This is a genomic window from Paenibacillus sp. FSL W7-1088, from assembly GCF_037969855.1.
Lineage (GTDB): Bacteria > Bacillota > Bacilli > Paenibacillales > Paenibacillaceae > Paenibacillus.
Genome location: NZ_CP150216.1, coordinates 5,879,035 through 5,936,705 on the forward strand (window position 1 = coordinate 5,879,035; position 57,671 = coordinate 5,936,705).

A 57,671-nucleotide genomic window follows, 5' to 3' on the forward strand; every position below is an offset into this window, starting at 1 on the left:
TTAAAACAAGCGATTTCTTCACTTTGAAGATTCGCTTGATTTCGCTTTCAAACTTTAAACAAAAAAGTCTTTCCCCATTCTTCATCATGAAGAATAGAGAAAGACTTTCATGCTGCTTCAATCAACTGTGCAGTATCGCAACTAAATCTTCAGTTCTCCGAGCTTAATCAGCTTTACAACTGCTTGCGAACGACCCTTAACATTGAGTTTCTGCATCACATTCGAAAAATGGTTTGAAGTACGTCGAATATGAGTTATTAAAATTCTTACAAGTCTTAAGTTAACTCGATTTTTTTGACTCTACTTTACTTTTAATTCCTTCAGCATTTAATACGATTATAGATATATATACTAGAAATAGAATAGATTCAACTATTGAAACGAATTTTGCAATACTAATTGTAGTATTCGCATCTTCATACTTATCTTTGTATTTTGAAGCAATAGTATCACCTGTTAGGTTCATGTAATCATTATATCTTAGGCTAACATCACTTATATCGGTGCCAAAAAAAGCATCTGCGCTATAATAGAGAAAATCTACTGGCATTACAGCTTGTGAATAGCTCATCTCTTGTTCAATCTTGAACCCCTGAAGTTCATATGGGTAATACATCGAATATAAAGAAAGATAAAATCCTCCAAAATTCAAAATAACCGTTATTAAACTGATAATTAAATACAAATTGAAATTTTCGAGTAATTTAGTTTTTGCTTTCCACAAAATAAATAAACCTAGAATAGCAACAGCAATAAATGAGATTGCTTTAAACCATAACTGAAATATGTCCCTTAAAAGAATGTTACCTTCTAAAATATTAATTAATGATACAGCATTTATTCCCGCTAGATAAATTAGAGAAAATCCACCTACTCTTTGGTAAGTTTTGTATACACCAATTAACAAAAAAATAATACTTATAACATAAATAGGAGTATTAATGAAACTTGCCATTATCCAATAACTCCAATTCCCTATCAGAAAATACCGAAAAATCAATGTTGAGAATACATTAATCAATAATATAGGTGCAACTATTTTTAGGTTAATTTTCTCAGAATTCACCCAATTATATATATTCTTTATCATTAAACACCTCAAACAATTTTATTTTGATTAGCTAGCAATATCTAAAAGGAACACAAAAATTATGTATACTACTTCAAAAAATAAATTATTTCGGTTAATTCCCTAATCAACTTTCCTCCTTTCTTAGAGCTTTAAAATTATTAACTCCATTTTTTCACATTAGAGATTTCATTCACTTCATCAGCTATGCAAGCAATATCACTATATCGTTTGTTATAATACACTCTATCATTTTTCGTTCTATGTTTTGTTGATGTAACCCAAAAAAGGTGAAGTAAATAAATCGAAATAATATAACCAAAGTATATTTTAACCTTTTGAAATCCTTATTGTTTCCTTACATCATTTTAACGGATTATCTGTGCTTGTCACGGACGTTACTTTTCAGAAACCACTCTGGATAACATAAAAGCCTTGCCCCATTCTTCATGTCAAAGAATAGAGAAAGGCTTTCATGCTGCTTCAATCAACTGTGCAGTATCGCGTCAGATCTTCAGTTCTCCGAGCTTAATCAGCTCTACAACTGCTTGCGAACGACCCTTAACATTGAGTTTTTGCATCACATTCGAAATATGGTTACGCACCGTTTTCTCGCTGATGAATAACTGCCCTGCGATGTCACGCGTCGTTTTGTCCTGAACCAGTAATTCGAATACTTCGCGTTCACGGTGGGTCAACAGAAATTTGCTTTTATGATCGATACCCTTCAATGTTCACCCCTCCTTGCTCGGGTTGTGTTGGTGTAACAAGGTTAAGGGGATACAGTCAACTCATCTTATGTAAGGTCAAGGGCGTTGGTTCAGTTTTATCAAAAAAATGGGCAGTCTTATATGAGATCCAATGACGATGCATGATGATGTCCATTAAAACAAGTGTGCCTTTGCTGCTGATGTAAACATCTGCGCAAAGGCAACTTGTTCTTACAATTATGAGTTACCGATGATTCATGCGATTCAAGCCATCGTAGTTATTACGATGCATGATGCCATCATCAAGCACGCCGTCACGGTGATTTGTGTTCAACGCATTCGTTGGAAAAATACGTTCAACCATCGATTGGAACGTGTTAATCATGCCGCTAACCGGTTTGCCATTACGAATATCTTTGGAATACGTTTCTACATGTTGTACAAAGTCCGGGTTAGCTGACACGTATACGTTCTCCACGTGAGGTGCAAATTGTTTGATTTTCGCCGAGATTTTGGATTTAATCTCTTCGGGTGTGTTGTCATCCGTGCTGTCAATACGCGATGTTTCACTCTTCATCCCGTAGTGACCATCGGTCATTGTACGTGCATTGCCACTGTTCGTCAGACCACGCATCATGCCATAAGATCCGGTTCCCATGGTTCCATAGATGCTGCGGTCATTGCCCATATGGCTGCGATCCGTAGCTGCATTCGTGTTCAATCCCGGTGCTATGCCACTGGTACTGTATGGAGACATGGTTCCATTACCACCGTGTACACGCAACCCGCCCATATCTTGATTGTAGCTTTCTGTACGCATCGTGCCGTTCGCACGGTTACGCATCGATTTGCTTTCCAATTTGCCAGTGTGACCATCTGTCAAACGGACTGCTACATATGCGTTACGATCGGTCAGCATGACACTTGCTGACTTCACTTCCTTCATTTCCGCAATGCGTTTAGCCAGCTCGTCACTGGATTTCAGGTTAGTGACGTTATGCGTCCGATAGCTTTTCGCACGAATACCATCCATCCCATTGGACTCAACACCATAACGGTTAATGCCTTTCACTTCATGACGAACACTTTTGGTGTGCAGATTGTTATCTTTGGTGCTTGTTCCACAACCCGTCAATCCGGCCATTACGAAGATTGCAGTAGACAAAGATAAGCTGATTGCTGTCGCCTTTTTGGCTGCTGGCATGTCTCATCCTCCAATTATGTTGGTTTTGGTCACAAGGATAGGATGCTCTTCTGCATGGACTGATATGCTGAAAGGATATGGAACAACAGCCTCCTTTATCTGGGCTCCATGGGTTCTCTTCCACGTAAAAAAAGCGATGCTTGCACAACGTGCAGCACCGCTCTGTATAACCGCGTATATCCTGTTCAAGTGTGAACCTTCATTATCATGTTGAAGGGCCACTCACTTACTTGGATGAGGAATTCGCATCAGCACCAGCATCATCTTCACTCGTAGAAGAGGTTGCATCTGATTCTGATTTTTGGATGGAATTCGGAAATTGTTCAGCTTCCTTCAGACTAGCTGCATCCATCGGATAGGCCCACTGACCGTCCGGCGTGACTACCCAGATCTGATCCGGTTTCGATGGAATAGTAAGCCCCCTGTACACATCTGTAACAGCCTCTCCATTAACGATCTGCTCAACGGATAAAGTAAAGCGTGGCACAGTGCCTTTCAGTTCAGAGGCTTTGCGCACATCCTCAGCTGTGGACAGGTTTTTAATTTTGCCAATCAGCGATACAGCATCGGTAGCTTCAACCGCTTCACCGTTAAGCGTCCACGTCTGCTCTGCCGCACCCTCCGCGGAGGAAGATTTGAGCATCCAGGTGGCTGCTTCACCTTCCCATTCCAGCGTAGTGACATTGGATTCATCCAGATTAAACGGAGTGGTATCCAGCAGATCCAGCCGTGATTTTTCTATATTGCTGATGGATTCCGTCTGTACTGCAACGACAGGCCCGGAGTCTACCCGCACATAACGAGCGTCATCTGCTGGCAGCTGGCCACCGATGCTCAATTTGATCTCACGGTTATCCTTTAATTGAATATCCAGAAGCGTTGCATCTGAACCCAATCCATACTTGTCGAGATCCTTCGGCTCTTCTTCTACAACCAGCTCCTGATCTGCACCACTTAAGGCATCAAGCCAGCTGCTAACCGTATACCCATTCAGAGGATAAGCCTTGGGTTCTACCATACGCCATACGCCATTCTTTAATTCCAATTGTGAAGATGAGGATGTTGAAGCACCTGATGTGTCTGTATGGTTATCATGAATCGTGATGGACTGAATATCGGCAGACTTAATCCCAAGTAACTTGACCTTCTCCGCTTCCTCTTCACGAAAATAATTTTGACTGGCCGCATAGACCCACCCGATAATCAAGACCAATAAGACTAGAATCGTTGGGACCCATTTTTTCATACGCGTCTGCGCCTCCACCATAAGAGTACACCTATCATAACAAAGATAAGCGGGAATGCGACAATCGCCACGAAGAAAATGGTTCTGGCTTGTTCACCATCCAAATACGCCGTTTGATAACCGGATTGTACCCCTGGCCGAATCGTTACCCCATCCTCTTTTCCACTTAAATAATTGACGGTATTCAGAATAAAATCCCGATTTCCGCCGTTCGCTATTTCCGAGTCCTGCATGAAAATGGATGAGCCCAGAATAACTGCCTTCGGTTTGCCATCCGTTGTATCCGCCGCATATCCAAGCTCAACCGGGCCTTGAACGTCCTGATCCGGATCGTTGGATGTTTCGTTCTGCAATAAACCTGCAATGTTTGTCTCGCCATAACTGTCATTGGATGAATGAATGAGCGGCGACAAGGTGTATTTATCCTGCTCTTTGCTTGTCAAAGCAATGGACAGGGATAACATCGGATACAGTTTGCTTTCTGACAGTTTATCCGTGATGGCATGGGAGCCATACTCTGGCACGACCCACAGTGGGCCCATTGTGCTGGCTTGCTGATTATCCACCATGACAGCATGCTCATCAACCACGCCATAATCCGTCATGAGTGCATCGATATTTTTCCAAGTCAATTTCATATCTTCGTGAAAACCGAGAGATAACAGCAATTTACCTCCGTTACTCAGATATGTCCGAATGGCCTTCAGTTCAGTATCACTAATATCCCGCTGTGGCCCAATAATCGCGAGAACGTCTGCATCTTCTGGAACCTGACCAGCCTGATTCAGCTGCAGTTCTTCTGTCGTGATATTATTCTGTTCCAAAGATGAGCGCAGCGTAGTCAGTTGATCCAGGCCAAGCTCCTCATGTCCTGTCAGAAAGACCATCTTGTGCATCTCCGTGGAAGACAGGTTCATTAGCGCTTGTGTCAATTTTTCCTCACCCGTGAACTGGTACGATCCATCGCTTCCATCCCCGACAGCCGTGAATAGACTGGCAATATCAATGACTTTATGCTGATCGCCCTGCTCCAATACAATGGAGCTGCCTGTGATGCCATATTTGGAGGCCAGCGCAGGCTCCTGCGTCAGATTGTATTGCTTCATCTTCAGTTTGCTGTTGCGCTTTGTATATTCCTGAACCATATCCGATACTTCGCGGTTCAAGACCGTATTATTCGCATTTTCGACGGTTAACACCAGAATGTTGACGTCTTCTTTTACGTTTTTGATCGCGGTAAGAGACTGATCTGACAAGGTGTATTGTTTATTCGAGGTCAGATCCAGTTGGAAGCCGCCAAGCGAATTCAGAAACAGGGTCAGCAAAATAAAGATGCCAACCACCGCTACAGACAGCACTGTACTGTTGGTATGACTCAACCATTTTTTCATCTTCTCACCTCCACCGCTTCCGTTCCACAATTTGAATGCTTAACAGCAGAAACACACCTGAGAGCGTCACGTAATACAATATATCTGGGCCACTAAGTACACCCTTCGTGAAGCTGTCAAACCGGTTCGTCAGCGCAAACGGGTCCAGCCATTGCTGTAACGCAGATCCAGAATTGCCTGCAAATGAATCAAGCATCCACAATACGAGCAAAATAATAAAACCGGCTACCGCAGACACCATTTGGTGCTGAGATAACGTGGAAGCAAACAGTCCAATCGCCATCATACTGCCGCCCAGGAAAAAGAGACCCAGTGCAGACAACCAGACGGATGTCAGATCCAGTTCACCAAAGAAGGACATAATAAACGGGTACACTAGACTGCACAGAATAAGTACAACAAGAATGGCGAGGGACGCCAAATATTTACCAAAAATAATCTCGGTCACCCGTGCAGGTGAAGTCAACAAAAGTTCGTCCGTTCCCTGCCGGAATTCCTCTGCCACCAGTCGCATCGTCAGCAACGGCACCACAAACAGCAGCATGGATAACGTGTCTCCCAGCACCAGGCGATAATCCACAATGCTTGGCTGGTAATAGACAAAGCTGGAGTAGAACAGCAAACTTGTCATCAGTACATATACGGCAAAAGCGAAATACGACGTCGGTGACAGGAAGTATGCCTGCAGTTCTTTATTGCAAACCGCCATCATTCGTCTCATTTGGAACCCTCCCCTGTGTGGGAATCAGCTGAAGCGCTCTCGGACTTAGTTGATTGCTTCAGATCTGAAGTGGTTCCCAAATTGGCCTCTTCACCTGTCGCCTGATTGGCGATCTGCACTTTATCAGTTTCAGTCTCCAGCGTTGCCAGTTCCGCTTCGGATTCCGTTTCCGTTGTGGTCAGCTTCAGGAAAATCTGTTCCAGACTGAGATTTTCTTTCTTCATTTCCAGGATCGGCAAGCCTGCACCAGACAAAAGGTAGAACAATTCTTCCCGGAAATCATCGGAAGATTCGCCGGTAAGCAGCATTTTAACCGTATGAGCAGAACCGGTGGATACCTGTCCATCCGCTGCTGGAATAACTTCGCTCCGTACCTTCTCCCAAGGTGTCAGCACATTATGTAATTGCTGCTCTGTTGCCTTCACTTCAATGGATACCTTGAACCGGTCCCCCATCGCGGAACCAAAATGCTGCGGTGAACCGTCCAATACGAGCTGTCCCTGGTTAATAATTAACATGCGATTACACAGCGCGCTCACTTCCGGCAAAATATGTGTACTGAGCAGCACTGTATGATTCTCACCCAGTTCACGGATCAAATCCCGTATCTCCATAATCTGATTCGGATCAAGACCTGAAGTCGGCTCATCCAACACGAGCAAATCCGGTTTGTGAATAATGGCTCCAGCCAGACCCAGACGCTGCTTGTACCCTTTGGACAGCCCGCGCACCAGTTGCTTTTCACGGCCTTGAAGACCCAGCCTGCTCACCATCTCACTGATCCGCAGTTTCACTTCACGTGTCGGAACATCCCTGAGATTAGCGACGAATTTCAGATACGACTGTACCGTCATATCTGGATAAAGCGGCGGTGTCTCTGGCAGATAACCGATCTTGGAACGGACACTCCTGCCCTGATCGTGCACCGATATGCCATCCACTGAAATGGAGCCTGCTGTTGGATGCAAATAGCCCGTAATCATTCGCATCGTTGTGGTTTTCCCGGCACCATTCGGTCCCAAAAATCCAACAATCTCACCGCGCTCCATTGTGAAATCCAGTTGATGCACGCCGCGCCGTCCATCAAATACCTTGCTTACCTGTTTCACTTCGAGCACATCATTCATCCTTTCCCGTTAAAATACCCGTGTGCCATCATCGCTTTCTTCTGATGGTCAACACGGGAAGTTCCTTGTATCTTACGTGCTGTAGCCTAAATGCAGCTTAAGGTCACTTAAAAGAAAGCTTAAAAATATGTGTCTAAAATGTGAACAACACTTCATTCACCCACACCCTGGACTCTGGGGCAACGTACCTTAGAATACAGGAGCATAAGCACCTGCACAAAAGTCAGAGGGTGAACCGTGTGAAAGTACTATTCACATTTTTTGTTCCAAGCGGCGGTGTAGATACGTTAAACCGATTGCGTACAGCCGTTCTGCAACGCCATGGCATCGAAGCGCATGTATTGTATCTGAACCCTGGCTCGGGAATGCAGAACAATACCAGCACGCCGGTCTTCACCACTTCCAGTGATGAGGAAATTCACAGTTTGATTCATCATCATCGTTATGATGCCATTATTGTTACCTCCGATATTGCCATGCCGGGCAGATTAAGAGCCCTCGGGTATAAAGGACGCATTATCTATGAAGCACAGGGGCTTGGGACGCGTGAACAGGCTCTGGAAACCATCCAGATGGGAGTACCTTATCTGCAAGCCCACTGTGATGCAGCGGTCATCCCTCCAACGGATCATTTACTGGAGCTGTTCATCCATATGTGTCCATGGCTTCACCGGTTTGTCATTCCCAATATGCTGGATACCAATACCTTTGCCCCAGTTTCGGTGGATACCCCTCCGTATCCGGTACTTGCATGGGTGGGAAGGCTCGAACACAACAAAAACTGGCGGGAATATTTGACGATATCCAGGAAAATCATTAAAAAAATTCCGAAAGCCAGACTATGGTTGTTCCACGATCCCACCTTGGCCAATCCGGAGGACGAGGTCATGTTTCGACACATGCTTGCGGAGTACGGGCTTGAAGATCGGATTGGTATCTTTATCAATGTTCCTCATTCCCAGATGCCTACATTCTACTCCATGGTGGCTGCTTCCGGAGGAATCATGCTGTCGACTTCGCTGCTTGAAGGGTTTGGATACGCCGTTGCTGAAGCCATCAGCTGCGGCTGCCCGGTACTCAGTACCGATTCGGATGGCGTAAGGTCCTTTATTACACATAACCAGACGGGGAAATTCTATCCGATTGGCAAAGTGAATACCGCTGTATCAGAAGCGGTAGACCTTATGCGCAACAAAAAGCTGCGGGAATATATTCGCATTCAGGGCAGACAGCATATGGCCGTCTCCTTCTCCCCTGACCGATACGCTGCTTCATTTCGGGAAATGATGACAGCCTTGAGCATTTTCTTTTAAATAAAACAAAAAGGCAGTTCAGAAAGATGCTCTGAACTGCCTAAACATGAAATCAGCTTATTAGAATCAGTGTCCCATCATCATTGCAGGATCAGGCTGATCCCCTGTTTGAAGGGACTCTTCCTCCATCCGTTTGGGTTTACGCAGGATCAGACTGAGCAGACATCCAAACAAGGCAATGCACGCTGCCAGGAAGAAGGTGTCGTTAAAACCAGCCACTAATCCATTCACCATACCTGCTGCATCAGTTGCTCCAGCTGTATTGCTTGCAATATGGGAGGTCAGGAATCCGGTCAAGCCGGCAACTGCAAAGGATACAACCACTTGCTGTGCAGCAGCAGTAAGCGGGGTAACCCGACCTACCAGCTTACGTGGAGCAGCATTCAGTACATGCGTATTGAGTGGCATCATGGAAAAGCCCATACCCAATCCCATCATGACCAGACTGAGAATGATCAGACCAAGACCCGTTTCCGCGGTAATCGAAGACAGAATAAACAAGGCACCCGAGATGATACCCAGACCCACGAAAGCCAGCGGTCTTGCACCGATTTTATCAAATAATCGTCCACCAAGTGGCATACCCACACCCGAAGCCAGCGCCTGCGGGAGCAAAATGAGTCCTGTTTCCAGTGCAGTGTAGCCTTTAATTTGTTGCAGATAAAGTGGGATCAAAATCATCGCCCCGAACAAAGCGACTTGTGATACCCATGCCAGAATAATACCCCGTGTGAAATCAGAGGATTTGAACACCCGAAGTTCCAACAGCGGATTCTTGTGACGAAGCTCAACGATAATGAACAGGATCAGCGCCACGCCTCCGACAATCACACCTGTCAGTGTTGTTGCAGACGTCCAGCTTGTTCCGCCTTCACTTACACCGTATGCGAGCATCGAGAATGCGATTGGTGCCAGAATCATACCGAGCAGATCAAGTGCAGGCGTGCGTCCACGATCCGTATCCGGCAGGAATTTGATACATAGAATAAACGCGGCAATACCAATCGGCAGATTGATCAGGAAGATCCAGTGCCAGCTGAGTGATTCAATGAACCAACCCGATAATACCGGACCCAGCGCAGGGGCCAACAGCATGGGAATCCCGAGCATACCCATGATAGAACCTCTTCTTTCAGGAGGAGCCAGACGGAATACCATCGCCATACCAATCGGAGCAACCATGCCTCCGCCAAGTCCCTGGATGATACGGTAAATAATCAATTGTTCAGGAGATTGCGCGATCGAACATAATACTGAACCCAGAGTAAACATCGCGATCGTGAACAGAAATACTCTTTTGGCACCGAATCGGTCGGTCAACCATCCCGCCAGCGGAATAACGGCTGACAAAGCCAACGTGTATCCTGTAACCGTCCATTGAATGGTCTTCAGATCGGTCTCAAAATATTGAACCAGATTCGGAATCGCCACGTTGACCACCGTGCTGTCCAAGATGACCATAATCATCCCGACGATAATAGCCAGTAGCGGCAGAATAATCGTTTTAATCGAAAACTCCGCCGGGTTCTGAGGCACTGCTGTTTGTTGTTTCACTCTCTCCACTCTCTTTTCCGGCCTGGAGGCACTATCTATATATCCGCCTCTCCAGCGGCCTTATATTCACGACGTTTCAAACTTTTGTTTTAAACCGTCGTTTTAAACTCTTGTTTGAGCATAGGTTAATTCTAATGAAAATACCTTTGCTGTCAAGCTATTTTTTTGTTGGAAAACAGATCACGTATGTAAGACAAAAAATGGACCAGGTCTTCTCCTGCTCCACTTTTTGGTTAATCGCTCCTCATTATGGTGATCCTTTTTAATCTGCCAATTTGATCATCTGATGCTCCGAAAGTATACCCAGAGTCTGGCCTTGGTCACTTCTGCAGTACATGCGAATAATCAGATGATTGGGTGCAGAACTGTTGCTAATGATGCGCAGTTCGCACGGATCGGATGAGACCGTGAGATTATGAATAATGTGATTTCCCGTATCCGCCCCAATCCGACAAAAATAGCGATACAGCTCCCCTCGCGTGTGACTGATTCCCCCGACAAATATATCCACATCGTCATTCCCCACAAATGCCAATTCAATGTCCATATATCTCACCGGAACAACGGTTTGCAGCAGCTTTTCGTGAATCTCCAGCACATATGCGGCCACGGTATATCCCTCCTGTAGAGCAGTGTTGAACCTTACTCTAGATATGGTATGCCTGCTCTCGTCCATTGCTATTTGCAATCACCCATTTTAATCAATTCCACGGAAATGCCCACCCTTTCGTCTGCCTTTTTTCATAGACTAACAGGATAGAAGATCGGCCTGTGCAGGCCGTGACAAGGAGGTAACTATGAGAGTTCTGCTCGTGACCTATTGGGAGCTTACACAGATGGGTGGAATATGGACATATGTGAAACAGCTGGCTGACAGGCTAATGGCTCTTGGCGTAGAGGTGGATATTATGGGCACCAACGGAGCCAAAAATGAAGTGTACATTCGCAATCTCAATCGTTCTTTCTCCAAAGATAAGGTATGGCCCATGCTTCAAGCCAAACTTAATCCGACAGATTTGCCCCAGTTCACTGCCGATTCTCTCGTGGCTTATTATGAATTGAACAGGTATGCCTTTGAAATGGGAGCCGCCTATCTGGGCGTTGACCATTACGATGTCATCCATGCGCAAGATCCGGTAGCAGCCGTCGCGATGAGACGTATTTTAAACCGCAACACACCAATGGTAACCAGTTACCACGGAGCACTTGCGCGCGAAACTTTCTATGATGCTCAAAACACTGACCCGCAACTTACTCTAACTGCTTATTTACAATCCACACGCGGTCGTTACTTCACCTCTTTGGAAGAGCGTAGCGCTGCACAATCGGAGCTCATCTTGGTTTCCAGCCATTGGATTAAAAGCACACTGACCGAACTCCATGTTCCTGAGTGGAAATTCCGCTTGATTCCGTATGCTATTTATCTGCCAGCCTACCGCGCTCAAGCAGCGGTCAAGTTTCGTCAGCGAAAGCCAGCAGGCAAAAAAGTAATTGCTTATACAGGAAGGCTAGAGTATATCAAGGGAGTACACGTATTGATTAACGCGCTCTCCAGTCTGAAGAAAATCCGTTCGGATTGGGTCTGTTGGATTGCTGGTGAAGGGAATCTAAAAAATGAATTGTATGTGCAGGCCATGAAGGCAGGTATAGATTCTGATATCGTATTCTGGGGCAAACTGGCGAACATACCTTCGTTCCTGCGCCATGCCGACATTTATGTACAGCCCAGCTTACAGGATACGCAGCCCTTCTCCGTCACAGAGGCGCAACTTGCCGGACTGCCTGTCATTGTAAGCGGTACGGCAGGTATGCCCGAGATGGTCCAGCCTGAACATACCGGCTGGGTCGTGCCACCACAGGATGCAGAATCACTTGGCGCATTGTTAAATGCTCTTTTGCAAGATAAAGCCACCCGTACAAAGGTAGGCGCAGCAGCCAAAGCTTGGGCTGAGCAACATCGTTCGCTGGAAGAGATGGGATTGCGTACACTGCATGTCTACCAGGAAGCCATTCAGTTGGGAGGTCAGAGAATATGACATTACTTGTCCCCAGTGATTTGTATAATCGTTGGTTCTCCACCCCTGTGTCTACAACGCATATCGAGGTGGATTACGCTGTAATGAACGAATTAATGAGGAAGCTGCCCAAAGGGTATGTTTTCCCTGATCCGGCAACCATGCACGTTCTCACATCTGAGAAAAATTAGAGTCAATTAACTTAACAAACAAAATAAACAAGAGGATATTCGTTCGTGCCGCACTCCCTTAACGGCAACCGAATACCCTCTTTTTTGCGGCGGTTCATTGTCTATCATTCGCGCTTCCAAGACTTCTAGCCTCTACTTCCAGTAACCACCAACCTGCAGCAGATTGAGCAATATGGGCCGATGCTTAGCCTGGACAAGTTCCATCTCAGCTTTCAAAGCTTTGAAGTGTTTCTTGGTTCCCATCGATTCATGAACCCGATAACACATCAGAGGCTCATCGTAATAGAACAACTCATAGAGTGGAAAAAGACGAAGCCACATCTCATAGTCATGCGTGTAGCGAAATTCGGTGTCAAACATGCCGAACTTTCGAAATGCATCCATCTCAAGCATCACGGTGCAACCATTTATTGGGCAGCCTTCGGTCAGCACCTGAAGCATCTCCAGACGACTCCCTACTTCTGGTCTCACCGTGTCCATCCATTCGCTGTTCGCATCTACATAATGATAAGCCCCGTGACAGAACGAAGCCTTAACGTCAAGCATGAACTTCAGTTGTTTCTCTACCCGGTCCAGCAACATCACATCATCGGAGCTGAGCCAGACAAAGTAATCACCTGTCGCTCGCTTGATTCCCTCGTTTAACGCGGTTGCCGTTCCACCATTCTTTTTTCGAATATAGCGAATGCGATCCATGAATGGTTGAAGCCGCTCCACATGCTTCTTAGAGCCATCATCCACCACAATGACCTCAATATGCGGATACGTCTGGTGAATGGCGCTGTGCACAGCCTGATCAATGTACGCGCAATTATAAAAAGGAATGACAATTGATACTTTCGGCTCCATCCGGTCCTCCCCTTTCTCCGCGTGAATAATACCATTCTCCCTATTATATGAGGATTGCTTCTTGAGGTATCAGGCATCTGCTGCATAGCGACGTATAAATTACGCACATGGAGTATTTTGCATCAATCCAAAGAGCGGCTTTCAATCAGTAAGATCTAGATCGAAATGCTTATAAATAAAGAGGGCGTTATTCGGCCAGCTCGCGGCCTCCATAACCCCCACCAAAGTTCTTTACCCTCCCATGGCAGCGATCCGCTGCAACAAGGGCTCCCGATATCTGGACCATACCATGGAGGCCTCCCGGCCGATGGCATCCGAATGGCGTAACGTGCCCATTCCCCCATGCCGTCGATATGCCGTAAGCGATTCGTTCAGATATGGAAAACGGTGACCGTTCAGCAGAATACGCATCCATAGATCCAAATCATGCGTATAAGGCAACAGTTCATTAAACAAGCCCACTCCACTAAAGAGATCCTTGCGAATCATCACAGTACAGCCGTTCACCGGATTGCCGTATACGAAGAGGCGCAGCCAATCCGGTTCGGCCATCGGTTCTGCTCCCCCGTTTAACTTGGTCACCGCTGAGTGCTCATTAATGTAATTAAAGTTGGTATGTGAGATAAGCACATTCTCCCGTTGCATAAATTCAACCTGATGACGAATCTTATCCGGATATAAGAGGTCATCTGAACTCAGCCAGGCGATGTAGTCCCCGGAGGCATGACGGATGCCATGATTCAGAGCCGAAGCTGTGCCGCCATTACTTTTGCCAAGAACATAAATGTAGGGACGATAAGGCTTAAGCAGCTCTTCATACCGGGTAGATCCATCATTGACGATAATGATCTCCACATCGGTATATGTCTGGTTCAGTGCACTCTGGATCGCTTGAGGTACATAGGGATCATTGTAAAACGGAATGACAATGGACACGCTCGGATTCATGTAGTCGCCCTCCCCTGCTGAGTACGAACATCGCTCAGAATATCTCGAAGAGATTGGGTAAATGGAATCAGCGGCTGCCAGCCCAACTTGCGCAGTGCCGATAACTCCTCCTGATTTCTAGCCCCGTCCGGACCGGAAGAAGCTCCGTCCCAGCGTACCGGCACCTCCGCTTCGGTCATGGTTAGCAGCGTATCCGCAATTTCTCCGAGACTGCGCTCCGTGCCCGATACAACCGGATATACGTTTCCCGTTGTGCCTTGAACAAGCAAGGTTGCATAGGCCCGGACTGCGTCCCGCACATCTAGAAAATCACGGGTATTATCCCGGCCGGATAGACGAAAGGCCTCCGTCTTCCCCTGATGTTCACAAGCAACAATATGACGTGCCAGCAGCGAACATATGCCCGTTGAAGGGCCAGCCCCGATCAGATTTCCCGGCTCGGCCAGCATAATCTGCTGTCCAAACAGAGACATCCACGATAGAGATACCATTTCCTCTAATGCTTTGCTGAGACTATAGGGGTGCGGAGGCTGCGGTGGCCGACCGGGTTCGGGAGTATACTTTAATCGGGAACCCACAATAACGGTCCGTGCCGCCGGACAGCTTCTTAATGCATCCAGCAAATACAGAACAGCCATCACATTGGTTTCAAGCACCAGCAGCGGATCGGACCACGAATCAGGCACGGAATTTTTGCCTGCAAGATGCAGCACATAATCCGGTTTCACCTCTTCAATCAGATGACGGACTTGCTGTTTATCATTAAGATCACAGACATGTACAGCCACGCCATCGCCAAACGAATGTATACCTGCCCGCCTGACCACTGCTGCAACCGCCGCACCGACTGTCTTGAAATAAGCAACCGCATGCCGTCCAGTGAAGCCAGAAGCACCTGTGATCAGTACTTTTTTGCCTGTTAGCTCTGCTCCATCCATAATGCCAGCTCCTTCAGCATCGTAGAATAATCCGGAAGGTCTGTCTTCACATCCTCACGTGTGGAAACTAACGTGCGATCCTGCACAACGCTATCATCAGGTACAACAACAACATCCTGTTTATTCCATGTTTGTTTGAACAGCACAAGCAGATCATGCTTGCTTACAGGCACCGGATGAGCCAGATGAATTAGACCACTGACTGGCGATGCCAGATAATGATCTACCCATTTGGCCAGTTCAAGGGTAGTTACTCCATTCCAGAAGACGCGTGTATACCCGCCAACCTCACCTGTGCAGGACATGAACCAATGCATCAGACCAATGCCGCCTTTCCGAATTTCGGGTCCTATAATGGACGTACGGATCGTCAGATGCCCGGCATCATGGACTTCACCGAGTGCTTTCGTGATTGCATAGGCCGATGTTCCATCGGTAACATCATCCTCCCGGTACGCCCCCCGGTCCCCACTAAACACACAATCTGTACTGATGTGAATCAAACGTGCACCGATCGTGTCAGCGACCCGCCGCAAACGATGCGGCAGAAATCCATTAATATGATAAGCGGTAATTTTGTCTTCATCTGCAAAGCTGTTCAAAACACCCACCGCGTTAACGATGACATCCGGGTGCACCGCCTCCACCAGACGGTCGACCATAAAGCAATCATTTACATCCAGCAATAGACCGTTAGGATCAGACACATCCCGGGTAGTATAGAAGACGCTGTGAACGCCTTGACGGCGGAAATAGTCGACCAAAATATGGCCGGCCATTCCGTTTCCCCCAAGTATCATCAACTTCATGACAGAAATCCTCCACGTTTCAGAATGTCACGAATCTCCTGTTTGTTCATTAGCTGATGCTCGGAACTGAAGCTGCTGAAGGATACTGGAGGACAGTTCGTATAATGCTCCTTCAACCCCGGTATGCCGAGTGTAGGCAAAATCACCAAGTATTGCTCATCGTATACCACTGTGGTCATACTCTCGAATTCACTCATCAGAATCTCGTGAATCTTCTCGCCAGGCCGAGTGCCACGCTCCACAATGGAGACATTCTCTACACCCGAATCCTCAATCAGTACTTCTGCCAGGTCTACGATTTTGCACGTTGGCATCGTCATGACAAAAATCTCACCACCGACACTTTCCACCGAAGCTTTGAACAGCAATGTGATCGCATCTTTCAGCGTGAGAAAGAATCGAGTCATTTTCATATCCGTGATGGACACTTGACCTTTGGATCGAATCTGATTTTTGAATAAGTGTACAACACTGCCGTTTGTTCCAAGTACATTCCCACCACGTACGGTTACAAACCGCGTATTGCTATGAAGCAAATTGGCATATACGATCAACTTCTCACCAATCGCTTTCGTCATGCCATAGAAGTTGGATGGATTGGCAGCCTTGTCGGTTGAGATATATATGACCTTTTCCACCTGATTTTCAATCGCAGCCTCGATGACATTCTGTGTGCCGATCACATTGGTTTTGAGAGCTTCATACGGTTGATCTTCACACACCGGCACATGCTTGAGCGCTGCGAGATGAAATACATAATCCACATGCTGACATGCAACGGTTAAGGCATCCTTGTCTCGAATATCACCAATGCGAAAATGAAGACGCGGGTCCTCGAATTCACGACTCATTGCCACCTGGCTGGACTCATTCCGGGAGTAAACAATAATCTCCTTAGGCTGCTGGGGCAGCAGTTGAGCCACAAGTTCATAACCCCATGATCCCGTACCGCCAGTCACGAGTATACGCTTATTTTCAAACATGCAATTTCCCTCCAAGCAGAAATTTGACCACTTTACTGGATACATCGGTTGCTTTGTAGCCTTGTGGACAATCCCAGTCGTTTGACATTTCGATCATGACTTTCACACAGCCCGCAATACGCTCCGCATCCAAACCTGAGACCACGTTGCTGCCGCAATCCACCGTCTCCGGTCGCTCTGTCGTGCGACGCATGGTTACCGTAGGCACCCCCATGATGCAGCACTCCTCCTGTACGGTACCACTGTCCGTAAGTGCACAGCGTGCATGTCGTTCCAGCATCACGAAGTCGAAAAAACCGAATGGTTCGTGAAATTCCACCAGCGGGTGCATCTCCAGTTGCAGATGCTCGGCGATTCGAATAGCCGTTCGAGGGTGAATGCTGCATATGACTCGCATGGCATGTTCTTCAGCAACCCGGTTCAAGCCTTTCATGATTTCCAGCAAATGAGGAGGATGATCCACATTCTCCGCCCGATGGGCCGTTACCAAAAAATATTGCCCGGACTTCAGCTTCAATTTCTTCAGTATTTTGCTGGAATTCACCTGTGCGTCGTAGTGACGCATTACTTCATAGATCGGGTTGCCTGTCAGCACAATTCGGCGACTGGGCACCCCTTCATTAACCAGATGTTTCTTACTCTGTTCGGTGTACGGCATGTTAATCGTGGAAATGGCGTCGATAACCCTGCGATTTTTCTCTTCGGGCACATCCAGGTCAAAGCATCGATTGCCTGCTTCCATATGAATGACGGGTATGCCCATCCGTTCAGCCAGAACAGCACATAATGCACTGTTCGTATCACCGAGCAGCAGCACTTTATCCGGTTTCTCCTGATTTAATAAATCCTCCATTTGCGTAAACATCGAGGATAACTGTCGACCTAACGAGGCCGCTTCATCCTGAAGGACGTAGTCCGGCGCCCGCAAGCCCATTTCCTTGAAGAAAAGACCGCTGAGACTTTCCGTGAAGTTCTGTCCCGTGTGTACCAGAATATGTTTGGACGCGTACTGGTCCAGCTTGGAAATGATCAGACTGAGCCGTATAATTTCAGGTCGCGTACCCAGCACCGTCATGATCTTCATCGTAATCCCTGCCTTCATCGTCTATTGGATAATCTCCGGCGTGCCCGGCTTCGTTTGGTTTTGCCAGGCGTACGTTTGCGAACAATTGGTTGCCCCACGCGCACACGTTGTTTCTTCTTTTTGCTTGCCTTCAGCTTCCTTCCGCCTATTCCCGTTCCTCGTTGTTTCATTCGGTTACGAACCCTGCTGCGGTGGGTTGAATGCGGGGAACGACTTCGTCCCGTTCTGTGGCCTGAGCGATGTTCTGTTCCTTCATGAACAGGCTGACCTATGGCAAGCGGAGGCAAGGGCGAGATTGGCAGCGCCTGAATCACAGTCAATGGGAACAATCGTGCCCGAACCGAAGCCGGTTCCAGAATCAGCACGGTTCGCAAACGGCCCTCACCCCATGCGTACACAGGACCATTAGGAGGCTGAATGTACGGAAACCATCCAGGAAAACGCATCAACCACTGTGTCACCATCGTATGCAGCTTTGCCCTGTAGGTTTCAATGCCGTACAGCTTTTCCGCTTCTGTCCGATTACGCCAACCGGTGTCTGAGGCCAGTTCAGGATCATTCAGCAGGGTTGTTGCCAGAGTAGCAAGTGCCTGGGAATCCCCGGCCGGGGCCAAAAAAGCACCACTGCCTACCGATTCCAGCAATTCCTCGAGTCCGCCCTGGGCAAAAGCGATAACCGGTTTGGCGAAATAAAGCCCCTCCAGCGCAGTCATGCCGAATCCTTCTTTGACCATGCTCGGAATGATCACCATATCCATGGCCGTATAGGCCGGAGATACGTTTTCCTCAAACGGCGTAAAGGTAAATCTTCGATAATAACCGGATTTTTTCACCCGGGATACACATTCGTCATAGTACTTTTTGTCCGCTGATGTACCAATAATCCAGAAGCGACAGCGCGGATGGGTTTCACACAATTGCAGAGCCATATCTACAAAAGGTTTTAGACCTTTGGCATCATATATGAAGGAAGAGATGTAACCGATACAGATCTGCGATGGCTTGAAACCAATCTCTTTGCGTTTGCGTTCCCTCAAGTGCACCCATCGTTCGGGGTCCGGCAAGGCCGGGTCCCAGGTTGGGGAGATCACGGTCAACTTGGCACTCATGCCGGCTTGCTTGAAGGGTGCTGCTGCACTTTCGGATATGCCTATGATCCAGTCGGAGTAACGTCCAATCATCTGCACAGCTTCGTTGGTATGTTCATTCAACTGAATAATTTCGGTAATCTTCCAGATCACCGGAATTTGCAATGACTTCGCTGCTACGGCAGGCATTACATTAACACAGGTATTCGTCAACACCAGATCAGGTGCAGTCTCCCGGATGAGGGAGACCACGTCCTGATATGCCGGATTATGGCGAAGCTGTTCTGCATCTGTTGCAATCCCCCGGTAAGGTGTGTACACACCGTGAAGCATCGGCAGGAAGCATACTTTGACCTGAATATCGAACCTCCGTGCAAGTCCGGCAAGCTTTCCTTCCTGAGGAACCACGAGTACACAATCGAAGATGGAACCCATCTCTCTCATAAAATGAAGCAACAGCTTCTCCGCTCCCGTAATGCTGCGGGTGTTGCACACATGGGAAAACAACATGAGCTTGGGTTTAGTCGCCATGGCTGCACGGACCCTGAATACGAATATGCAGGGTTCTGTGCACACCTCCTTCCGGTCAGGATTAAGGGAATATAATGCTTAACATTTCGTTGATTCTTTTGCCATACGTGTGATCCTTTAATGTCCGTTCCAGCCCTCGAAGTGCAATCTCGCGGCGCTCTTTCTCATGAGTGAGATAGTATTCAACCTTATCCAGCAGCTCCTGAGGGGAAGAGTAGGTCTCGATTTCTACACCTGGTTTATAGAAACGTGCCAAGTCATCCCGTGCATCGGTCAATTGAAGGGTTGTAGAAGCGGCAATTTCAAATGTTCTTGGATTCGGGGAGGCTGGTAGAATTTTGACATGGTTGTTGTTAACGGAATCATCTTCGTGGGAGCGGTGCAGGTTGATGACAATTTTGGTGCCGTTATAGACATCGTTCGTTTCCTGCGGACTCATCCAGCGACCCAATTCGATCTTCTCACCGTAAGCAGCATAGTCGGGCAGGCGATCCCACCAGATACCATTAAATACGGTATTGTGTGACATCAGCTGTGCCATGATCGGATTGAAGAAGTACACCCGGTTCCAGTAGGCCGAACCGATAAAGCTGACGTCCCGGTGTAATGGAGAAGGTGTGGTGATCGGGAAGTAATGGTTAGTGAATGCAGCAAAGGGCAGGTAGTGAACAGAAGGGCAGCCGTTTTGTCGATACAATTCAACACAGTTCAGTTCCAATGTAAATACATGATCGAAATGGTGTACTCTTTCCAGTGTCATATCCGTATAGTACGGATCATCCGTGAGCCAAATTGCCGTCTGAATGCCTGCTTGGCGGATCGCATCCAGATGTTCCAGCGGAATATCCATGCCATCCAGCACAAGCACCAGGTCCGGGCGGGTTTGCAGTGCAATTTCGGATACAGGCTGACGCGGATCGGAAAGAGTTACCTGGGCAACCATGCCCTGCAATGTTGCCATGACGGCTTCGTCCAGTGGGGAATATGGGAATCCTTTACCCGAAGATACATAAAGTACGTGAAGCTGCCGGAAAGGCAAGGGTTCCTGTGCACAATTGACGATATAGTTGGCACGGCCGCGCAAATACCCTTCTTCCTTGCCCGCATCATATCCGGCATGCTGCCCGTTTTTGCGTGCTTGGTCAGCCAGACTGAGCACTGGTGCATGAAACTTTCTCGTTTTACGGTGTTTGAGAGACATACCGCCACTCCTTTTATTTTTGGGATAGGGTTCTCTAACTCTGCCTAAACGGTGCTGTCCTGCAGAAAGAGACTTACACGTGCTCCAGCAGCTGAGCGATACGACGGGTGAATGTATGCTGGTTCAACGTGGTGAGCAGCCCGCGCCAGGCTAGGGCTCGCCGCTCCTCTTCATGTTGCAGATAATATTTGATTTTGTGCTGAAGTTCAGCCGCGGTTGTAAAGGTCTCGATGTCATATCCAGGCCGGTAGTAGCGTGGCAGATCATGGCGTGCATCCGTAATCTGCATCGTGCCACAGGCGCTGATCTCATACGTCCGCGGATTAATGGAATGACCTTGGAGGTGATGCGTATTGCGATTGTCTTCCCCGTTCTCGCAAGTCCGGTGAACGTTAATCACGATTTTGGCGCCATTGTAATAATCGACTGTCGCTCCCGGATCAATCCAGCCATCGTGGATGAATCGGCCCAGAATGTCATAGCGTTTCAGACGGTTCCACTGGCTGCCAGCAATGAATACCTTTTTGTCCGCCAGAAAAGGAGCCAGCTCGTCGAACAGTGCAATTCGGTTCCAGAATCCGGTGCCGATAAAACAAATGTCATACTGATGCTGCGGTGCCGTACGCCTTGGTTGAAACATCCCCGGGTTCACTGCCAGCGGCATATAGATCACCCGACCCGCACCATGTGCAGTATAGAACGGCACGGCCGCTTCCTCATGTGTGAACACAACATCATAATGCTGGCAAATGCTTGTCGTATCTTCGGTAAAATACGGGTCATCCACAAACCATACTGCTGTTCGAATTCCCAGCCCTTTTATGCCATTCACCTGTTCCAGATGATCGGGAGGAAATACGTGTAGTCCATTCATAACCAGCACCAGATCGGGCCTATGCTGGCTGGCTTCCTGCAGCATGTTTGCCGGCGATCCGACAACACATTCACGAACAGATTGCTGCAAGGCTCCAATGACGCCTTCATCGATGGCATCGAATCCCTGCGGAATGTACAGCACCTTCATATTCCGCACGGTCGGCTCAAACAGCTGCACTCGCTCCATCATTGCCTGACAGCCGCCAAATCTGCGGCCTTCTGCATACCCGCCACGGTAAGCCGTCTCCGCTTCTGTAGGCGGTCGGTGTCGTCGTTTTGCCACATCCTTCACCCTGTCTTCCTTCAGGAGATATCACTTTCAGATTCTCCCCGTGATTGGTGTTCCCTCTAAAGGATATGCCCCGGGGTCAGATGCATCATGGACGGGTGTCCTGCAAGGCGCAAAATTGGCGTCTGCCCTCCACATCCGCCTGCACGGGCATGTCCGCTTTTGCGGTGATACAAATAACCCGGAGGGATCTTTCCCCCCGGGTTATCGTTGTACACTGGACATGCATCTATAGTCATCCGAAAATGTACACCTATTCTGCTATTGCGCTTTGTAAGCCAATTGATGTCCGTCCTCGAATCCCTTGGCGAAACCCGCGTTGAATCCCTCGTTGTACGCCTCGTTGTACCCCTGGCTGTAGGCGCTGTCCGGGTTCGGATCGGTAGGGGTAGCCGGGACGAACGGTTGTGCAGGCTTCAGACTCCGGTGCCGTCGTACCGCACGTTTCTTTTTTTTAAGCCACGCACTGCGTCCTTTGAGGGTACGTTTGTGCAGTACACGTTTGCCTTTGAGCGCACGCAGTTTACGGAGTTTACGCAGACGGGCCCCGCGAGCAAGCAGCGCTCTTTTGGTTCTCAGACGTATTTTTTTCTTCTTTAACATGTCAACATTCCTCCTGTATATTCCGGACTATGCGTATTGCATATCCAGGATCTTTGAGCCATGGCACACCAGGCTCCCCATGCTGGATTCGGGCCAATGGAATCCCCGTAACCATCCGTGACATCTCTTCTTGATAACGGCTCAGCAAACGAATGTTCTCAGCCAGACTGCGGGCGGATACTTCCGAGTGGGCAGACACGCTGGCCACACTGTCCAGAATGCGGGCGAGCGCCTGCTGACTGTGTGCAATGGACTCAATGAGGGACAGTTTCGCTTCCTGCTCACGCCGCAACAGACTCATTTTCCGAGATCCCCCATATCCATACCGCCAAACATGCCACCATCCATGCCGCCTTCTTCACCATCGTTCTGCACCATGATAGCCTTCAGGTTGTTGCATAATCCGGTTTCCATTCGGGTCAATCCTTCCAGTATTTCCACCAGCTGATCATGCATTTTGAGAGGCTCTGCCACCTGATCGCTATGCGTCAGAAAAGCCTCACCATTCAAATGATTTAACGCCCAGTTCCTTACCTTCTCGGCTTCAATCGCCTTGGCCTCCAAAATGAGGGCAATATTCCACTGCATCTTGGCGGCTGCATCCAGCATCAGTATGAGACTTTGTTCTCTGCTCATGTCCATTCACCCGCCTTCCGGGCTTATTCTTCCTCTTGACTCGCCATCTCCCGCATCACCTGGGTCAGCGTTTCGGCTACGGCTTCTTCCAGGTCTGCCAAGCCTCCCAAATAGGAGATGATGCTTTTGTTGATTTGTCCCGAGCTATCCAGCAGACCGTCAACGCCATCCAGCTCCGGTTCAATATCCGGCAAATGATTGATGATTTCAGACATGCGCACAGCGACTTGACGTTTGGCATCCAGTACACGCGCAACCTGCTGGTGAGAATGTGCAATATGTGTGAGTATTTCATCGATTTTGCTCTGCATGGTCCTCCTCCTTACCGTCACGGCCTGCTTCACCCATAGAAAAACCCGGCCTATCAGCATTTGCCTGCTACAGCATATGCCGGGCCGGGATCGTCAGTTACTCCAGCTTGCGCCTAATATCGTCAGATGACGTAACTCCAATCGGATGAGTAACGGCTGAGGAATTGGCGAGTACGTTCCTGTTTGGGCCGCACAAATACGTCCTCCGGTGTCCCTTCTTCCACTACGGAACCCCCATCCATGAATACAACTCGATTCGCCACCTCGCGGGCAAAACCCATTTCATGGGTGACAACAATCATGGTGATGCCTTCCTGGGCAATCGATCGAATGACCGACAGCACCTCACCTACAAGTTCTGGATCAAGCGCCGAGGTTGGTTCATCGAACAGAATGACCTCTGGATTCAGTGCCAGCGCCCGAGCAATGCCTACCCGCTGCTGCTGTCCACCTGACAGCATGCTGGGATACTCATTGATTTTGGCGGACAGACCTACTTGTTCAAGTACACGCAAGGCTCGTTCACGAGCATCGGCTTTGGACATTTTCTGGGCGATGATTAACCCTTCCGTTACGTTATCCAGCACTGTTTTATGTTTGAACAGGTTATAATGCTGGAACACCATCGCCGTTTTTCGCCGCAACTGCACAATGTCATGTTTACGGGCATACTTACAGTCTACGGTTAATCCGCTGATCTGTACCTTGCCCTCATCGGCACGTTCAAGAAAATTCACACAGCGCAGCAATGTCGTTTTGCCGGACCCGCTCGGTCCAAGAATAGCAACAACATCCCCCTGCTCCACAGTCAGATCAATACCTTTCAACACTTCCTGCTGACCAAAAGATTTGTGTATATTCGTCAGTGATATCATGACACTCCTCCTTTGCTGTACACGGCAACTCTGCGTTCCAGCAAAGCTGTAATCCGTTCGACAATCACCGTCAGACCCCAATAGATCAATGCGGCAGCAATGAAAGCCTCCAGAAATTTCAGACTAACCGAAGCCACCACGTCCGCTTTCCCGAGAATATCCATCTGTGATACGGTAAATGCAAGTGTTGATCCATGCAGGAAACCAACAAACATGCTGCACAGATTCGGCAGAACCGCACCCACCGCCTGCGGTAAAATAATGCGTCTCATTGCCTGGGAGGTACTCATGCCCACGGCATGTGCAGCTTCCATCTGCCCGGTATCCACTGCAAGAATACCGGAACGAATAATCTCCGACATATAAGATCCCGCAGTCAACGAGAAGGCAATGAGCACGAACACCAGAATCGGGATGGAAGAAGACTGAAAGGCCCAGCCGTACCTGGCAGCCAGCTTGTCGATGATCAACGGAATCCCGTAATAGATTAGAAACAAGTGCATCAGCATCGGTGTCCCCCGAAAAAACGAAACATAGAAATCAGCGATCCGGTAGACCCAGGGAACCTTATAGATTCGGATTAAAGCAGTAGCCAGACCAATGCCGAAGCCTGCGATCAACGGTACAATCGTAATGACGAGTGTCAGTGGCAATGCCTTTAGAATCTGGAAGAAAGAGGTGTAGATAAAGTTGAAATCAATAGACATGCGCTCACCCCGCTATTCGTTTCAGGCGTTCAGCTCTTACCGCTGGCCCGCGGACTTCCTTCTTACGTTCGTGACGCTGGAGTCTGCGTTCTGCGAGAGCAAACCCTTTTTCAAGTACAAGCACGATAACATAGTAGACAACCGACAGACTGATATACACTTCAAGAGCATGCGATGTAGCCGAGATCAGGGTTTGGCCCCTGCCCACCATGTCCATGACCCCAATCGAAAAAGCAAGTGACGTATCCTTTAACGAGCCAATCAACGTATTCGCCATATTCGGAAAAGCAACAATGAGTGCCTGCGGGACCACAATGCGCCGAAAAGACTGAAACGTGGTCAAGCCCGCAGCATAAGCTGCTTCCGTCTGGCCCTTGTCCACACTGCGCACAGCTCCGCGAAAGATTTCGGCAAAGGACGCTGCATCACTTAGCGCATAAGTCACGATGACGAATACCAGCGGATCGGTCCTGGATAGATCGACTCCTATTGGCTTGAGCAGTTCGGGTAATCCGTAATAGACCAGAAACAACTTGATGAGAATCGGTGTGCCCCGCATGAAAGAGACATACAGGGTAGCGAGCTGGCTCAGCACCGGAATCCGGTATAACCTCGGAACCGCCAGAAGCACACCGCCCACCAGACCGAGCACAATGGAACCACCCAGTACAATCAGTGTAATATGCAAATATCGCAGCAGTTCAGGGATGAAATCCAGAACCAATGACAGATCGAATGATTTACCCATAACTGTCGCTCACCTTTCTCAACGAACTATTCCTCAACCGTGTAATCGGCTCCCAGCCACTCTGTGCTCAATTTGCTCAATGTCCCATCTTCCTTGATTGATTTGAGCGCTTCATCCACTTTAGTTTTGAGCTCTTCCTCATCCTTGTTCAGAATGAAATACACTTTGGAGTTGGAGAGAGCTTCTCCGACAGTTTTCAACTGTGCATCCACCACTTTATTCTGATAATCGATGGCAAACTGCGTGCTGATGGTTGCATCCACCCGCCCTGTTTTGATCTGGGTATTCGTATCTTCCCCTGCTCCGGAATACACAATGTCAATGGCGTTACCGTTCGCTGCATTCCATTTCTCAGCCAGTACAGCCGCATTACTCGTCGCGCCAACAATCAGTTTTTTACCTTTCAGATCCTCGATGGATTTTACATCCTGGTTTTTCTCGCTTACAACGATTTTATTAGGAAAAATGTTATATGCCTCGTCATTAAAGAGGAACTTGGCCTGTCTCTCTTCATTCACTTCCATCTGGTGAGCGATCAGGTCTATTTTCTTCGTTTCAAGACTGAGCAGCAGATTTTTGAATTCCATTGTACTGAACTCAAATTCATATTCTGGCAATCGTTTATCAATCTCGCGGATCAGCTCTACATCGTAGCCCGTCAGCTTGCCATTCTCATCAATAAAGCAAACATTAGGGAATTGAGTGCCTGTACCCACAATGATCTTCTTTACTTTATCCTGACCGGACGCAGATGCGGAATTCGATTCATTCGATGCATTGCCTGAACTGCAACCCGCCAGTACCGCCAACATAGTAATGAACAGCAATGCTGTCCGAAATTTCTGAATCCCCCAGTGATTAACCATTCCCGATCTCCTCCACAGGCTGTCATTTCAGCCAATATGATGTGTACTCCCATTCCTCATTTTTGATTTAACTAACCATTCACACTTGTATAGTCGGAATTAGGTTGAACAAAGAATAGCACTGGATGTCATGCCCAGGCAATATATATGCTAATAGGACATCCTGATAACGTTATAGAACTTCTCTATGCTTCACCCGTTCCCTGATCCAAAAGTAAACCAAAAGAAGCGATCCTCCGACGGGGCTGGGGATCGCTTCTTCAATTATAGATCATATTAAATTCAATTACGCATCTATCTGCGACTAGCCCATTTAATTTTACGAGCTACTTCTATACGCTGCAGTTGCAACAGTCCGATTCGTTCTTCAAACTTCTTGCGTTCATCCGTTGAATGGGCCGCGTGAATCTGGTGGCAGAGACCTGTCAGTTTGCTGTTGATATAATCAAATCTCATCCATAATTCTTCTTCAGGTGTGCGCTGCTCCGCTTCCGGCTGAAATATTTTGAGCTGGTGGATAAGGGACTGCTGCCATTCCTGATCCTCGATTTGGATGGCAAAATGCAAAAGATCCAGATAGTCGTCGATTTGCAACGATATACCGAAATCAGATTTCGTATTCATTAGTCGTCTCTCCTTATTTCAGTTCTTGGCTGGAATCAGTTAGTTCTATTTTACAGGATAGAGCATGGTTTAGGCGAGTCCTGAAACGAGTAAAATTGGAAAAAGTTTTGTCATTTTGACATATAGAAGCTTTCGATGGACTTATAGACAGATCTGATTCGATAATTATATTCCAACCCTGAATTTCATGATAAAATAACACCAAAATATTTAAACCAACTTAACAGGTTGGAATAGTTAATTTTCATAGAAGGGATTGATCGATCATGACCGAACAATACCGATTGGCTACACTTGAAGATGCCGAACAATTGCAGGCTGTTACCGTTGATGCCTATGAGACAATTCGAGCCCTGAACATTCCTTTTCCAGCCGGACACGCTACACTGGAAGTCATCCAGAATAATATTGTACAGCATGAATGCTATATTCTTGAAAAAGGGGGAGAAATCATTGCCACGGTTACCCTTGATCGAGCCGAAGATGAACAGCGGAAAGCCATCAGCCCCTATCCTTTCATCCGCTGGTTCGCGGTAAGTCCGGCCCATAAAAGCCAGGGTTACGGCTCCAAACTACTGGATTGGGTAGAGCAACATATCATTCTGCAAAAGCTTGATGCTCCTGCCGTATTTCTGGCAACAGCGACTCGCCATCCCTGGCTTGCTCCCATGTATGAACGGCGGGGATATGAACCTTTTCATCATAAAACGGTACAGACACCTGAACGGCAGGAAGAGATTGTATTTATGATCAAAACGCTGGACCCTGCCCGTTATAAGACACCTTCTGTTCAAACAGGCTGAACAAAAATCGGCTGGATGAACGTAAACATACATGATATCCCATATATGCGGCCTGCGCAAATGAAAACCCGCTCCGAGGAAAGATTCCTTGAGCGGGTTTTTGAATGCTAATGCTAATGCTAATCCTTATCGCTTTCACTTTAAATAGCCCACATCATGCCTTTCCGTCGCGGGGCTGTCTGGTTAAGAGCAGCATGATAAACGAAATGATAATAATAGAGCCGGTCCACATCCAGGCCATCGTCTGATTGCCCGAATCCACAGCAACATAGATTGCAGTGGGTACGGTTTGCGTTTTGCCCGGAATATTACCTGCGATCATGAGCGTAGCCCCGAATTCCCCCAGTGCACGCGCGAAACCCAGGATGAATGCCGTCATCAACGCTCTCCCTGCAAGCGGAAGTGAGATATGACGAAATACCTGCCATTCATTCGCTCCGATGGAGCGGCCTGCATCTTCCAGATCCTTATCAATCCCGCTAAAACCGGATTTCATCGTCTGATATACCAATGGGAACGCAACCACCACCGAGGCAATCACAGCTGCCCACCAAGAGAAAATGACAGGTGCGGAGAAGATGGCTTCAATCCACCGTCCGAGCAGGCTCTTACGCCCCAGTAACACGAGCAATATAAATCCGACCACAGTCGGCGGAAGCACCAGTGGGAGCATAAATGCCGTTTCCAGAAAAATTTTGCCACGGAACGAGGTACGCGACATCTTCCAGGCCACAGCGATGCCAAACACTGCTGCGATCACACTGGACAACAGCGCAACTTGAAGGGAAAGACGAACCGGTGGCCAGAATACCGCCCAGTCTATTGCGCTCACATTCATTCCGGAATGGAGAACCCGTACTTGGCAAATACATCAAGCACTTCAGGCGTTTGCAAATACGTGTAGAATTGTTCTGCTTCTGTCCGGTGCTTCGTACCTTCAATAATCCCTACTGGATAATTGGCAGGTGTATAGCTTTTCTTGTCCACTTCAAATGCAATTTTCACCTGATCAGAAGTGAGCGCATCCGTTTTGTACACAAATCCCGCATCCGCATTGCTTGTTTCTACATATTGCAGAACCTGTCTGACATCCTTGCCTTGTACAAGCTTACCTTCCAACTGATCCCATAGTTTGGCATTGGTCAATGCTTCCTTAGCATAGGTTCCCGCAGGCACACTTTCCGGTATACCAATCGCTACGGTTTGGATGGAATCCGCCGTCAGATCCTTCTCGCTTGTTACGGTATCTGAACTGTCCGCTGGAATTATGGCTACCAATGAATTTTGCAGCAAATTCTTCTGATCACCGGAGGCAATCAGTTTCTCATCCACGAGCGCGTTCATATTTTTGGTCGCAGCCGATACAAAAACATCTGCTGGCGCGCCTTGTTCAATTTGCTGTTGCAATGCACCGGATGCACCAAAGTTGAAGTTAAGCTCCACATTGGGATTCGCAGCTTCAAAATTCGTTTCAATTTCCTTCATGGCATCCGTCAGACTGGCTGCCGCTGAGATCGTTAGCTCCACCTTTTCCTGAGGATCTGTTGCCCCGGACGTTGAACTCTCACCTGATGTCGCTGGTGTTGAACCGGTTTGTTCCATTGCTGTGGATGTATCTTTACTGTCCGTACTTGCACCGCAACCGGCTAATACAAGAGCCAGTCCAAGTGACATACTCCCCAACACATATCCAATACTCTTTTTCATCCACTTCTCCCCCGATGTTATGTTTAGTTATAACTAGATATAATTAATTATATTTCATTATACATAAGATCATTGAAATAGGAAGGTAGTCTTTGAAGCATTCGTTGAAGGGCAAGCCATCTATAGCTGAATTATGTTGGTCGAGTTTATCCCCTCTGGCTGTTAATGGTATAGTACAAGAGACGCCAGCGTTTATCTGGGACGATGAGCGTTGATGAACGAATATAGTTTAAAATCTGAATATATATGTTCAACTAACATTTACACCATAACGGAGAGGACAGAAATAATCTGAAGAAGCGAAGCTACAAGCTTTCTGAAAGAAAGCTACTTCGAAAGCATACACTTCGCCTACAAGCTTTCTGAAAGAAAGCTACTTCGAAAGCATACACTTCGCCTACAAGCTTTCTGAAAGAAAGCTACATCGGAAGCATACGCTATCCCCGGATTTCCCCTTTTGATAAAGGGATCAAAGAAATCTGGGGATAACAGCGATCGGAAGATTGTTCTGTCATTGGAGTGCCAGTGTAAATATCCATTAGTTGAGGTTATATAGTTATGATCTGTACCTTGAAGGAGGATCTTCACTGATGACGGAGGAGCAATCCTATACCACCGAAGAAATATCCAAGCTACTCAAAATATCTAAACTGACGGTCTACGATCTAATCAAAAAGGGAGACCTCGTCGCGTATCGCGTCGGTAAACAAATGCGAGTGGACGCCACCGATCTGGAAGCGTATAAACAGCGCTCCAAGCAGCTTCAATCGCCAGCGCACCGGGCCGCTGTGGATTCAGTTCTCCCCGCTGAATCTTATTCCGGGACGGAAAATGATCCGACGACTCCCCATGCCGTTCATTCCGCTGCAAATACTTCGCCTCTATCCAGAGAGACATTCGCAGCTCCAACCTCCATGGCGGGCAACCCTTCGGCAGCGCATTCGGCACGTCATCTGGTCATTACGGGACAAGATGTCAGCCTCGATATTCTCATGCGACATATGGAGAAGCAAACTCGGGATATTCGTCCGCTGCGTTCGTTCATGGGCAGTCTCGACGGCTTGATCTCCATGTACCGTGGGGAGTCCGATCTGGTCAGCACCCATCTGCTGGATGGAGATACAGGGGAGTATAATCTGCCCTACATTCGCAAAATCCTGATTGGCTGGTCGTATGTCGTCGTGAATCTGCTGACACGACCTGCTGGGCTGTACGTTCAACGTGGTAATCCGCGCGGCTTGCAGAACTGGACAGATCTGAAGCAGCCTGAGCTGCGATTGGCTAACCGGGAGAAAGGTTCGGGTGCACGTGTATTGCTGGATGAACAATTGCGTCTGCATGGTATCCCTGCTTCCCATCTGATTGGATATGACGTGGAAGAAACCAGTCATATGGGTGTAGCTGCCAAGGTCAGTTCCGGTGAAGCCGATGTAGGAATCGGCAGCGAGAAGGCTGCACGACTTGTCGGTCAGGTTGATTTTATTCCACTTGTTCAGGAACGTTATGATCTGGTAATGCTGAAGAAACAAGGGAACGAAGGGTGGATCGAATCGGTACTGCGCATTCTGCAATCTCCGGAATTCAGGCAGGAACTGCAATCATTTGAAGGGTATGATGTATCCCGAACGGGTGAAATTTTGTACGAAGTCTAGCGCAATGGTGCCTAAATCGCTCATAGAATCACAAAAAAACAGAAGAAACGCCGCTGAAGCTCTGACGGTGGTTCTTCTGTTTTTTCTTCATATTCATATTGTTAAGTGATATAAAATAAAATGAATTCCTTTGCCCTCACACGATCGTTATCTTGACTTGTCATATACGATACGTGCTACGGCATCATGCTGATGAATGGACTCTTCATTTTTGCAGTCTACCTTAAATTTATTTACCCAGTGCTTCTCATACAGATCTGCCGCCACCAGCCGGACGATGTCTTCCACAAATCGCGGGTTCTCATATGCACGTTCCGTGACCCGTTTCTCATCAGGCCTTTTGAGTATGGGATAAAGACAGCTGCTTCCATTGGATTCGGCCACATTCAGCAATTCTTCCTTCCAATAGCCCCCGCTCAAGTCTTCAACGAAGGAGCCCTGATCCTGATTCAGCACCAACAACCCGTCTTTTCGCAAAATGGAAAACAACATACCGCCCGCGGCATCACCCGGCAGACGAAAGATCGCAAGTGCCGGCGTCAACGCGCCAGTCAGGGCAGAAAGTACCCCCGTCTGCTCCAGCCACCGCGTTCAGATCCATCATGCCGTAGGCATTACTTGTGAACGAAGGGGTGATCAGACGCATTTCCTCCGGCCACGCCAGAAAAGTTGCCCCCACCTCACTGCGTTCCAGCACGGTAAAACGAGGCATTCCCAGATCCTGCAGGACAGAGGCCATGCCGATCCCGGCTGGCCCCCCTCCAACAATTACACAAACATAATCAAATACATCATGCATGCGTCTTACCAGCTTGACTTCGTGACGCCCGGAATTTGCCCTTGATGAGCCAGCTCACGGAATACAATCCGCGAAACCTTGAACTTGCGCAAATATCCTCTCGGGCGGCCTGTCAGTTCGCAGCGATTTTTCAATCGGGTCGGAGAAGCATTGCGCGGCAGTTTCTGCAGCGCTTCATAATCCCCTTTTTCTTTCAGTTCCCGGCGCAGCTCCGCATATTTCGCTACGATTGCCTGACGTTGTTTTTCACGTACCACTTTTGATTTTTTGGCCACGGTTTACAGCTCCTTTTATAAATTAGTTTTTATACGGCTTCAACTGGCCACGGCAGAGGATTGTCGAAAAGTCCCCAGTCGGCCTGCATTTCTTCATCACTGAGCAGACATTGGTCCAGTTCTTCTTCAATGATGGCGCGCTCCATTTCAATCCCGATCATGACCAGCTCGGTCTGACGGTCTCCCCACTGTGCATCCCACTTTTCCAGTACATCTGGCTCTGTACGCAAAATTTCTTCCTTGTCCGCATCCGGTAATGCCGCAACCCAATGCCCGGCAGGGCCAAACTGAATCGACGATCCCGCCTGACTCAGACTTGCAGCCAGATCCCCTTCAGCCGCGAGCCAGACCAGCCCTTTGGCACGCACCACTTCTTCCGGCCAGCAGCTCATGAATTCAGCCAGACGAGAAGGGTGGAATGGTTTTCGACGACGATACACGAAGGAGCCAATACCGTATTCCTCGGTCTCCGGTGTATGTGATTCCTTCTCCAGCTCCTGAATCCATCCGGCGGACATGCTTGCTTTCTCGAAGTCAAAGAGACCTGTATTCAAAATTCCAGACGGGTTGACCTGTCCGTTCAAAGTCCGAATGATTTTGGCATTAGGCTGAAGCTTGCGGATGACACCTTCAAGCTTGTTCAGCTCCACGTCATCGACCAGATCACATTTGTTCAGCAGCAGGACATCACATGTCTCAATCTGATCAATCAGCAGGTCCACAACATCACGGGTATCTTCCTCACCCGTGGCCTGGTTCCGATCCAGCAGGCTCTGCCCTGAGGCAAAATCATGCCAGAATCGATGGGCATCCACAACGGTTACCAGACAATCCAGCTTTGCCAGACTTGTCAGATCAATACCCGACTCCTCGTCGGCATATGTAAAGGTCTGCGCTACCGGCACAGGTTCACTAATGCCTGTGGATTCAATCAGGATATAATCAAACCTGCCTTCATTCACCAGCTTCTCAATCTCCTGCATCAGATCATCTCGCAAGGTGCAGCAGATGCAGCCATTGGACAGCTCCACCAGCTTTTCTTCGGTACGAGACAATGTCGCCTCACCCTTCACCAGAGCGGCATCAATGTTGACCTCACTCATGTCATTAACGATGACCGCGACCTTGAGCCCCTGTCGATTGTGCAGTACGTGATTAAGAACGGTGGTTTTACCTGAACCGAGGTAACCGCTAAGAACTGTTACCGGAACCTGCTTTTGTGTCATGTGTATCTACTCCTTATGGTTGTGGTCAATATGCTTTCGACCTTAATAGTAATTTTTACGATTAACAACAATGACTATAATCCTGTTGCACGCTGTTGTCAAATCATTTTTAATGTATAATCGAAAAAAACAGCCAAAAGAAGGCCTATGACCTGACTCCTGCAGCTTCGCATCATAATGATACAATTCCAGAAAAGTCAGTCCATACGCCTTTAATTTTTTTCTTATAGATGGGATACAATTACGTCATCACCACAGATTTAACCCTATTGCCTGCTTCCATCCGTTGCCTGAAAGCCACGACGAGAATCATGGCCGCAACGGATAGCAGCGTGCAGATCGTAAACATGGTTGAATACGAGCTTATTTGTACAATTAGCCCCATCGCAAGCCCGCCAAGAGAGAAGCCCAGATCATACGAGGACATGAAAATGCCCATCAGTACATATCGGGAATCGGCCGGCAGCACAAATGACAAATACGTGGTTAATGTCGGGTACAGCAAGGCCACGGCAAACCCACTGAACACCGCAGACAGGTATACCAACGGACCGATCGTCTCCGACAGAGCAAGCAGCTGGGTTCCCAGTGCCGCACATAACAGCAGCCCCGCCATCAGCCACGTATTCCAGCTGCCGTCGGAAGGGATTTTTTTACGCAGAATGAATCTGCACAAGATGACGACCAATCCCTGGATAGTTAAGAACACCCCCGCGCTCGCCTTCCCGGTCGATACCAAATACAGCGGAAGAAAGGTCGCCGTGGCTCCAAATACACATGAAGCAAACAGCATAACTACGCTGCTAATCAACAGTGGTGTGCTGCGCCAGATGCCGCCGAATGACCGCACCATATCCCCGAGCGTATACGATTTATTCTGTACCGTGCTTCGGGGCAAGTCCACGTTATAGCCGATCAGGATTGGAAGAGCCGCCAAACCGATCATTAGCATAGTAAACCAGATGTCGCTGGCATTTTCCCAGATCTGGATAGCGAGTATGGGAATGACCAGAGACGGGACCATCGTAAAAAGGGTATACATGGACAATCCCTGAGCCCGGTCCTTATCCTCCAGCTTTTCGACAATGCCCGCCTGCATCGTCATGGAAAAGAACGCCGTAGCTACACCTTGCAGCGCCCGCAGCCACAAATACGCCTCCACACCAAAACCAACAAACAGCAGCAGTGTTGCGGCATGCAAAATCAACAGCCACTGCTTCACACGCAGCGGGCCATAACGTCCCAGAAGCTGCGCTGCAAAAGGTCTTAGAAGCATACACGTAAACATGTATGCCCCCATCATCAGGCCAATCTCGGCCTGGTTCAATCCTGCGGCTTCACTCCGCAAAGGGAGAATAATCGTCAAAGCCGAATTGGCGGCAAAAAATAAAAAGGCCAACAGATAAAACCGGATAAATGAAAAGGATACCGGGTTTAGTTTGCCGTTCGCCGTTACAGAAGACCTCAAACCGTTACCCCACTTTCTTCTGGCAGTTAACCCACAGACATATCTGTGACGGGTTTTCTTCGTTGATAGGCAAAAGCAATCATTACCGCCCCTAGGATAGCACAAATCATGTACATATACGAATAGGAGGATAAATCAGCGACCGGTCCCATCAACACACCGCCCAGAGATACGCCCAAATCTGCTGTCGCAATGAATAAACCAATTAACACATTCCGATTCAGCTGCGGCAGTACAAAGGATAAATAGGTGGTTAACGTTGGATAGAGAATGGATTGAGCGATACCCATCAAGATGGCCCCCACATACAAAAGGACAGCTCCTCCTGTGATTGCCCAGCTTACACATAGTGCGGCTATTGCCAACAGCAGCATCGTTCCCATGATAAAAGGTGCGTGCCACCTGCCATCGGAGGGGATTTTTTTACGTAACAATATCCGGGTGAGCACCACAGTTCCTGCCTGAAGCATCAGATAGACACCCGCATTGCCGCTTGGCAATTGACTGGCGTACAGCGGAATAAAGGTCGTGATAGCACCAAACACAACGGAAGCACTTAGCATCAACACACTGCATCTAAACAAGAATGGATTTTGCACCAATTGACGAAAGGATTGAAGCATACTTACGCGCTGCTCCGATGGATTTTCAGCAGGATGCTGCTCCCTGCTCTTGTCCATTTTGGCGGTATATCCGAAGACGCCTGTGCAGATCGCAATACCGATCAGAACCACTGTAAAATAATCCATCCCGCCTGTCTGCCAAATCCCTAGCGCCAGGACAGGTCCCACAATGCCGGGAATATAACTGAACAACGAATAATAGGAAATGCCCTGGGAACGGTCTTTCTCCGGCAGGGCATCAATAATGCCAATCTGCAGCGCCATGGAAAAGAAAGCGGTTGATACCCCCTGTAAAATACGAGCGAGCAGATAGCCTCCAAGCCCTGTAAACGTGTATAAAATCAGGGCGAATCCATTGATAATCAGAATAAAACGAAGGACTTTAATAGGTCCGCACTTTTGAATGATATGACCTGCCCATGGCCTGAAAAACATGGTCGTGAACATATAGGCCCCCATAATCAGCCCGATGGTTGTACTGCTCGCACCCAGGGATTCACCCTGTAAAGGAATAATGACATTAAGAATTGCATTTGCACTAAAATACAGAAGAACCAGGATGTACAAACGCAGAAACGGCCATGACATCGCTCCACTCATCCCTGATCCTCCCCCCGAAACGTAATTAAATAGGTTAATAATCTCCTCGCATAATCGGACTGAACATGCTTCAGCTGCTCAATAGGCACCATTTCCTCAATCTGACCGTCCCTGAAAATAATAACTCTGTCGCAAATATAAGCTGCCGCCTGAATATCATGCGTAATGAACACATAGCTCATCTGATAAAATTGCTTTAATTCTTTTAACAATCGCAGCACCTGAATCTGCACAGACACGTCCAGAGAACTAATGGCTTCATCGAATACAATGCATCGGGGTTCAGTCGATATGGCTCTCGCAATACATACTCTCTGAGCCTCTCCACCGGATAGTTCATGCGGATATTTGAGCCTGTAGGACGAGTCTAATCCCACTTGATGCAATAACGTATCCACCTTGACTTGCTTATCCGCTTCCACTTTTTTTTGAGCTTTCAAAGGCTCCATGATGGCTTCCTCCACCGTAAGAAACGGATTAATGGAGGACGTATAATTTTGAAATACGGCACTGATGCTGCCCCTTCTCACTCGGCGATCATTCACGTTTTTCCCCTCAAATAAAATACGCCCGCGATCAGGCTTCTCGATGCCCAGGATCAAACGTCCCAACGTGGACTTGCCGCTCCCACTTTCGCCGATGATGCCGAGACATTCGCCATGCTGGCATTCAAATGAAACTTTTTTCAATATCTTCTGTCTTTGTTTGGAGAATAATCCGCCTTGTTTATAGGACTTTTCGATCCCATCCACCTTGAGCATCTGTATCCCCTCCCTGCATCAGTTTCCTGAAATGATTGCTCAGCTCCAGCCGGGTGGAAACCAAATATTGCGTATAGTCATGCTTCGGCTTCGTAAAAACAGAACGAATATGCCCACTTTCCACAATGGCACCGTCTTTCATGACGATCACTTCATCTGCAATCTTCTGGACCACACCGAGGTCATGGGATATAAACAGCATGGAACAACCCACTCGCTCGCGCAGTCGAATCAATTGTTCAACCACTTCATATTGAGAGATCGTATCCAGCGCCGTTGTCGGTTCATCCGCAATGATCAGATCCGGCTCCAGCACAAGTGCCAATGCAATCATAATGCGCTGCAACATGCCCCCGGATAGCTGATGTGGATATTGATTCAGGATTTCCTGCGGATTCTTTAACATGACACTTTCCATGGCGCTCATGATCTTCCGTTCGCTTTCTTTGTTGCTCCAGTCAAAATGCGTCTGTAGCGTCTCCCGGATATGGACACCGATTACACAAGAAGGGTCAAACGCACTCATGCCATTTTGCAGAATCATACACAGGTTTTTGCCTCTTCTTCGTCTCATCTCTTGTTCAGAAAGCCGGCCCATGTCCTCGTCTTTGAAGAGAATCGTTCCGGATTGGCGAATCCAGGGTTTATTCAAACGCATAATGGACCTGCATGTGACGGACTTGCCACTTCCGCTTTCTCCGACAATCGCCAGACAGCTTCCTTGTTTGACCTGAAATGAACTGTTATGAATAATGACCTTGTCCGTATGGGCGTCCCAGATCTTCAAATGTTTAACCTCTACGATATTCATAAACGGCTTTTCCCACCTCTTTTTTACGAAGCTTACCTTGGGAAGTCATTAATTTGGGGTCCAACGCGACCTGAAGTGCATCCGATAAAAAATTAAAGGCCGACACCACAATCACAATGGCTAGTCCAGGTGCCAGCATTAACTCCGGTCTGGAGAACATGACTTCCCTTGTCTCATTCAACATCATCCCCCATTCGGCATGAGGGGCCTGAATTCCCAAACCCAGAAAAGAAAGTCCCGAGATCTGCAGCATCATCGAACACATGGAACCACTGGCAATCACCGCAATATCGGCAAATGTTACCGGAACGATATGCTTGGTTATAATTCTGAAGCTGCCAATGCCAGAGGCTTTGGCGAATTTCACATACTCCATCTCGGAGAACTGCATCACGGATGTGCGAATAACGCGGGCAAACCACGCCCATTTCATGACTACAAACGCGATCAGAATATGTTCAAGTCCCGCACCCAAAATACCGACCACCGCCAGTGTCATGACGTATCCCGGGAAAGACAGCATGACATCACAAAGTCTCATGATCCAGGCATCTGTCTTCCCCTTGAAGTACCCCGCGATAAATCCGACAACAGCTCCGACCAGAACAGATATCATCAGGGCAACCAAAACCCCTAGCACACTGGGACGAATACCATAAATGAGTCTGGATAACACACATCTGCCCAAGTGATCATTTCCTAGCCAATAACTCCAGGAGGAGGAAGCATATCGAAGCTTCATATTCACTTCCTCCGGGTCATGGGGTGCACACAACGGGGCAAATACGCCCACAGCAATAATGATCACAATAACAGCGAGCGATGTCATCGCAAGCTTGTCTTTGCTCAAATTTCTTAATAATCGCATTAGAGATCCTTTCTTAATCGGGGATTCATCGCCGCATTGATCACGTCAGAAATCGTATTAAACAGCACAAAGGTTACGGCCAAAATAAGAACATACGCCTGAATCATCGGGAAATCCCGATTGAGGATGGACCGCACGCTCAACCTCCCAAGTCCCGGCCAGGCGAACACATTTTCAATCACAACGGTACTGCCGAGCACGATGGGGATCGCCATGCAAAATATGGATACCGCCACTTGCAGCGAATTTCGCAAAATATGCAGGGTCACCTTCCGCTCAGTTAAGCCGCTTGCCCTTCCATAGAGCACGTAATCCTCATTCATGTTGCTTAACATGGAACTCCGGACCGTTCTAAAATAAATGCCTGTATAACTCACCGTGATTACAATCACCGGCAAAATGTAGCTTTTCAACGAATCCATTCCGCTCGTAGGCAGCAAGTCCAGCTTGACGGAAAAAGTCGAGATCATGATGGCTGCGAGCCAGTAAGATGGCATGGCGGTCAGGACAAACGAGAGGCCTCTCACCGATTTATCAACGGCTTTCCCTTCTCTCATGGCACAGATCACACCCAACAGAATGGAGAATCCAATAATGAACACCGATGATACCAGCGTTAATTTTAATGTGTTCAGGAATGCAGGACCAATCAGGGACAACACCGGTTCACCGGATACATACGAGCTGCCAAAATCCAACTGCATACAGGCCATCAACCAATTTACATACTGAATAACGAACGGTTTATCGAACCCCAATGCTTCATTCGTTTGGGCGATTAATTCATCCGTGATCTGAGGAACCTCCTGTGCCTGTAATACAACTACGGCGGGGTCCAGGGGCGAAAGATTAATGAGTACAAACGTTATCAATGAAATGATGAACAGCAAGGGTATGGCGAGCAATATCCGTTTGACTATATAACTTCCCATATCCATCCCCGCTCTATTTAAATTTCATTTGCTCAAATGGCAATTCATATTGAGTCTGTTTGAATGAGATTCCGTCCAGATTTTTGGGAGCCACGACAGTAACCCGCCCATTGGTAATCGGAATAAACACCGCTTCATCATGGACCATTTTCATAATGTCGGCGTACAGGGATTGGCGGGTTGCCTCATCTGTAGAGACCATGACTTCATCAATTTTCTTATATAGTTCATCCGCCTGAGCTATGCCGCTTGTTGTATGTTTATAGGCGGAATCCGAGGTAAACGCTGAAATGGTGCTTTGTGGATCGTACGCCAGTCCCCAGGTTTGATTAAACAGCAGATCATATTCCCCGGTTGCCCTTCTGTTCGCGATGGAAGTGGATTCCTCACCAACAATCTCCAGCTGAATTCCTAATCCTTTTAAGGCATGCTGGATCAATTCCGCCTGTGTTTTTTGCGAAGATGAATTGCTGTCATAATACAATGTCAGAGCTAATGGCTGACCGTTCTTCGATCTCACTGTCTTACCGTTTGTTAATGTCCAACCTGCTTTCTCCAAAAGCTCTTTCGCGGTCTCGGGATTATACTCCCGCTTCTTCAATTCAACATGGGCATAATTAACGTTCGACGAGAATAAGGTGTCCGCTACGGTCTGCGTTCCGTTAAAAATGTCATTGCTGATCGTTTCCCGATCAATGGCAACCCATATCGCTTCACGAACAGCCGTTTCGTGGACAGGATTATCCATCTTGCTGCTGTTGGCTACGATCATATTCGTATTCATCGCTTCGCTTCGGACCACTTGAAAATCACCCGAGTCAGCCAATTGATTCATGGCTTCAACATCAATGCTGTCGGCTCCCCGATCATCGGTGAATATAAAGTTGATTTCACCCTTCTGTAATGCCAGTAATGTCGTTTCCCCTGCCGGTAGAACCTTGGACGTGATTTTTTGGATCTCAGGTGCGCCGCCCCAGTATTCTTCATTGGCTTCAAATGTCGCATTCTCATCGATTTTATGTCCTGTCAGCTTGTAGGGCCCTGTGCCGTGATAGCCGCTCACCCCGTCCTTTGTGCCACCATTCGTAAAATCTTTGGGTGATATAAATACATACGGTCTGGTCATGGACAGTTCCACCAGAGCTGGATAATAGGGATCGGAAAGCACCAGTTCAAATGTATATTCATCTATGACTTTTGTACTTACAATTTTGGTGGACAGCTTAATCCATGCATGTTTTTCGGCATTCGCCTGAACCGCATCGATATTTTGTTTGACCGCCTCAGCGTTAAACGGTTCACCATCATGGAATTTCACACCCTGTCGCAAATGGAACGTATACGTTTTCCCGTCCTCGGAAATATCCCACGATTCTGCCAGTAATGGCTTGATTCCATCGACCGTGTTTTCGACCAAGGATTCGTAAACCATCCCTTGTGCGGGCATGGAGCCGGTGTATAAATGAGGATTCATATCATTAATATCCTTGGCGGATGCATAAATGAGTTCCGGCTTGACCTCGCTATTCGCAGACTCCGTTGTTGTCCCCTTATCCTGCCCGCATCCTGCGAGCACGGTAATAACAGACAATAACAGCAACATTAAACCAAAAGCACTACCCTTTTTCACAACATTTCCTCCTGATAATAAAAGATATATAAATTGAGATGTAATTAAACCGTGCTGTTCGCCAGCCCAGTGCAGATCATCCGAATGTCCTCATCGAAGGATTGAACGACAAATGCATTGGATAGATGCTGATCCGGGTGAGCGCGAGCGATCTCTTGAATTTTCGCCTCATAGGTGGCAATAAACGAATCGATGGTTGGGCAGCTTACCTGCAAATATCTCGCAATGCCCTGAATGATTTTGATTCGGTAATAATCCTCCTTAGGCATTCTGGGAATGTCCAACGCTCCATCCTGATTGACAAACATTTTTCTGAAGGGAACGGCCGAAAAGTCAAAATACTTGCCCTCGGGGTTGGGCTCCGAAAAGGGATCAATCAACAACGAGGTGTACCGTATGTATAATAAGTACTCTTGATGAATGTCCTGCAACTGATTGAAGTTCTCTATATCGTGGCGTGATAAACTCTCCATTCGTACCGGATAATTATCATCCGTCATGAATTGAAGCAGATTGACACCCTGAATACGGAGTCTATCCGTGATCGTCATCATTTCGTTCCACTGTGTCCGCATGTCCCGAATCAAATATTGGGTTACAGGACCTTCGGGGTAAATTTTATATACATATTTCCGAGTGTCTGATACACCGAAGATCGCATCCAATGAGAAGTCATTCATGAACAATGGCGGGTGTACATATAAAGAAATATTTCTCGTTTCCGCCTCGAGTGCAGATGGCAAAACTTCCAGCACAATACCCAATCGCTCGTACATCCTGCACAGTCTGCCCACATGCTCAGAGGGCGTTGAAGTAGAACCGATATAGACCTTTTTCTTCACTCCAGTTGTGATGACATGATTGGACGGTTGGTCGTTCATCCATCGGGTATCCCCCAAATAGGTAGAGAAACTGATCACTTCCGTATCCGCATGCAGCTGCCTCACATAATGACTTACCAGCAGGTTGGAGCCAAAGGTTGGAGAGACCAAAATCATGCATTTCACTTGTTTGATGAAGTTATCCTTCATTTGCTTCAATACATCGATATAAGCATCGGTTGTCACGGCGAAAATAAGCGTATCCCATTCGCCTTCAATGGCCTCATATCCCTGAAACACCTGATCGACGAAGCATTCACCTGCCAACGGTCGATGCTTTTCATTTTGAATGCTTGCTCCAATAAATCCGTCACTTTGCCGAACTGCTTCATAAAAAGATTGTGAGCGCACCGATTCTCTTCCCGCTATGCCTATGGTACAACTGAATTCCTGTTTGAGCGTTACTGCCAGCTGAATGGATGCAGGGCCTGTTCCGAGCAACAGAACTCGTTGAAATCCCCTCATATGGACCTCTCTTTCCCAAGCTCAAGCGAGCTATGCTTTTTGGTATAACGCAATATCGAACACATCATCCGGACGCAGAATATTGTCGACCATTCTCCACTTGCTGCTGTCGGTCTCTCTCATCGGATAGTTGAACAACGACTTTAACTGGTTACCGTACCTCATCGCCACCACCACATGTTCATTCGTCAATGCGTGCAATTGATCGAGCAGATCATATTTATTGGCAACCGTGGAACTGAAAATGATATGTGTTGCTTTTCTTGTAAAAGCAAGGTCCTGCACCAATGTTTGCTCCAAATGGATGTTCAAGCCCGCACCCAGCTTCTCCACAACCTGCTGCCCGAGTGTAATAGCTTCTGCATCAATATCGATGCCAATCACCTCTGCCCCTGTTCGCTTGGCGATAAACAAAGGCGTCATCGGAAATGACCCGGAGCCTACCAGCAGCACTTTGGAATCCGAGGTGACATGAAAGCTGCCAAACTCTTTTTCAATACATTCTTCTATATTTCTGAAATAATCCGCGATTTCAACCTCTCCGTCTTGCAGCTTCAATGCCCGATATTTCTCCATGACCGCCACACACCGTGCAGATTTATCACGCAGATCAAGGACAAGTTGATGCATGCTGGCTGATTCCTGCTGATCGAGCTGTTCCCAGATTCGTTCATTTTGCTTGTCCGTTACAAACGTGGAATAGTCATCAATTAAAGCCTCCAGCTCTGAGCTGTGCTGAACCGTATGATCATATCTGCCTGCCAGCTCATCGAATTTCTCAGAAAATTCACTCAAGCATGCTTGAAAATCAATCAATGTCTCCATTCCTCTTCCTCCTCTAACTCGTCATGATCATGCATCTATAAATGCCTTGCCCTGGGCCACGATTCCGACCGATCCTTCGATTGTAATTCGTTCAAGGTCTGCTCCATTCCACTCAGCCATCACTTTAATCGCACCACCAGGCTGCTTGATATGCTGAACGATCTCCCTCTGCCTGCTCCAGGCCAGATAGGCTCCCACCGAGGCTGTACCCGAACCGCACCCCCTTTCCCAGATCAGACTATCCAGCTGCGGGACAAATATGAGCGGTGCCAGCTCCTCCGATTGGGAGTTGTATAATAAGATGCCAATCAGCTTATCCCCCAAGGTTAAGCCTAATAATCGCGCCAGCGCTTGAGCCCTCTTTCTCATCGTTTCATCAAACGCTTCCACTTCAATGACGATATGAATGAACTCCCGATACCGCACGATCACCATATCCATATCGATTCCCTCATACTTCACGGTTCGTTGTTCAATCTGCTCAGGAAGGGGCATCGTGACCTGGCAAAAATATTGATTGTGCTGCTGCTTCACCTGACACTTGATTAATTGATCTGTCCCGGAAACTTCCAAGATGATTTCTGTGAAATCAGTGGATTTCAACTCGTTCTCGGATGCGATATACGCAGCCAGGGCCATGCAGGCATTCCCGCAGAACTCTCCACCGGCCATTTCCAAATGGGCAGCCGCCTCCGGTTTAACCGATCCTCCAATGAACCCCACTTGTTCGGCGTATACATTGTCATAGGACATAATTTGAGCGGCGATTTGTGGATATGTCTCAGATGGATGATTCGTCTTCACCAGAACCGTCATATTTTGCGTGGGATTAAACTTGATAAAATCAATCTCCTGTTTCATCGCAGCCGCTACTCCTATTCTTGTGATGGAATTAAGCCTGAGCTCACTTAGCTTATATAAATTGAACTAAAGAAGATTTACACTTGCCACTCCGATGACAGAACAACCTTCCGATCGCTGTTATCCCCAGATTTTTTTGATTCCCTTTTTCAAAGGGGAAAATCCGGGGATAAAGGCGAGGTGTATGCTTGCGATGCAGCTTTCTTTCAGAAAGCTTTTAGCTCCGCTTCTTCAGGTTTTTTCTGTCCTCTACGTTCATGTAAATGTGTAGATAATTTATAAAAAAAATTTTAATAGTAATAATTACGATTAACAGTCGAGAAAAATATAGCACATCCCACTTGGGAGCGTCAACAAATATTTCCATACCAAAAAGTGAGCATTATGACTGTAATTTCATGCGTAAACGGGAATGGATCTGACGTATTTGCGTCAACTCAATTTAGCCCAACGTTTGCAATTAGAGATACATCAGTGACGATTAAAAGGCATAACGGATGCCCGCAATGCTTTTGCATATTCATTCTTTGCATCCGAGAGACAATTCCGTTCAAGCTCCTCCACGATCGTTCCCCGATACAGAAAAAGTACCGATCACACCGATTCACCACGGCCCGAAGATCATGTGCGACAAAGAGATAGGTCATGTTCATTTCATGCTGAAATTAAAAATACGGAAACAACAAAAAACGGTCACCTGGTTAAGGTCACCATTTTTTGCGTCCATTCGCTATTGTATTAGCATATTATCTCATTAATTAACCATTAAATTAATCACTTATTCACGTAACGGTTATCGGTTACTCGCCATTTGACTGCAACTTCTGCAATGACTGTTCAGCCAGCGCTGCCAGAAGGTGTGCGCCAAGCGGCAGTGCCCGTTCATCCACATCGAATGCAGGATGATGCCATTCGTGTGGGCCTGACGTTCCGAGGAAGAGGAACAGACCCGGAACCTCCTTTTGGTAAAAGGAAAAATCTTCGCCCGCCGGGGAAGGTATCGGCCGGATACTGTTCAACCCCACCTCGCTCGCGACCTGCTCCGCCGCAGCAGCCAGTGACGCATCATTGACCACGGCAGGTGGTCCCTGAATCCAGCGCACGGTAGCCCGTGTCCCGTAGGCTGCTGCGACACCGGCAACCACCTGGTTGAAACGCTCGCGAATCCGGGCACGCACCTTCTCGTCAAAGGTACGTACGGTGCCGTCCAATATGGCTTCTTCCGGAATGACGTTCCAGGCGGTGCCGCTGTTAATTTTGGTCACACTGATCACGGCGCTCTCCTGTGCTCCGACATTACGACTCACGATGGCCTGTAATGCAGTCACAATATGAGATGCCACCACAATCGGGTCAATGCCCGCTTCCGGCACTGCCGCATGGGTTCCGACACCCTCCACTTTAACCACAAAACCATCTGCCGCTGCGAGCAGCGCTCCTTCACGGATACCTACCGTACCAACCTGCAGATCCGGTTTGTTATGCAAACCAAAAATAGATTGAACTTCGGATAACGCTCCGCTCTGGATAACCTGTCGTGCCCCCGTCGCTTTCTCCTCCGAAGGCTGGAAAATCAAACGGACCTTGCCCGGCAGCCGGGACTCAATCTGTTTCAACAATCGTGCTGCACCGATCAGAATGGCGGTATGTGCATCATGACCACAGGCGTGCATTCGCCCAGCGACTTGCGAGGCATACTCCAGCTTCGTTTCTTCCTGGATCGGCAGGGCATCAATATCTGCGCGCAAGGCCACTACCGGGCCATCGCCCTGCCCAATTTCAGCGATAAGGCCCGTTCGCAGTGAATATTCATCTGCAATCCGAACCCCTTCCTCCACCAGCCAGCCCCGAATGGCTTCTGTCGTTTCCCATTCCTCTCCGGATAGCTCGGGGTTACGATGCAAATGTCGCCGAATCGCGGTTAAGTGCTCTGCGAATCCTTCATCCTGCCCAACGTAAAGTTCATGCTTGCGGCTCTGTTCTTCTTGCTTTGCCTGTTGCTCAGGCTGTTTCAGATCACTGCTCACGACATTGCCTCCTTTTATCATCGTCTGTGCCATGTAAGATGGATTAATATAATACACGGGGGTCACTTCACTTCAAAAGGTATGCTCTATACCATGTATATGCCTAACCGATCACTGCTTGCGCAGGTGTCGACTCATTCGCAAATTCGCCCAGTCCCTGCTCATCCAGCGCTTCACGCAATAATTCAAATGAACGAATTCGTTTGGCAAAATCACGTGTGGCCGTGGTAACAATCAGTTCATCCACGGCAAAATCCTGCTGAAATTTCGCTAGTGCCGAACCAACCGTTTCCTTCGTACCTCTCGTCACACTTGGCTCCAGAATCTCGATCCGATACTTCTCGTTCGATTGCCGTCCGAATTCTTCTGCCTGCTCAACGGAACCAACCGTCAATACCTTGCCATTCTCCAGATGGATCTTGACCAGCATATGTTCACTTGCCAGTCCTTCGGCTTCTTCCGCACTCTCCGCCACAATTAATGATATAGCGAGGATGGCATATGGCTCCCGTCCATGTGAGCGGTCGAATTGTTCCCGGTAAGTACGCAGAGCCTCCAGAGCAACCTCCGTGTTGCTATTAATAAACAATGAAAATACATAAGGCAGTCCCAGTTCTGCTGCCATGCCTGCACTATCAATACTTGCCCCAAGTACGTATAGCTCGGCCGGGTTTTTGGATACGGGCGCAGCGCTCAAGCCGGCCAAAGGATGTGTTTCATCTTCATGCGGTTCATTATAGATGAACTGCTTCACCTGATTGATTTTCTCCTTCAGTGAAGCGGCCTCCTGAATCCCTTGCTGTAGTGCCTGTGTTGAGCGGGGTAATCCTCCAGGTGCACGTCCAATACCCAGATCAATTCTCCCCGGACCAAGTGCCGAAAGCACATTGAAGTTCTCGGCTACTTTGTAGGGACTATAATGTTGCAGCATCACCCCGCCAGAACCGAGACGAATCCGCTCCGTATGCGCCAGCAAGTGGGAAATGAGCACTTCCGGTGAGGAGCCGGCAACATGACCTGAATCATGATGTTCCGATACCCAGAAACGATGAAATCCAAGCTGTTCAGCCCGCTGTACCAATTCAATCGTATGCCGAAAAGCATCAATCGGCGTCTCCCCTTCATAGATCGGGGTTTGATCCAATATGCCAACACGAATACCCATCACATTCTCCTCCTTCGATCATGCCGAACCTGACTTTTTAAATCTGTGCTTACTTCATTAATAAGTCTCTATAGCTGCCGCAGCAGTTCCCCGAAAGGCTCTGCAAAAGGCGAATGTTCTTCTTTTAACGTAACGACGCTGATCTGCAACGATACACCTGCAACCTCATGTACCTGAATGGGGAACAGCTCCTGATCCTGCACTTCCTTTTGCACTGTCAGACCTGGGAGAAACGCAATACCTGCTCCTTGCTTCACCAGCTTCTTCGCCGTTTCCGAATTATCCACGTGATATGTAATATCCGGCGGGTGTTCCAGCGAGTCAAAGGCCCGGTGAATGCGCAGCCAGTCCAGTGAACCACATTCAAAAAAGACCAGCTGCTCATTCCTGATTGCCTCCATGCTCACATGCCCGCGTTCAATAAATGGATGGCCTTTGTACACGTATAGCTGGATTGGATCTTCGTAAAAAGCAACCGTACGGATCGCCGGGTGCATGACTTTCCGCACAAAAGCAAGATCGATTTCCTGACCCAGCAGCTTGGCAACGAGTTGATCCGTCGTCGCTGTAGTCAGTTTGATGTTCACCTCAGGGTAAGCTTCCTTGATTTTGGGCAGAAAGTCTGGAATGACATAGTTGGATACGGATACCGTACTGCCGAGTCGAAGTGCATCGGGCGTTGTACGACGCTGCTGTATCTTCTGTCTGCCCTTCTGAATCACTTGCAGCACCTGCTGGGCGTAGGGAAGGAACTTTCTCCCCTCTTCCGTGAGCACAATCTGTTTGCCAAGACGGTCAAACAATTTGCAGCCGAGTTCACGTTCAAGGGACTGAATACGAGCGGTGACAGAAGGTTGGGACAAAAAAAGTACCTCGGCAGCCTTATTGAAGCTTCCGTAATGATTGATATATACAAACGCTTCAATGTTCTCAATATTCATAAGCGCCCCCCGAATCCACGTCCGCAGACGTTATTTATATCTATTTATCCAATGTATTTACTTGGTTTTATCATATCGTAATACCATTCTTTTCCAGAGTCAATATCAATTCTTCCAGAGAACGATCCAATCGTGTAGTGATATCTGCCGAAAGCGCATATTTTCCATCATCGAGTCGATCAATTCCCTGATCAACTGCGTATACTCCGCCGAGAATATGCCTTCCGCCAAGTGCTGCCAGAACAGGCTTCAATGCATAATCGATGGCGAGCAGATGGGCAATCGAGCCGCCGATGACTAATGGAAGAGCCAGCTTGCCCCGCAGTCCTTCCTGTGGAATCAGATCCAGGAACAGCTTCAGCACACCGGAGTACGATGCTTTGTATACAGGTGTTGCCACAATGACTGCATCCGCGGCTTCGACAACAGCGAGCGCATCCCGAATGAAAGAGCTATCAAACTTCGCCTGTACCAGATCTTCCGCGGGCAGGTCGGCTACATGAATTACCTCAACGGTAATGCCAGCCTCTCTTAATTTATTGCTGCTGTAATCCGTAAGGCCTGTCAGACGCGAACGTTTGGAAGGCGATCCGGCAATAATAACGACATGTGACATCATGATTCCTCCTTGGAATAGCGGTCAATCCGCTCCATTTACTTTGGGGTCCAGCCGATCGCGAATATCGTCTCCAATCAGATTAACCGCCAGTACAAACATGGTAATTGCGAGTCCCGGGAAGGTACAGATCCACCAGGCAACCGTCAGATAACCTCTCCCTTGCGAGAGCAACGCTCCCCAGTCCGGAATTTCCTTCAACACGCCAAGTCCTAGAAAGCTGAGTCCCGAGCCTGTCAGAATGGAGGTACCCACGCCCAACGTCGCCATAACCAGCAACGGTGACAACGAATGAGGCAGTACATGCTTCCAGAAAATACGGGCATTGGAGCCCCCAAGTGAACGTGTAGCTGTAATAAAAGGCAAACCTTTAACGGACATGACCTGCCCACGCATCACCCGTGCATATCCCGGAATGGAGGATACCGCAACAGCCAGTGCAATGTTAAGTAGTCCAGGCCCCAACGCTGCCGCAACGGATAATGCCAGTAACACGCCTGGAACAGCCATCAGAATATCGACGGCCCGCATAGTGATGGTATCCAATACACCTCCGGCATAGCCGGCAATAATGCCAAGAGCACTGCCCACAAGACCACCCACCAGCACCGAGGCAAATCCAATCAGCAGTGAGTCCCTGCTGCCATGCACAACCACACTGAAAATATCCCTGCCAAAATAATCGGTCCCAAACAGGTGCGCAGCAGAGGGAGCCTGCAGGATGGCATCCGTCATCATCTGAGTTGGATCATAAGGAGCAATCCAGCCCGGCACGATTGCACAAGTGACGGTAAACACCACGACCAGCAAAGCTGCATAAAAGAATAAACGGGACACCGCGAATGAGACGCGGTGACGCAGGGGACGGCGACTCCAGAGGCGTAAACGCCCTGTTCTGGCCGTCCAACCTTTTTCATCACCCACCAATGGTTTCATGCTCATAAGACTCCTCCTTCCTCACTACGCGTTCAGATGTTTCAGACTGTTCCATCCGTCCTCACGTTCGGACTGCACGCCTAACTCTGGGATCAATGTACGCATAAGAGATATCCACCAGTAAATTCAACACGACATAAATAATTGCTGTAAAAAAGACTACGCCCTGCACAACAGGCAGGTCTTTGGCCATCAATGCATCCGCGATAATTCTGCCGATGCCCTGTCTGGAGAAGACCGTCTCCACCACGACGGTTCCTGCAAGCAAATCACCAATCAACATGCCGATGACCGTCACCGCAGGAATCAGTGCATTACGCAGCGCATGACCGTACATGATGGTCCGCTGTGAAAGACCTTTTGCTCGTAATGCCACGATAAAAGGTTCGTTCACCACTTCCAGCATGCTGTTACGCACCATCCGTACGATGAAACCCGCACCTACGAGGCCCAGTGTTGCAGCAGGAAGCACCAATGAACTGAATCCGTCGGAGCCCATCGCCGGGAACCAGCCAAGCTGAACCGAGAACAACAGGATCAACAGAATGCCGGTCCAGAAGGTAGGCATGGAGATGCCAAACAATCCAACGAGCCGGGCGATAAAATCAATCACGCCATTACGATGAATGGCCGACAGTACGCCGAGCGTAATGCCAATGGTTATCGCTATGATTGAGCTGAGCGCGGTCAGCGCCAGTGTGGCAGGGAAATGTTCCAGTATTTTGGGCAGCACCGGGTCGGAATTGATCATTGATTTGCCGAAATCCCCACGCAGCATGTCTCCGAAATAGTTGGCAAACTGGATATAAAACGGCTGATCCAGACCCAGCTGGACCCGCAGGTTCTGAATCATCTCGGGTGTTGCCGATGACGGGTCCAGCATAAGCAGGACCGGATCACCCGGCAGCAGATACATGATGCAGTACACCAGCACCGAAGCTCCGAAAATAACCAGAAGCGATGTAGCAAGTCTTGTCAGTATCGTTTGAACCATACCGGGTCGTCTCCTTCCTGTCTGCATAATTGACATTTCGTGTTATGGCTGAATCCGAACATCATTGAACAACGGATACCCAAGTGAATCAAACTTGATACCCTGCACCGACTTGGATGCAGCCACCGTATAAGGGAACACATAGATCGGTAGAATTACAGCCTGCTCGATCAGATATTGTTGAATCTGATTATAGATATCCACGCGTTTATCCGAATCAGTCTCCACCGCTCCCTGTTCCAGCAGTTTATCGATCTTCGGATCGGATAGGCCTGATAAGGTCGGACGTTCACCTTCTGCACTTGTATGATAGAAAGCATAGAGTGCATTCGGATCAGAGTTAACCTGGCTGTTGCCATAGAGATCATAATCCCAGTTCTGATAGATGACCGTAGCAACGTCCTTCGTAATTTCAACCTCAACAGCTATACCCACCTGCTTGAGCTGCTGCTGAATAATCGCTGCAATGTCGTTGCGTTTCTCCCGGTTCGGCGAACCGTCCACATAATGCAGAGTCAGCTTCTTACCATCTTTTTCACGAATGCCATCTGCTCCCTTGATCCAACCTTGCTCATCAAGCAGCTGATTGGCCTTGTTGATATCCGGATTGATGCTTCCTTCCAGGGAGGCATCATAACCGAGGATTCCCGGAGACAGTGCAGACCACGCGCGTTCGTAGTTGCCCAGATACAGTGTCTTCACGATGGATTCCACATCAACTGCAGATTGCACCGCCTGTCTGACTTTCACATCATCCCAAGGCGCTTTGCGCAGATTGAAGAAGAGGGTATATGGCAAACCAACGGTATTGGCCTGCAGCAATTGCTGGTTCGGATCGTTCTTCAGGGCTGCAATATTTTGCGGCGGAACGGTCTCGGCGGCAAGCACCTGCTTACTCTGTACACTGCCGATGCGCGTTGCTTCTTCCGGTACAATTTTGAACGTAATCGTATCAATATGAGGAGCACCTTCATTTTCAACGGTTGCAGGAGCCCAGTTGTAATCCCTGTTTTTGGCGACAACGATATCCGCATTTTCATCCCATTTCACGAAAGTATACGGACCGGTCCCCACCGGATTTTTACCCAGTTGATCGCCATACTTTTTGGCGGCCGTAGGAGATACAATCCCCAGCAGGGCCTGACTCAAGTTACCGAGAAAAGCTTGCGAAGGCTGTTCCAGATTCACCTTGATGGTGTATTCATCAATAACCTCCGAGGAGCTATAAGGTCTAATCAGGGCAAGGGAATTGGCGGCTTTGGTGGTCGGATCGATTACCCGATCCAGATTGAACTTCACAGCTTCCGCGTTAAATGGTGTGCCATCATGGAACTTCACATCTTCACGCAGTTTGAACGTATAACTTTTGCCATCCTCCGATACACTCCACTCCTTGGCGAGCCAAGGTTTGATGGAGCCATCCGGCAGCTGTACCACCAGATTGTCATAGATCGTTCGGATCGCACGTACGGTTACGGCAAGGCCACTTCGATGCGGGTCCAGCGTATCCGGCGATGTGGCGAGTGCGTAGGTCAGGTTCCCACCTTCTGCTTGCCCAGCCGCCTGCTCCCCACCGGAAGCCTGAACTGCACTGTTCGAGTTACCTGCCGCTCCGCAACCGGATAATACCAGCACCAATACTGCCGCCAATGCCATATATTTCATCCATGAGATAGACCTGTTCATATAGCTTCCCCCTCTGTGTATACAGGTGTCATTGATTCATTGAATTAATGATTTGATGATTTGATGATTTGATGATTTGATGATTTGATGATTTAATGAATTATAGATTATTAACATAACCTATCTGTTAACTTGGTTTTACAGCGTCATTCGGCACCTTCCGCATTTGCAATCCGAGTAGTTCACCCGGACGCCTCATTCCTTGACTGTGCCGAATTTCAGCTTCCCAGTTTCTTAAGCCTCGGTTCCCACTTGCTCCCGGGCTGCCGTGTAACGATTCACCGGAATTTGCACACCCAGATTGCCACGCAAGGTGTCATGCTCGTATTCGGTTCGATAGATGCCGCGCTCTTGCAGAATCGGAACAACCAGTTCCACGAAATCGGCCAATCCACTTGGCAGTTCAGAATGAATAATGAATCCATCCGCCGCTTCAGCTTCGAACCATTCCTGGATCTTGTCAGCCACCTGCTCCGGTGTGCCAAGGAATTTGCTCTTTGGTGTTGCTGCCCGCAGGGCTACTTCACGCAGCGTCAATCCTTGCTCTTTGGCATCCCGCTTGATTTTGTCCGTACCACTGCGGAAGCTGTTGCTGCCAATGCCATTCAATTCAGGGAATGGTTCATCCAGCGGATATTGGGAGAAGTCATGATGCTCGAAGAAACGTCCAAGATAGTCCAGCGCTTTATCAATAGTCACCAGGCTGGCAATCTCCTGATATTTCTGTTCTGCTTCTTCTTCTGTCCGTCCGATGATTGGATTGATCCCTGGCAAAATGACGATATCCTGTGTGGAACGTCCATAGGTTGTTGCGCGGGTTTTGACATCTTTGTAGAAGACCTGTGCATCCTCAATTGAATCATGTCCTGTGAAAACAGCATCCGCTTCTTTGGCAGCAAGGGTCTTGCCATCTTCTGAAGAACCTGCCTGGAAAATAACAGGTTGCCCCTGCTTTGAACGTGCAATGTTAAGTGGACCCTGTACGGAGAAGAACTCTCCTTCATGATTGAGTGTGTGCAGCTTGGAAGGATCGAAGAAAACGCCGCTTTCTTTGTCTCTTACAAAGGCATCGTCTTCCCATGAATCCCATAAGCCCTTGGTCACCTGCAAATATTCGGTTGCAATCCGGTAACGTTCGGGGTGGGTAGGATGGTTGCTTTTACTGTAGTTTTTGGCTGAACCTTCAAGCGGGGATGTAACCACATTCCAACCCGCACGGCCATTACTAATCAGATCAAGAGAACCGAACTGTCTGGCAACTGTGAATGGATCACTATAGGAGGTGGAGAGTGTTCCAACCAGACCAATCCGTGACGTAATGGCGGCCAGGGCGGACAACAAGCTGATTGGCTCAAATCGATTCAAGAAATGAGGTATGGATTTCTCGGTAATATAAAGACCGTCAGCGATAAAAACGAGATCGAATTTGCCTTCTTCTGCCTTCAACGTCTGGCGTTTGTAAAATTCAAAATTCACACTGGCATCCGATTGAATCTCCGGGTGTCTCCAAGTCGTCATACTGCCTCCGACACCGTGGACAATCGCTCCAAATTTCAAACTGCGCTGAGCCGTCATATTACATTCCGCCTTCCTTGGATTAGGATATATAAGAATTTTCTAAAGTTCGATCTGATACGGATTACGAATGAAGAAAAACCAAAAAGTTAACTATTCCTATGAGTTTGGTCAGCTTTAATTTCACAAATCTTATCACTGCCCCGCACATCGGTCAACAGCGTTACTTATAGAACTTTTCTATATAAGGATTGGATATCTGAATAAGAGGATGAATTATGGCTTATAAAAGTCCCCAGCTGCTGCACACTGATATGACAGCCTTTAGCAGCCGGAAACTGCTTTATCAAGAGATCCGCCAGGTCCGGTCAGACTGCTGCTTCATCGGGCTGGGCGAGAAGCTCCGCCAGTTTCTCCAAATCAGGCTCCAGCAATGCTTCATACTTGCCGTCTCCACCCACCTCAATAACAGGTACATGTCGAATGCCGTATTTGGCTTCAAGCACGTCCCTCAGCACATCGTTGCCTTGCACTTCGATGTTCTCAAAAGGCTGGTTGCGGGCCGTTAGGAATGCCTTAACCTCCCCGCAGAAATGACAGCCTGTTTTGCTCCAGAGCACTACTTTTTTCGATGTAGAAGACATCGGCATACCTCCTGATTGATTCATTGTCAGATCAGGATGGATTACCACCCAGACCATTAATTCCTATCTGTTAAATAAGAATTATGGCTATAAATGTACTCCTCACCTCTTCAAGCGTCAATGGATCTCCCAATAGAATAAACCTATAAGAGGATAGAAAGATTAAATTTAAATCACCCTATCGTTACATTTCATGATTCGTGATATATGTAAAGTTCTGATGCGGAAAGATGTATAGCATTACGATACGCTGTACATCACATTCCGCATCATGCTGTCGTGCCGATATACAAGGCAGCCGAACCCAGTCATTACAAATCTTCGTTCAAGAGCTGGGGAGGAGCAATAATGGGCCAGCCCTCTTCGATTGTACGCAATTGGTTCGCAGATACATGAACGACGTGCCCGGATTGCACTCCCCATCGTTCCGCAGCATAAGGAGTTGCAAACCTCCTGCGTTTACTGCCACTAATCTGATACCATATATCCCGCTCATTCGTCGCGGCAACAATCATGCCTTCCTCCAGCGCATCGCGGTTGCTCTGAACGGGCTCAGCATGAACATGACTTTTTTCCAGAGGCCAGCCCTGTACCTCATTCGCAGATATCAGTGGCTCACCTGCCGATACGCCGAGCAGATCCGGTTTCGCAACCAAAACAGGAGAAATGCCGCGTGGAACCGGGATATCCAGCTTGCGTCGCTGTCCACGCATCAGTCGATACACATCACCCTTAATATCAGAGATGTAACAGCCCTCCGGGTAAAAGTCCGTGCTGCGTCTCAGCTTATGCGTTACATCGCTGCTGCCCTTGGTGGAAATGCGCTGTCGCAGGTCAGGGGAGTCTGTCTTGCCTAGGGACGTCTTGTTCTCCTGCTGACTGGTCGACTCCTTGGCACGCAGCGAGAGCCGGGAAGTATCGGCAATCAACGCATGGGGATCTCCCCATTTTTGAGTATAAAACTGTTCGTTATCCTTGTTCACGACTTCATAATCCTGTTCTCCCAGCGACTTCATGCTTACACTTCCGTAGTGATGTATGAAGGCATCCCCGGCTACCCCCAGCCTGTATCCCGCCAGCTTCGCCCGAATGATCCAGTCGTCATCTTCAAAATTCCCCACGGCGTAACCTTCATCAAGATAACCTACCCGCTCCAGCAATTCCCGGGAGAACAGCCAGCAAAATCCGACCAGCCTGTCGGTCTCCCTATGTTTCGTGGCATCCGGGCGATTATGTCGGGCAGCAAAAGACCACATGTCCTCCACGTCCCTGTACGGGACTTCAATCTGCTGATCCCCTCCGATGTAATTCGTAACCGGACCCACGACTCCCATCTCGGGATGACTGTCAAGACAGGTCATCATGTTTTCCAGCCAGCCCGGGGTGACCAGTGTATCGTTGTTCAGCACCACGATATGTCGTCCCCTTGCCATCATCAGTCCATAATTGACACCGCCGGCAAAACCACGATTCTTATCCAGCGCAGCGACCCTTACCATGCCACCTTTGCGAAGCATGGCTTCCGCCGTGCCATCCTTGGACGCGTTATCCACAACAATGATTTCAAAGGGGGCCGGTGTATGCTTTTCAATACTGGATACACATTGCAGGACATATTCGCGCTGGTTGTACGTCGGAATAATAATGCTGACGCCTTCGAATACCAGCCCGAATGAGCTTTCCCCCTGTCGCACGCCCTCATCATAGCCTCTATGGTACCCCTGCTTATACAGTTTTGCGTTCTTGGCTGCCCGTTTACCTGAGCCTTGGCGTCTCATCTTCCCTCCACTACGGCTTCGAGCTGAGTGCAAAACAACGGTTTCGGATGACGATGCTTTCCGCTGTCTTGAATTTCTGCCTGATGTGCTCATGTTGCTTCCTCCATTTCCCCTCATCCAAATGCGCGTTACGATGAACGTCGCACCAGATCGTCCATTAGAGATGAAGCTCTCCTGTAACCAATTTGTCAGCCAAATGTCCAAAATCTATGGCAACCCGCCCCAGCTCACCAGCAATTCGGCGACACAGAATGACAGCCGGAATTCCCGCAGCTACCAGAGCGATATCGAACGAATGCTCCGCAGTTTGCTGCATCACTCTCGGGATATCCGCAACTCCCTCCACTGTACCTATGATGCCTGTGACATGAACGCCGCGGCCGATCAATAACCCCCCAAGCTCTGCAGCTCGGCTTCCAATCAGCAGCACCCGACGCCCCTGTACCACAGGCAACAACAGACCCGAATGATGCAGGCTGTAGTTAATCGTGGAACTGGTCAGATTCAGACGGGACCAGTCGATGCCGAAATGGCGTAATACTGGAAATAACAGCCCCTGAAAAGTAGGCGCACGCGAGATGGGGACACCGATCCAATCTGCGCCGCGAATGGCTTCCGCGAGCTCAGCGCGGATGTCCGGGGTGGAGCGTGGCACCCCTGCATAAGGCAGAAACG

The 57,671-nt window shown here is 48.2% G+C and carries 59 protein-coding genes and 2 pseudogenes (1 of these 61 running past the window's edge); 5 read left to right on the forward strand and 56 right to left on the reverse strand.

Going from position 1 to position 57,671, the window contains the following annotated elements; translation table 11 throughout:
• Positions 1 to 141 precede the first annotated feature (141 nt).
• From MKY42_RS26515 to MKY42_RS26550, 8 genes and pseudogenes are all read right to left on the reverse strand, one after another.
• A pseudogene (locus MKY42_RS26515) lies at positions 142 to 234 on the reverse strand (DNA-binding response regulator); the annotation flags it as partial.
• Positions 235 to 280: 46 nt separating this feature from the next.
• A complete protein-coding gene (locus MKY42_RS26520; protein WP_143067089.1) occupies positions 281 to 955 on the reverse strand; it encodes a hypothetical protein in 675 nt (224 codons plus the stop codon).
• A gap of 620 nt (positions 956 to 1,575) precedes the next feature.
• Complete coding sequence (locus tag MKY42_RS26525; RefSeq protein WP_017692532.1) at positions 1,576 to 1,800, reverse strand: helix-turn-helix transcriptional regulator; 225 nt, start codon at positions 1,798 to 1,800, stop codon at positions 1,576 to 1,578.
• Between the two features lie 223 nt (positions 1,801 to 2,023).
• Positions 2,024 to 2,983, reverse strand: coding sequence for a YhcN/YlaJ family sporulation lipoprotein (locus tag MKY42_RS26530; RefSeq protein WP_090904431.1), 960 nt, complete (start codon positions 2,981 to 2,983; stop codon positions 2,024 to 2,026).
• Between the two features lie 226 nt (positions 2,984 to 3,209).
• Positions 3,210 to 4,229 (reverse strand): DUF4340 domain-containing protein, encoded by a 1,020-nt coding sequence (locus tag MKY42_RS26535; protein WP_339845969.1) that lies wholly within the window; start codon positions 4,227 to 4,229, stop codon positions 3,210 to 3,212.
• Positions 4,226 to 5,620: a GldG family protein gene (locus tag MKY42_RS26540; protein WP_339845972.1), complete on the reverse strand. Its 1,395-nt coding sequence runs from the start codon at positions 5,618 to 5,620 to the stop codon at positions 4,226 to 4,228. Before MKY42_RS26540 ends, MKY42_RS26535 begins: the two co-directional genes overlap by 4 nt.
• Before the next feature lie 4 nt (positions 5,621 to 5,624).
• On the reverse strand, positions 5,625 to 6,341 hold the full coding sequence (locus MKY42_RS26545) for an ABC transporter permease subunit (protein WP_076290830.1): 717 nt from the start codon (positions 6,339 to 6,341) through the stop codon (positions 5,625 to 5,627).
• Positions 6,338 to 7,459 (reverse strand): ATP-binding cassette domain-containing protein, encoded by a 1,122-nt coding sequence (locus tag MKY42_RS26550; RefSeq protein ID WP_090904434.1) that lies wholly within the window; start codon positions 7,457 to 7,459, stop codon positions 6,338 to 6,340. The genes MKY42_RS26545 and MKY42_RS26550 overlap by 4 nt, the downstream gene beginning before the upstream one ends.
• Before the next feature lie 248 nt (positions 7,460 to 7,707).
• On the opposite strand from MKY42_RS26550, the gene MKY42_RS26555 reads away from it, so the two are divergent.
• Positions 7,708 to 8,781 (forward strand): glycosyltransferase family 4 protein, encoded by a 1,074-nt coding sequence (locus MKY42_RS26555; protein ID WP_339845975.1) that lies wholly within the window; start codon positions 7,708 to 7,710, stop codon positions 8,779 to 8,781.
• 66 nt (positions 8,782 to 8,847) lie between these two features.
• Here MKY42_RS26555 and MKY42_RS26560 read toward each other — a convergent pair whose 3' ends face one another.
• Together MKY42_RS26560 and MKY42_RS26565 are read right to left on the reverse strand one after the other, a co-directional pair.
• On the reverse strand, positions 8,848 to 10,335 hold the full coding sequence (locus tag MKY42_RS26560) for a DHA2 family efflux MFS transporter permease subunit (protein WP_090904435.1): 1,488 nt from the start codon (positions 10,333 to 10,335) through the stop codon (positions 8,848 to 8,850).
• 262 nt (positions 10,336 to 10,597) lie between these two features.
• Entirely contained in the window at positions 10,598 to 10,945 is a 348-nt protein-coding gene (locus tag MKY42_RS26565; RefSeq protein ID WP_090904436.1) for a hypothetical protein, read from the reverse strand.
• Between the two features lie 187 nt (positions 10,946 to 11,132).
• Between MKY42_RS26565 and MKY42_RS26570 the strand changes: the two genes are divergently transcribed.
• Positions 11,133 to 12,371, forward strand: a complete 1,239-nt coding sequence (locus tag MKY42_RS26570; protein ID WP_339845981.1) for a glycosyltransferase family 4 protein — start codon at positions 11,133 to 11,135, stop codon at positions 12,369 to 12,371.
• Positions 12,368 to 12,541 (forward strand): hypothetical protein, encoded by a 174-nt coding sequence (locus MKY42_RS26575; RefSeq protein ID WP_177185891.1) that lies wholly within the window; start codon positions 12,368 to 12,370, stop codon positions 12,539 to 12,541. The genes MKY42_RS26570 and MKY42_RS26575 overlap by 4 nt, the downstream gene beginning before the upstream one ends.
• A gap of 132 nt (positions 12,542 to 12,673) precedes the next feature.
• Here the strand turns inward: MKY42_RS26575 and MKY42_RS26580 are convergent, their stop codons facing one another.
• From MKY42_RS26580 to MKY42_RS26670, 19 genes are all read right to left on the reverse strand, one after another.
• Positions 12,674 to 13,390, reverse strand: a complete 717-nt coding sequence (locus MKY42_RS26580) for a glycosyltransferase (protein ID WP_090904438.1) — start codon at positions 13,388 to 13,390, stop codon at positions 12,674 to 12,676.
• Positions 13,391 to 13,621: 231 nt separating this feature from the next.
• Entirely contained in the window at positions 13,622 to 14,338 is a 717-nt protein-coding gene (locus tag MKY42_RS26585) for a glycosyltransferase (RefSeq protein ID WP_090904439.1), read from the reverse strand.
• Positions 14,335 to 15,276: an NAD(P)-dependent oxidoreductase gene (locus tag MKY42_RS26590; protein ID WP_090904440.1), complete on the reverse strand. Its 942-nt coding sequence runs from the start codon at positions 15,274 to 15,276 to the stop codon at positions 14,335 to 14,337. Before MKY42_RS26590 ends, MKY42_RS26585 begins: the two co-directional genes overlap by 4 nt.
• Positions 15,258 to 16,085: an SDR family oxidoreductase gene (locus MKY42_RS26595; RefSeq protein ID WP_090904441.1), complete on the reverse strand. Its 828-nt coding sequence runs from the start codon at positions 16,083 to 16,085 to the stop codon at positions 15,258 to 15,260. The genes MKY42_RS26590 and MKY42_RS26595 overlap by 19 nt, the downstream gene beginning before the upstream one ends.
• A complete protein-coding gene (locus MKY42_RS26600; protein ID WP_090904442.1) occupies positions 16,082 to 17,068 on the reverse strand; it encodes a polysaccharide biosynthesis protein in 987 nt (328 codons plus the stop codon). Before MKY42_RS26600 ends, MKY42_RS26595 begins: the two co-directional genes overlap by 4 nt.
• Complete coding sequence (wecB, locus tag MKY42_RS26605; protein ID WP_339853109.1) at positions 17,061 to 18,152, reverse strand: UDP-N-acetylglucosamine 2-epimerase (non-hydrolyzing); 1,092 nt, start codon at positions 18,150 to 18,152, stop codon at positions 17,061 to 17,063. Before wecB ends, MKY42_RS26600 begins: the two co-directional genes overlap by 8 nt.
• A 14-nt stretch (positions 18,153 to 18,166) precedes the next feature.
• Positions 18,167 to 19,771, reverse strand: coding sequence for a glycosyltransferase family 4 protein (locus tag MKY42_RS26610; protein WP_090904443.1), 1,605 nt, complete (start codon positions 19,769 to 19,771; stop codon positions 18,167 to 18,169).
• A gap of 61 nt (positions 19,772 to 19,832) precedes the next feature.
• Positions 19,833 to 20,972 carry a glycosyltransferase gene (locus MKY42_RS26615; RefSeq protein WP_339845993.1) on the reverse strand — a complete coding sequence of 380 codons (1,140 nt, stop codon included), beginning with the start codon at positions 20,970 to 20,972 and terminating at the stop codon, positions 19,833 to 19,835.
• A gap of 73 nt (positions 20,973 to 21,045) precedes the next feature.
• Positions 21,046 to 22,140 carry a glycosyltransferase gene (locus MKY42_RS26620; RefSeq protein ID WP_256222475.1) on the reverse strand — a complete coding sequence of 365 codons (1,095 nt, stop codon included), beginning with the start codon at positions 22,138 to 22,140 and terminating at the stop codon, positions 21,046 to 21,048.
• 56 nt (positions 22,141 to 22,196) lie between these two features.
• A complete protein-coding gene (locus MKY42_RS26625; RefSeq protein WP_143067090.1) occupies positions 22,197 to 22,376 on the reverse strand; it encodes a hypothetical protein in 180 nt (59 codons plus the stop codon).
• A gap of 22 nt (positions 22,377 to 22,398) precedes the next feature.
• The gene (locus MKY42_RS26630) at positions 22,399 to 22,740 is read right to left on the reverse strand and encodes a hypothetical protein (protein WP_090904444.1); all 342 of its coding nucleotides are present in this window, start codon (positions 22,738 to 22,740) and stop codon (positions 22,399 to 22,401) included.
• Position 22,741: 1 nt separating this feature from the next.
• Positions 22,742 to 23,041, reverse strand: a complete 300-nt coding sequence (locus tag MKY42_RS26635; protein WP_090904445.1) for a hypothetical protein — start codon at positions 23,039 to 23,041, stop codon at positions 22,742 to 22,744.
• The gene (locus tag MKY42_RS26640; RefSeq protein ID WP_090904578.1) at positions 23,038 to 23,376 is read right to left on the reverse strand and encodes a restriction endonuclease subunit S; all 339 of its coding nucleotides are present in this window, start codon (positions 23,374 to 23,376) and stop codon (positions 23,038 to 23,040) included. The genes MKY42_RS26635 and MKY42_RS26640 overlap by 4 nt, the downstream gene beginning before the upstream one ends.
• 23 nt (positions 23,377 to 23,399) lie before the next feature.
• Positions 23,400 to 23,687, reverse strand: a complete 288-nt coding sequence (locus tag MKY42_RS26645; protein ID WP_090904446.1) for a nucleoside-diphosphate sugar epimerase — start codon at positions 23,685 to 23,687, stop codon at positions 23,400 to 23,402.
• Between the two features lie 122 nt (positions 23,688 to 23,809).
• Positions 23,810 to 24,562 carry an amino acid ABC transporter ATP-binding protein gene (locus tag MKY42_RS26650; RefSeq protein ID WP_090904447.1) on the reverse strand — a complete coding sequence of 251 codons (753 nt, stop codon included), beginning with the start codon at positions 24,560 to 24,562 and terminating at the stop codon, positions 23,810 to 23,812.
• Positions 24,559 to 25,269: an amino acid ABC transporter permease gene (locus MKY42_RS26655; protein WP_090904448.1), complete on the reverse strand. Its 711-nt coding sequence runs from the start codon at positions 25,267 to 25,269 to the stop codon at positions 24,559 to 24,561. Before MKY42_RS26655 ends, MKY42_RS26650 begins: the two co-directional genes overlap by 4 nt.
• A gap of 4 nt (positions 25,270 to 25,273) precedes the next feature.
• Positions 25,274 to 26,017 carry an amino acid ABC transporter permease gene (locus tag MKY42_RS26660; RefSeq protein WP_090904449.1) on the reverse strand — a complete coding sequence of 248 codons (744 nt, stop codon included), beginning with the start codon at positions 26,015 to 26,017 and terminating at the stop codon, positions 25,274 to 25,276.
• Positions 26,018 to 26,043: 26 nt separating this feature from the next.
• Positions 26,044 to 26,883, reverse strand: coding sequence for a transporter substrate-binding domain-containing protein (locus MKY42_RS26665; RefSeq protein ID WP_090904450.1), 840 nt, complete (start codon positions 26,881 to 26,883; stop codon positions 26,044 to 26,046).
• Between the two features lie 294 nt (positions 26,884 to 27,177).
• The gene (locus MKY42_RS26670) at positions 27,178 to 27,507 is read right to left on the reverse strand and encodes a hypothetical protein (protein WP_090904451.1); all 330 of its coding nucleotides are present in this window, start codon (positions 27,505 to 27,507) and stop codon (positions 27,178 to 27,180) included.
• A 266-nt stretch (positions 27,508 to 27,773) separates the two neighbouring features.
• On the opposite strand from MKY42_RS26670, the gene MKY42_RS26675 reads away from it, so the two are divergent.
• On the forward strand, positions 27,774 to 28,310 hold the full coding sequence (locus tag MKY42_RS26675; protein WP_090904452.1) for a GNAT family N-acetyltransferase: 537 nt from the start codon (positions 27,774 to 27,776) through the stop codon (positions 28,308 to 28,310).
• A gap of 154 nt (positions 28,311 to 28,464) precedes the next feature.
• On the opposite strand, the gene modB is transcribed toward MKY42_RS26675, so the two are convergent.
• On the reverse strand, positions 28,465 to 29,148 hold the full coding sequence (modB, locus tag MKY42_RS26680; protein WP_090904453.1) for a molybdate ABC transporter permease subunit: 684 nt from the start codon (positions 29,146 to 29,148) through the stop codon (positions 28,465 to 28,467).
• The gene (gene modA / locus MKY42_RS26685) at positions 29,145 to 30,017 is read right to left on the reverse strand and encodes a molybdate ABC transporter substrate-binding protein (protein ID WP_339846006.1); all 873 of its coding nucleotides are present in this window, start codon (positions 30,015 to 30,017) and stop codon (positions 29,145 to 29,147) included. Before modA ends, modB begins: the two co-directional genes overlap by 4 nt.
• 590 nt (positions 30,018 to 30,607) lie before the next feature.
• On the opposite strand from modA, the gene MKY42_RS26690 reads away from it, so the two are divergent.
• Positions 30,608 to 31,669 carry a helix-turn-helix transcriptional regulator gene (locus MKY42_RS26690; RefSeq protein ID WP_090904455.1) on the forward strand — a complete coding sequence of 354 codons (1,062 nt, stop codon included), beginning with the start codon at positions 30,608 to 30,610 and terminating at the stop codon, positions 31,667 to 31,669.
• A 147-nt stretch (positions 31,670 to 31,816) separates the two neighbouring features.
• Here MKY42_RS26690 and MKY42_RS26695 read toward each other — a convergent pair.
• The 25 genes and pseudogenes from MKY42_RS26695 to MKY42_RS26815 all read right to left on the reverse strand — a co-directional run.
• A pseudogene (locus MKY42_RS26695) lies at positions 31,817 to 32,074 on the reverse strand (GTP cyclohydrolase, FolE2/MptA family); the annotation flags it as partial.
• Between the two features lie 100 nt (positions 32,075 to 32,174).
• A complete protein-coding gene (locus MKY42_RS26700) occupies positions 32,175 to 32,468 on the reverse strand; it encodes an NAD(P)-binding domain-containing protein (protein ID WP_090904458.1) in 294 nt (97 codons plus the stop codon).
• 5 nt (positions 32,469 to 32,473) lie between these two features.
• The gene (rpsN, locus tag MKY42_RS26705) at positions 32,474 to 32,743 is read right to left on the reverse strand and encodes a 30S ribosomal protein S14 (RefSeq protein ID WP_090904459.1); all 270 of its coding nucleotides are present in this window, start codon (positions 32,741 to 32,743) and stop codon (positions 32,474 to 32,476) included.
• Between the two features lie 29 nt (positions 32,744 to 32,772).
• Entirely contained in the window at positions 32,773 to 33,969 is a 1,197-nt protein-coding gene (locus tag MKY42_RS26710) for a GTP-binding protein (protein WP_090904460.1), read from the reverse strand.
• Between the two features lie 241 nt (positions 33,970 to 34,210).
• A complete protein-coding gene (locus tag MKY42_RS26715; protein WP_339846012.1) occupies positions 34,211 to 35,437 on the reverse strand; it encodes an MFS transporter in 1,227 nt (408 codons plus the stop codon).
• A gap of 26 nt (positions 35,438 to 35,463) precedes the next feature.
• Positions 35,464 to 36,660, reverse strand: coding sequence for an MFS transporter (locus tag MKY42_RS26720; protein ID WP_339846014.1), 1,197 nt, complete (start codon positions 36,658 to 36,660; stop codon positions 35,464 to 35,466).
• Positions 36,657 to 37,421, reverse strand: coding sequence for an ABC transporter ATP-binding protein (locus MKY42_RS26725; protein ID WP_339846016.1), 765 nt, complete (start codon positions 37,419 to 37,421; stop codon positions 36,657 to 36,659). The genes MKY42_RS26720 and MKY42_RS26725 overlap by 4 nt, the downstream gene beginning before the upstream one ends.
• Positions 37,387 to 38,232 carry an ABC transporter ATP-binding protein gene (locus tag MKY42_RS26730; protein ID WP_339846018.1) on the reverse strand — a complete coding sequence of 282 codons (846 nt, stop codon included), beginning with the start codon at positions 38,230 to 38,232 and terminating at the stop codon, positions 37,387 to 37,389. Before MKY42_RS26730 ends, MKY42_RS26725 begins: the two co-directional genes overlap by 35 nt.
• Complete coding sequence (opp1C, locus tag MKY42_RS26735) at positions 38,213 to 39,100, reverse strand: nickel/cobalt ABC transporter permease (RefSeq protein ID WP_339846020.1); 888 nt, start codon at positions 39,098 to 39,100, stop codon at positions 38,213 to 38,215. The genes MKY42_RS26730 and opp1C overlap by 20 nt, the downstream gene beginning before the upstream one ends.
• On the reverse strand, positions 39,100 to 40,032 hold the full coding sequence (gene opp1B / locus MKY42_RS26740; protein ID WP_339846022.1) for a nickel/cobalt ABC transporter permease: 933 nt from the start codon (positions 40,030 to 40,032) through the stop codon (positions 39,100 to 39,102). Before opp1B ends, opp1C begins: the two co-directional genes overlap by 1 nt.
• A 13-nt stretch (positions 40,033 to 40,045) precedes the next feature.
• Positions 40,046 to 41,635: a nickel ABC transporter substrate-binding protein gene (nikA, locus tag MKY42_RS26745; protein ID WP_339853112.1), complete on the reverse strand. Its 1,590-nt coding sequence runs from the start codon at positions 41,633 to 41,635 to the stop codon at positions 40,046 to 40,048.
• A gap of 71 nt (positions 41,636 to 41,706) precedes the next feature.
• A complete protein-coding gene (locus MKY42_RS26750; RefSeq protein ID WP_339846024.1) occupies positions 41,707 to 43,008 on the reverse strand; it encodes an opine metallophore biosynthesis dehydrogenase in 1,302 nt (433 codons plus the stop codon).
• A 30-nt stretch (positions 43,009 to 43,038) separates the two neighbouring features.
• Complete coding sequence (locus MKY42_RS26755; RefSeq protein WP_339846027.1) at positions 43,039 to 43,833, reverse strand: nicotianamine synthase family protein; 795 nt, start codon at positions 43,831 to 43,833, stop codon at positions 43,039 to 43,041.
• Positions 43,834 to 43,860: 27 nt separating this feature from the next.
• On the reverse strand, positions 43,861 to 44,694 hold the full coding sequence (locus MKY42_RS26760) for a diaminopimelate epimerase (RefSeq protein ID WP_339846030.1): 834 nt from the start codon (positions 44,692 to 44,694) through the stop codon (positions 43,861 to 43,863).
• A gap of 800 nt (positions 44,695 to 45,494) precedes the next feature.
• Positions 45,495 to 46,610, reverse strand: coding sequence for an amidohydrolase (locus tag MKY42_RS26765; protein WP_339853114.1), 1,116 nt, complete (start codon positions 46,608 to 46,610; stop codon positions 45,495 to 45,497).
• 214 nt (positions 46,611 to 46,824) lie between these two features.
• Entirely contained in the window at positions 46,825 to 47,886 is a 1,062-nt protein-coding gene (locus tag MKY42_RS26770; protein WP_339846032.1) for an LLM class flavin-dependent oxidoreductase, read from the reverse strand.
• 68 nt (positions 47,887 to 47,954) lie between these two features.
• A complete protein-coding gene (locus MKY42_RS26775) occupies positions 47,955 to 48,827 on the reverse strand; it encodes a LysR family transcriptional regulator (protein WP_063566647.1) in 873 nt (290 codons plus the stop codon).
• 70 nt (positions 48,828 to 48,897) lie between these two features.
• A complete protein-coding gene (gene ssuE / locus MKY42_RS26780; protein ID WP_090904471.1) occupies positions 48,898 to 49,443 on the reverse strand; it encodes an NADPH-dependent FMN reductase in 546 nt (181 codons plus the stop codon).
• Between the two features lie 24 nt (positions 49,444 to 49,467).
• Complete coding sequence (locus MKY42_RS26785; RefSeq protein ID WP_090904472.1) at positions 49,468 to 50,385, reverse strand: ABC transporter permease; 918 nt, start codon at positions 50,383 to 50,385, stop codon at positions 49,468 to 49,470.
• Positions 50,386 to 50,440: 55 nt separating this feature from the next.
• Positions 50,441 to 51,373 carry an ABC transporter permease gene (locus tag MKY42_RS26790; protein WP_090904473.1) on the reverse strand — a complete coding sequence of 311 codons (933 nt, stop codon included), beginning with the start codon at positions 51,371 to 51,373 and terminating at the stop codon, positions 50,441 to 50,443.
• A gap of 42 nt (positions 51,374 to 51,415) precedes the next feature.
• Complete coding sequence (locus tag MKY42_RS26795; protein WP_090904474.1) at positions 51,416 to 53,059, reverse strand: ABC transporter substrate-binding protein; 1,644 nt, start codon at positions 53,057 to 53,059, stop codon at positions 51,416 to 51,418.
• A 234-nt stretch (positions 53,060 to 53,293) separates the two neighbouring features.
• The gene (locus tag MKY42_RS26800) at positions 53,294 to 54,634 is read right to left on the reverse strand and encodes an LLM class flavin-dependent oxidoreductase (RefSeq protein WP_339846036.1); all 1,341 of its coding nucleotides are present in this window, start codon (positions 54,632 to 54,634) and stop codon (positions 53,294 to 53,296) included.
• Positions 54,635 to 54,942: 308 nt separating this feature from the next.
• Positions 54,943 to 55,218, reverse strand: a complete 276-nt coding sequence (locus MKY42_RS26805) for a glutaredoxin family protein (protein ID WP_063566643.1) — start codon at positions 55,216 to 55,218, stop codon at positions 54,943 to 54,945.
• A 311-nt stretch (positions 55,219 to 55,529) separates the two neighbouring features.
• On the reverse strand, positions 55,530 to 57,089 hold the full coding sequence (locus MKY42_RS26810; protein WP_177185894.1) for a glycosyltransferase family 2 protein: 1,560 nt from the start codon (positions 57,087 to 57,089) through the stop codon (positions 55,530 to 55,532).
• 64 nt (positions 57,090 to 57,153) lie between these two features.
• Positions 57,154 to 57,671: the 3' portion of a GT-D fold domain-containing glycosyltransferase gene (locus MKY42_RS26815; RefSeq protein ID WP_339846039.1), read on the reverse strand. 247 nt of this gene lie beyond the right edge of the window; the window shows 518 of its 765 coding nt (coding positions 248–765); its start codon lies off the right edge, out of view; it ends in the stop codon at positions 57,154 to 57,156.

Bases quoted from the DNA above. Each gene is read 5' to 3' on its own strand.
- MKY42_RS26720 (WP_339846014.1), bottom strand. From the start codon at position 36,660: ATGAGTGGAGCGATGTCATGGCCGTTTCTGCGTTTGTACATCCTGGTT.
- ssuE (WP_090904471.1), bottom strand. From the start codon at position 49,443: ATGTCACATGTCGTTATTATTGCCGGATCGCCTTCCAAACGTTCGCGT.
- wecB (WP_339853109.1), bottom strand. From the start codon at position 18,152: ATGAAGATCATGACGGTGCTGGGTACGCGACCTGAAATTATACGGCTC.
- MKY42_RS26650 (WP_090904447.1), bottom strand. From the start codon at position 24,562: ATGATATCACTGACGAATATACACAAATCTTTTGGTCAGCAGGAAGTG.
- MKY42_RS26640 (WP_090904578.1), bottom strand. From the start codon at position 23,376: ATGAGCAGAGAACAAAGTCTCATACTGATGCTGGATGCAGCCGCCAAG.
- MKY42_RS26535 (WP_339845969.1), bottom strand. From the start codon at position 4,229: ATGAAAAAATGGGTCCCAACGATTCTAGTCTTATTGGTCTTGATTATC.
- MKY42_RS26670 (WP_090904451.1), bottom strand. From the start codon at position 27,507: ATGAATACGAAATCTGATTTCGGTATATCGTTGCAAATCGACGACTAT.
- MKY42_RS26590 (WP_090904440.1), bottom strand. From the start codon at position 15,276: ATGGATGGAGCAGAGCTAACAGGCAAAAAAGTACTGATCACAGGTGCT.
- nikA (WP_339853112.1), bottom strand. From the start codon at position 41,635: ATGTTGCTGTTATTGTCTGTTATTACCGTGCTCGCAGGATGCGGGCAG.
- MKY42_RS26520 (WP_143067089.1), bottom strand. From the start codon at position 955: ATGGCAAGTTTCATTAATACTCCTATTTATGTTATAAGTATTATTTTT.
- MKY42_RS26585 (WP_090904439.1), bottom strand. From the start codon at position 14,338: ATGAATCCGAGCGTGTCCATTGTCATTCCGTTTTACAATGATCCCTAT.
- MKY42_RS26570 (WP_339845981.1), top strand. From the start codon at position 11,133: ATGAGAGTTCTGCTCGTGACCTATTGGGAGCTTACACAGATGGGTGGA.
- opp1C (WP_339846020.1), bottom strand. From the start codon at position 39,100: ATGCGATTATTAAGAAATTTGAGCAAAGACAAGCTTGCGATGACATCG.
- MKY42_RS26755 (WP_339846027.1), bottom strand. From the start codon at position 43,833: ATGGAGACATTGATTGATTTTCAAGCATGCTTGAGTGAATTTTCTGAG.
- MKY42_RS26700 (WP_090904458.1), bottom strand. From the start codon at position 32,468: ATGCATGATGTATTTGATTATGTTTGTGTAATTGTTGGAGGGGGGCCA.
- MKY42_RS26615 (WP_339845993.1), bottom strand. From the start codon at position 20,972: ATGTCTCTCAAACACCGTAAAACGAGAAAGTTTCATGCACCAGTGCTC.
- MKY42_RS26545 (WP_076290830.1), bottom strand. From the start codon at position 6,341: ATGAGACGAATGATGGCGGTTTGCAATAAAGAACTGCAGGCATACTTC.
- MKY42_RS26775 (WP_063566647.1), bottom strand. From the start codon at position 48,827: ATGAATATTGAGAACATTGAAGCGTTTGTATATATCAATCATTACGGA.
- MKY42_RS26725 (WP_339846016.1), bottom strand. From the start codon at position 37,421: ATGCTCAAGGTGGATGGGATCGAAAAGTCCTATAAACAAGGCGGATTA.
- MKY42_RS26540 (WP_339845972.1), bottom strand. From the start codon at position 5,620: ATGAAAAAATGGTTGAGTCATACCAACAGTACAGTGCTGTCTGTAGCG.
- MKY42_RS26595 (WP_090904441.1), bottom strand. From the start codon at position 16,085: ATGAAGTTGATGATACTTGGGGGAAACGGAATGGCCGGCCATATTTTG.
- MKY42_RS26625 (WP_143067090.1), bottom strand. From the start codon at position 22,376: ATGACTATAGATGCATGTCCAGTGTACAACGATAACCCGGGGGGAAAG.
- MKY42_RS26730 (WP_339846018.1), bottom strand. From the start codon at position 38,232: ATGAATATCGTAGAGGTTAAACATTTGAAGATCTGGGACGCCCATACG.
- MKY42_RS26785 (WP_090904472.1), bottom strand. From the start codon at position 50,385: ATGAGCATGAAACCATTGGTGGGTGATGAAAAAGGTTGGACGGCCAGA.
- MKY42_RS26660 (WP_090904449.1), bottom strand. From the start codon at position 26,017: ATGGGTAAATCATTCGATCTGTCATTGGTTCTGGATTTCATCCCTGAA.
- MKY42_RS26760 (WP_339846030.1), bottom strand. From the start codon at position 44,694: ATGAAACAGGAGATTGATTTTATCAAGTTTAATCCCACGCAAAATATG.
- MKY42_RS26790 (WP_090904473.1), bottom strand. From the start codon at position 51,373: ATGGTTCAAACGATACTGACAAGACTTGCTACATCGCTTCTGGTTATT.
- MKY42_RS26575 (WP_177185891.1), top strand. From the start codon at position 12,368: ATGACATTACTTGTCCCCAGTGATTTGTATAATCGTTGGTTCTCCACC.
- MKY42_RS26655 (WP_090904448.1), bottom strand. From the start codon at position 25,269: ATGTCTATTGATTTCAACTTTATCTACACCTCTTTCTTCCAGATTCTA.
- MKY42_RS26610 (WP_090904443.1), bottom strand. From the start codon at position 19,771: ATGGCGACTAAACCCAAGCTCATGTTGTTTTCCCATGTGTGCAACACC.
- MKY42_RS26530 (WP_090904431.1), bottom strand. From the start codon at position 2,983: ATGCCAGCAGCCAAAAAGGCGACAGCAATCAGCTTATCTTTGTCTACT.
- MKY42_RS26630 (WP_090904444.1), bottom strand. From the start codon at position 22,740: ATGTTAAAGAAGAAAAAAATACGTCTGAGAACCAAAAGAGCGCTGCTT.
- MKY42_RS26800 (WP_339846036.1), bottom strand. From the start codon at position 54,634: ATGACGGCTCAGCGCAGTTTGAAATTTGGAGCGATTGTCCACGGTGTC.
- MKY42_RS26690 (WP_090904455.1), top strand. From the start codon at position 30,608: ATGACGGAGGAGCAATCCTATACCACCGAAGAAATATCCAAGCTACTC.
- MKY42_RS26580 (WP_090904438.1), bottom strand. From the start codon at position 13,390: ATGGAGCCGAAAGTATCAATTGTCATTCCTTTTTATAATTGCGCGTAC.
- opp1B (WP_339846022.1), bottom strand. From the start codon at position 40,032: ATGGGAAGTTATATAGTCAAACGGATATTGCTCGCCATACCCTTGCTG.
- MKY42_RS26810 (WP_177185894.1), bottom strand. From the start codon at position 57,089: ATGAGCACATCAGGCAGAAATTCAAGACAGCGGAAAGCATCGTCATCC.
- MKY42_RS26635 (WP_090904445.1), bottom strand. From the start codon at position 23,041: ATGAGTCTGTTGCGGCGTGAGCAGGAAGCGAAACTGTCCCTCATTGAG.
- MKY42_RS26710 (WP_090904460.1), bottom strand. From the start codon at position 33,969: ATGACACAAAAGCAGGTTCCGGTAACAGTTCTTAGCGGTTACCTCGGT.
- MKY42_RS26665 (WP_090904450.1), bottom strand. From the start codon at position 26,883: ATGGTTAATCACTGGGGGATTCAGAAATTTCGGACAGCATTGCTGTTC.
- MKY42_RS26600 (WP_090904442.1), bottom strand. From the start codon at position 17,068: ATGTTTGAAAATAAGCGTATACTCGTGACTGGCGGTACGGGATCATGG.
- MKY42_RS26675 (WP_090904452.1), top strand. From the start codon at position 27,774: ATGACCGAACAATACCGATTGGCTACACTTGAAGATGCCGAACAATTG.
- MKY42_RS26645 (WP_090904446.1), bottom strand. From the start codon at position 23,687: ATGCAGAGCAAAATCGATGAAATACTCACACATATTGCACATTCTCAC.
- modA (WP_339846006.1), bottom strand. From the start codon at position 30,017: ATGAAAAAGAGTATTGGATATGTGTTGGGGAGTATGTCACTTGGACTG.
- MKY42_RS26750 (WP_339846024.1), bottom strand. From the start codon at position 43,008: ATGAGGGGATTTCAACGAGTTCTGTTGCTCGGAACAGGCCCTGCATCC.
- MKY42_RS26805 (WP_063566643.1), bottom strand. From the start codon at position 55,218: ATGTCTTCTACATCGAAAAAAGTAGTGCTCTGGAGCAAAACAGGCTGT.
- modB (WP_090904453.1), bottom strand. From the start codon at position 29,148: ATGAATGTGAGCGCAATAGACTGGGCGGTATTCTGGCCACCGGTTCGT.
- MKY42_RS26795 (WP_090904474.1), bottom strand. From the start codon at position 53,059: ATGAACAGGTCTATCTCATGGATGAAATATATGGCATTGGCGGCAGTA.
- MKY42_RS26770 (WP_339846032.1), bottom strand. From the start codon at position 47,886: ATGGGTATTCGTGTTGGCATATTGGATCAAACCCCGATCTATGAAGGG.